Source organism: Exiguobacterium sp. s35 (assembly GCF_018617535.1).
GTDB classification, from domain to species: domain Bacteria; phylum Bacillota; class Bacilli; order Exiguobacteriales; family Exiguobacteriaceae; genus Exiguobacterium; species Exiguobacterium aestuarii.
Map to the genome: position 1 here is coordinate 114,910 of NZ_JACSKI010000003.1, position 57,671 is coordinate 172,580.

Genomic DNA, 57,671 nt, shown 5'->3' on the forward strand with positions numbered 1-57,671 from the left:
GCAATCGAGTGAGGATGTGTGGGTATACGGTGCAGTGGCGCTAATTGGCGTCGGATTCGGATTGTCTCAACCGATGTTTATCGTTGTCCTCCAAACTGTCGTCTCATATAAACAGCGTGGAACAGCGACGGCGACCAACTCATTTTTGAGTACGGTTGGTCAAACGCTCGGCGTTGCCGTGTTTGGGGCAGTCTTTAACTTTGTCGTACTCAATGACTTTAAGAACAGCGACGCGTTATCTCAAGTTTCATTAGAAGATTTCTTCAATCAGAGCGTCACGGAGACGTTGAACGCATCTGTTCGACTGCAAGGAGAACAAATCATCGCGACCGGATTGAACAGCATCTTTATCGGGGCGATGGTCGCGGCCATCATCGCGTTCGTCATCGCGTCTCGCTTACCAGCCCGCCCACCGGAACCTTCACAACGCTCTTGAAACAAGGGTATGATGAAGAAAAAGGGAGGCGAACCGACATGAAACGTCAAATTGGGATTGTGACACTGTTGTTTCTGATGGGATGTACGCCGGAATCGACGAACGAAAGTACGGAGCCACCAACCTCAGAAGAAACGACTCGCAGTGAGTCAGAGACTGATCGTGAGACGAGTACGACGGAAGAGTCGAATCTTGAGATTGGAGAAGTGACCGCTATTGCCGAGAACTTGTCCATTCCGTGGTCACTCGCTCGGACAGAGGAGGGATGGCTCGTATCCGAACGTGGTGGCACCATCACCGTGATTGACGGTTCGGGTCGCGCAACTCGACAAGACGTGAACTTCAAGGAAAGTGTATTTGAGATTGGTGAAGGAGGGCTCCTTGGTCTTGCGTTAAGCGAAGATTTTGAATCGAGCGGAATCCTTTACGCGTATCATACGTATGGATCGTCAGGAAGAAACGTTCAAAATCGTGTGGTCGAGTTGACGTGGGATGGAGAACGCTTTGAGGAGACGGATGTCTTACTTGACGAGATTCCAGGTGCACGATTTCATAACGGAGGTCGCCTATTGCTGGACGGTGAGCATCTTTGGATAACGACGGGAGATGCGCTCGTGCCTGAACTCGCACAAGACGAATCATCATTAGCCGGAAAGATTCTACGAATCCCATTATCGGGTGAAGGTGAACCGACCGACTGGATCTACTCGCTCGGTCACCGCAATCCTCAAGGATTGAGTCAGATTGACGATGTTCTTTATGCGAGCGAACACGGGGCGAGCGGACATGACGAGGTCAACGTGATTGAAGAAGGAAACAATTATGGATGGCCCATCATTGAGGCGAATCAGGAACAAGAGGGCCTTGTCACACCGTGGTTTGAAGTAGGTGAGACGTCTTGGGCACCTTCTGGTATCGCGACAGATGAACAGTACGTCTATATGGCGACGCTTCGGAACGAGCGGCTTGTTGCCATCGACCGGGAAACGAAACAAGTAACGACGATTGTCGAAGATGTAGGTCGGATTCGTGATGTGTGGTTAGAAGATGACACCTTGTATTTTATTTCGAACAATACGGACGGACGAGGCAACCCACAGCCTCAAGACGATCAACTTTATCAAGTAACGATTCGCTAGAAACTGACGACTTTGTCAGTTTCTATTTTTTTCGTTGTTTCTTCTGGAAGGAACGGTATAATTAAACATGTATTTTGGAAAAAGAAGGAGAAAATAGATGAATCATTCAAACTTGGTACATAAACGAGAAAAATTATACTTCTCACTATTAGTTGCAGCAAGCGTACTCATGTTAATCCTCGGAATCGTGCTGACAGTAGCCTCATTCGGTCTATTTTTATGGATCATCGGTACAATCGTATTGCTCTCGCTCTTTACTCACTGGATTCAAATCGGGTACATTCGGACGAACGGTGTCAAAGTGACGGGTCGTCAGTTTACAGAACTTCATGAGATGGTCCAACGTGTCGGAGCAGATATGGGCATCCGCTTGTTGCCAGATGTGTATATTTTACAGGCGGGCGGTGTATTAAACGCTTTTGCCACACGTTTCTTCCAGAAGAACATGGTCATTCTGTATTCGGATGTCGTGGAATTGACACGGACGGGACAGACGAAAGAAGTGGAGTTCGTCATCGCACACGAGCTGGCACACATTCGTCGTAACCATGTCCAAAAGCAGTGGGTCGTCTTGCTCGGTAGTATCATTCCTTTCTTAGGTTCTGCCTATTCACGTGCTTGCGAATATACGTGTGACCGGATGGCTGCTCACTACATTCAAGACTTCGGGGCGGCGAAGCGTGCGTTAACGGTTCTTGCAATCGGGGGGCCGCTCGCGAAAGAAGTGAATGAGTTCGACTATTTGTACGAAGCAAGTCGAGAGAACGGTTTTATCGCGAAGTATAGTGAGTTGTTGTCGACGCATCCAACGTTACCGAAGCGAATCGCATCGATTGCAACAGCTGCAGGTGAAGAAAACATTCCGGTATTCAAGACGGCTGGATATGTGAAAGCTTCCATCATTTCGATGGTATTGTTGACAGTTATCGGGAACGGAGTCATCATCGCATTTCTTGTTATGAGCGATGATTTGACGGAAATCGTATCTGCGGCAATGAGCGAGGACCTTGCAGATGATTGGGCGTTAGAATGGGAAGAGCCAATCCAAGAATTGACATACAATAATGCGAGCTATGAAGAGATTGAAGCAGAATTAATGAACGGGGCTAACGTGAATATTCAAGACGAGTATGGCGAAACGCCACTTCACAACTTGTTCTACAATGATGAGGTTGATGAAGAAACAGTTCAACTCTTGCTAGACAACGGAGCTGACGTCACGCTCCAAAACGATAGCGGGATGACACCGATTGATACGGCACGTGATTGGGGACATAGTTCTGAACTCATTGAATTAATGGAAGCATATGAATAAAAGAAATTTCCTCGTTTCAAAAGAGACGAGGAATTTTTTGTGGTTTTTTGCAAACGTTTGCATTGCGCGTGATATACTGTTTTGGGTAGGAGGGATATCAGTGAATAGCATACGGACAAAGTTAACGGGGATGATTGCGTTGACCATTATTGTACCGGTCATTTTAGCGACGATTGTTTCATTTTGGTACGTGCAAGACCGGGAGCGTGAACGTGGTCTTGAGATGACCGAATGGTCGCTCGAGCGGGGGACACGTCAGATGGAACGCTATATCTCTGATTTGAGTCGATTGCCAACGAGTTTATACGCTGATCGTGACGTGTTAGACATTTTGGAATATGGACCGGGACTTTCGTTAAGAGAAACGGAGATTGAAGTGCGGCGCGCGCTCCTCGCGATGTATCTGTCCCGAGAAGACGTGGCGCAAATTCAGCTGTTAATGCTCGAAGATATTGATTCGTTTGCGGCTTATAAAATGAAAGTGTCACCACGATCGAAAAAAGAGCCGAGCGTCGTCCAACAACAGCTCTTGGATAATCCGAAAAGTCGTGTCTTATTAGAAGCATCCCATCCACTTGTTGCTTATCATGATTTTGGACCGATCATGACACAAGAAGACGTCGTGACGCTTCATTTCAGGCTCGACAAGATTGAAACGGATGAACCACTTGCTATTCTTTCGCTCGATATCCCTGAAAATCTATTCATCGGGCAGCTGGCTTCTTTACAGAATAGTCCGGATGAGAGTTTATGGTTCGTCGGTGAAGACAACCGTGTGTTTGCCCATCTCGGTGAGGGAGAAATTCCGTCTTCATTTCAGCCAAGATCCATCTCGACCGATGGGAAACATCATCAAATCACGAAAACATTCGAATTCGATCATCAGCAGTTTTATGTCGGTAAATCGATTCCAGATGAACTCTTGACCGAACCGGCTTCCCGAACGTCATTCATCATCTTGCTTGTCGGGATGGTCTCGCTCATTTTGGCACTGATCGGAGCGACCTATGCTTCGATGAAATTGACGACACCAATCAAGACGTTGACCTCAAACATTTGGCGAATCGAGCAAGGGGACATGACCGTCTCATTTGATTCCCTCGGAAATGATGAGTTCGGCGTACTCGGAAGACAGTTCAAGCGAATGATTGAACGGATCGATGATTTGATTCAACGAGAGTATAAGCTCGCTTTAGAGAATCGGACGAACGAGCTTCGTACACTTCAGGCGCAAACCAATCCACATTTCTTATTTAACACATTACAGTCGATCGGAACATTGGCATTGAAGGGAGATGGCAAGACGGTCTATCGATTGATCACGCAACTGTCTTCGATGATGCGGTATACGATGCATCCAGAAGAGTCGATGGTGACACTGAAACGAGAGATCGAGCATTTGAACTCATACATTCGTCTTCAAGACGTACGATTTCCAAATCAGTTTCAAGTGACCGTCTCAGTTCCTGAAGACCTCCATGAACTGATTGTTCCAAAAATGATTTTGCAGCCGTTGGCAGAGAACTTTTTCAAGCATGGGTTCGAGCGGGACGGCTCTGCTTTAGCGAATCGGTTTGATGTGACGGCCTGGATGGACGGCACGTCACTTGTGATTCGTTGTGAGAACAGTGGTCGTTCGCTGACGACAGAGGAATGGGAACGAGTCATGTCACGGATTGAACAAAGTGATTCGACATTTTATGACACGGAAGGCACAGGATTACGAAACATTCGCGATCGACTCATGTTAAACTATAATCGGGAGGCAGAATTTATGTTGGCTACACCTGAAACAGGCGGTTTTCGAATTATGATGCGTTTCCCGGCTTCTTCTGAGGGGGTGGCGTCATGACGAAAGTGTTGATTGTAGATGATGAATCTCCGGTAAGGGAAGCGGTGAAATTACTCGGTGAATGGGAACGGTTCGGTGTGACGACGGTTCTTGAAGCAACGGATGGGCGTGAAGCACAGGCGCTCATCGAACAAGAACGTCCAGCGCTCATCTTATCCGATATTCAAATGCCCCATTGTGATGGGATCGAGCTGATGGAGTGGGTACACGACCATGCTTCATTTTCTAAGCTTGTTGTGCTGACAGGATACGATGAATATTCGTATATGCGACGGGCCATCCAGTATGGGAGCTTTGATTATTTGTTAAAACCGATCGACCCGGATGTATTGAATGATACGTTGGCACGCGCGTTAGGGGACGTGGTGGATCGATCGAGTGAAGACCCGATTTCTCAGATTGGAACGTTCATTGAACAGCATTTTTCGGAAGAACTGAGTTTGCAAGGGATGAGCGAACGATTTTACTTAAGTCGAGAGTACATCTCGCGGCGTTTTAAACAACAATATGGCGTGAACTTGTCTGAATACGTATTGACGATTCGGATGAACGAAGCAAAGCGCCTGTTAGAGACGAGTAGACAGCGTATCTATGAAGTCGCCCAAGCAGTCGGCTTTTCGGACGATAAGTATTTCCGGAAGGTCTTTAAAAAACAAGTCGGTGTTACTCCGAACGAATTTCGGGAAAAGGTTCAACGACAAGCTTAAAGGAGGAATTCAAACATGAGTGTACACATTGGAGCTCAAGAAGGACAAATTGCAGAAACGGTATTACTTCCAGGGGATCCGCTTCGCGCCAAGTATATCGCGGAGACGTTTTTAGAAGACGTTGAATTATATAATGAAGTTCGTGGGATGTACGGCTTCACAGGTACGTACAAAGGAAAACGCATCTCGGTCCAAGGAACGGGCATGGGTGTGCCTTCTATGTCGATTTACGTGAATGAACTCATCATGTCGTACGGTGCAAAAAACTTGATCCGTGTCGGAACTGCCGGCGGAATTCAAGAGGACGTCAAAGTGCGTGATGTCGTCATCGCCATGAGCGCATCAAGTGAGATGGGGCAAAACCGTGTCCGCTTCAACGGAATGGACTATGCACCAACAGCGACGTTCGACCTCCTACATCGTGCATATATGAATGCTGAGAAAGCTGGCATCCCGGTGAAAGTGGGACAAATCTTCACAGCAGACCAATTCTATCAAGATGACTTCCACCACTTCAAGAAGTGGGCAGACTTCGGTTGCCTCGCAATCGAGATGGAAGCAGCGGGTCTTTACACGCTTGCGGCGAAACATAAAGTAAACGCGTTGACAATCCTCACGATCTCTGACCACTTGTTGACAGGTGAAGAGACGACTTCAGAAGAGCGTCAGACGACGTTTGATGAAATGATTCGTGTCGCTCTCGATACAGCGGTTGAAGTGACGAACTAAACAGTTTTCCCTACAGTTTTTGGCTGTAGGGATTTTTTGTGTCCAAACCCATTCATCCCTATGAAACGGTTGGAGCTCCAGCTAGACTAAGGATAAGATACCGAGAAAGAGGAAATGTCTAATGAAAACTCCATCACGTTTTATATTATATGCAATTGTATTTTTTGCTTTTTTTGATCTGTTCGCCCAACTCCCAATCATGAGCACGTTTGCGTTGTCCGTTGGGGCATCTTCGTTTATCGCTGGTTTTTCCATCGCAATTTATTCGTTGACGAACACATTTGGAAATGTGCTGTCCGGTATATGGACTGACAAGAAAGGTCCATATCGCGTATTGGTTCTCGGTTTGTTCCTGACGAGCTTAAGTTTACTCGCTTATCAATTCGTCGACTCACCATCCATATTACTGATTGTCCGGTGTGTCCACGGCTTTATGGCTGGACTCATCGTGCCAGCTGCTTTTACGTTGTCTGCGAACATCACCGCAATGAATCGTCAAGGGAAGAAAGTCGCCATCACCGGTAGTTTCGTCGGATTGGCGGCCATCATCGGTCCTGCGTTCAGTGGAATTGTCGCCAGTGTCACATCACCACCGACCGTCTTTTTATTTGTTTCTTTATTCGGCTGGGTGATTCTGTTCGTGACAATCGTAACGATGCGACGGAGTCAAACGGCGGATTCGAAGAAAGATACCCATACAGCACCGATAAAACCAGACCCGAAAGTGATTCGAGCCTACTGGGGGGCATTCTTCCTCATGTTTTCCCAGGGGGCACTTGCGTTTTTATTACCGGTCCATGTGCAGGAACTTGGATATGATTCACGATTGAGCGGGACATTGCTCAGTATGTTCGGCGTGGTCGCCGTTCTATTCTTTTTACTACCGACGAACCGATTGTTCGATCGATTTTCACCGACAAAATTGACCGCACTTGGGGTGGCGATTATTGGGACGTGCCAGATGTTAATTGGACAGGCGGGTATACAAACTAGCCTTTATGGGGTACTTGCCTTATATGGTGTCGGGTTTGCGATTCTTTTCCCGGCCATCAACACACTGTTGATTCAATCTACTTCTCCTCAAAATCGAGGGAAAGCATATGGAGCGTTCTATGCCTTCTTCTCTCTTGGGACGGTAGCGGGATCTTCTTTTTTAAGCGCTCTGCCACTTTCAGTCGTAGAGCAGTTCACGCTGACTGGTTTGATTTTATGGGGGGCGAGCCTTCTCTTTCTTGTCAGTGTGGTAAAGGGAAGACGGATATTTTGACACGATAGAAGTAATGTATTACTCTATGATTAAATGTTTAAACATTTAAACGTTTAGTTAACTTACACCGATGAAAGCGTTATTTTAGATTCGTTTTTCACTCGATGATAAAATGAAATCAATGTGATGAATCATAAGGAGGAAAGTTCATGCTGGCACCGATTGAACAATTGACGATTGACGAGCTTGTCCAAAAACAACGTCGTTTCTTTAAAACACAGGCGACGAAATCAATGGCATTCCGTTTAAGTATGCTGACGTTTTTAAAGGAATCGATCAAGCATTATGAAGCGGACTTGCTAGAAGCGCTTAAAGAGGACTTGAACAAATCGGAGATGGATGCGTATACGACAGAAATCGGATTCATTTATGACGAGATTTCTCGGACGACACGTGAATTAAAACGATGGATGCGTCCGAAGCGTGTGCGTGGAACTGCCATCCATCTTGGAATGAAGAGTGAAATTCAATATGAGCCATACGGTACGGTATTGATCATCGCTCCGTGGAATTATCCGTTCCAACTAGCGGTCGCGCCACTCATTGGTGCCATTGCCGCAGGAAACACAGCGGTCGTCAAACCTTCAGAACTGACACCGAATGTCGCGCGTGTCCTGACACAAGTGCTAGAACGTGCTTTCACCGATCGATATATAGCCAGTGTCGAGGGGGATAAAGACACAGCCCAAGAGCTCTTGAATCAAAAATGGGACTACATTTTCTTTACGGGTTCGACGCAAGTCGGTCGAATCGTAAATAAGGCGGCAGCAGAACATTTAACACCCGTCACACTCGAACTCGGAGGGAAATCACCTGTAATCGTTCACGGAGATGCGAATGTCTCTATCGCAGCAAAACGTGTCGCGTGGGGGAAATGGATGAACGCCGGACAAACGTGTGTCGCGCCAGACTATGTGCTCGTGCATGAATCGCAGCAAGAAGCATTTTTAGAGGCAATCAAACAAGAGGCGTTTGCGATGTTCGGGAACGGTGTCGGTACGAAACGATACACTCGTATCGTCAACGAATCGCATTTCGACCGTTTGTCTCACTATTTGACAGAAGGTGAACTTGCTTTTGGTGGGGAAACGAACCGGGATGAGCTAAAAATCGCGCCAACCGTCATGACGAATCTCGAAGAAGATGCCGATGTGATGAAAGATGAGATTTTTGGCCCGATTTTACCGGTCATTCCGTATCGTCAGCTAGATGAAGTGATTGAGTTCATCTCTGACCGACCGCATCCACTTGCGCTCTATCTCTTTACGGAATCGAAAGATGTGGAAAGAACGATCATGAAACACCTCTCCTTTGGAGGAGGGTGTGTGAACGATGTCATCATGCATTTGACGAACCCGAATTTACCGTTTGGTGGAGTAGGCGAGAGCGGTATGGGGGCCTATCACGGACGTACGAGCTTTGAGACGTTTAGTCACGCGAAGTCTATTTTGAAAAACACGACAAAATTTGATTTACCAGTTCGGTATCCGAACTTCAAACCGGCTGAACAATTGATTCGATTGATTCAACGATAAAGCTATAGAGACTCGGTACAAATGCCGGGTCTCTCTTTTTTTGAAAAAGATTGTTTGAAATGTCACATACTTTTTTGATACTCCCTGTCACACTCCTGTATAATAAAGTCATAATTGGAACGTACGAATGAAACGTGGAGGGAGCACCGACCTATGTCAATGCAATGTGGAACGACCCAACCGAACAGTTTTGTATTCTCAGATGAAACGAAACAATTGCTACTGGAAATGATGACGATTCAACATCATCCGAAAGCGAGTATCGTATGTTGGGAAGGTGAGAAGTGTGATAAGTTCTTTTACTTGAAGAGTGGTTCTGTCAAATTCACAAAAATCACAAAAAAGGGAAATCCACTCGTCATGTTCATGTATGGTTCGGATGATTTCTTTGGTGAGTTTGACATTGTCGAAACTTTCCCCAGCTCGTATAGCATTGAGACGACTGAGGAAAGTACGATCGGGACCATTTCAAAACGCGAGTTGGAATCGCTCATGCAACGTGACATCCGCTTTGCCGGAGAAATTTTACGATGGACATCGATGATGCGCAAACATTCAGAGATGAAAGTACGCGACTTATTGCTATACGGAAAACCAGGCGCTTTGGCTTCGACACTACTCCGTATGGCAGCCATGCATGGGGTGGAGGAAGAGGGGACAATCGTCATTCCTCGTCATCCGTCAGATGGAGAACTCGGGCAGTTGATTGGAGCACCACGCGAGACGGTGAATCGATTGATCAGTCAATGGCGAAAAGAAGGAGTCATCAGCACGACAGCCAAATCGATTGTCATTCATGATGTTGATTTTTTGAAAGAACTTTGTCACTGCGAGGGTTGTCCTGCAGGAATATGTCGTTTATGAACCGCCTTATGTGAAGGCGGTTTTTTGTGGCCTACTTTTATCAAAATGTGAATTTTGTGTGTTGAAACTACGCAAATTTGATGTGATTGTCACTTTTGGAGTGATAAATATCACATATTATCCCCTAGACGATTGCATACAATGAAAGTGGAAAAACAACCGAAAGGGGTCTTACACGTGGAACATAAAGATGGGCAAGAACCAAACCTAAAAGGAACGTTTACATCAGTCATGATCGTTGCAGGTGTCATCATCGCCATGTGGTCATCAGTCTTTTACTTATTCGTCACTCGATAAACATGTAGGGAGGAGGGTCTCATCGTGCATATTCATAAACTAGAAAAATATTGGCTTACATTTGGTATTATCCTACTCGCGGTCTTCTTGACTGTTCTCGGGGTATCGGCATTTGCGGCAGGGAATCAGCCAGCATCGGATGCGGATTTGATTGACCCGGCCAAAGTAAATCAGACGGCTCCATTCGACAAACCAGGACTTCATCAAATTGGTGAGAATGAATACGAACTCGTCATGATTGCACAAGCTTTTACGTTCACACCAGGGAATGTTGAAATTCCAAAAGGCGCAAAAGTAACATTCCTTGTGACGTCACCTGACGTTGTCCACGGATTCCAGTTGACAGGTACACCGGTCAACATGATGGTCGTCCCTGGACATATCAACTCATTGACGTACACGTTCGAGGAAGCTGGCGAGTTTTTGATCCTTTGTAACGAATATTGTGGGACAGGGCATCACATGATGTCGACTAAAATCAAGGTGGTGGAGTAAATGAACGACGTATCATCTAAACTGAAACAATGGGAGATGGAACGAGGGGTTCCTGTTCCGAGTATTGGAGCGAAAGAGGCGCGTCTTGCGTACGGTCACGTTCTCGTATCAATTCTCGCCGTCTTGATTGGTGCGTTGGCCGGTTTGACACAGACGCTAATTCGGACCGGAGTCATCCCTGAAATCTTTGGATATTATCAATTACTAACGGCTCATGGTATCATGCTCGGGATCGTCTTCACGACGATGTTCATCATCGGTCTCTTATATGCGTTGCTTGCGAAGTCGTTCGGTCGTTTTGAATCATTCCCGACACGTGTCGCTTGGCTCGGTTTTTGGACGATGATTATCGGTGCCGTCATGGTAACGGTCATGATCTTGGCCAACAAAGGGACAGTATTGTATACGTTCTATGCACCGCTCATGGCAGATCCGCTCTTCTATGTCGGACTCGTCCTATTCGTAGTCGGGACGTGGTTGTCGTCATTCGCGATGTTCCGTATGTATTCGGACTACAAACGCGACAACCCAGGCGTTCATCCGCCGCTCCCGGCTTACATGAGTATTATGACGATGCTTCTATGGGACATTGCGACACTCGGAGTCGCAGCAACGATTCTTTTCCAACTCCTTCCTCTCTCGTTAGGATGGACAGATACAGTCGGAATCGAATTATCTCGTACATTGTTCTGGTACTTCGGTCACCCGCTCGTTTATTTCTGGCTCATGCCGGCATATATTGTATGGTATACAGTCGTGCCGAAAGTCATCGGTGGGAAGATCTTCTCGGATGCGTTGGCACGTATGGCGTTCTTGTTGTTCTTACTCTTCTCATTCCCGGTCGGCTTCCACCACCAGTTGACAGAACCAGGAATTGAACCGTTTTGGAAGTTCGTTCAAGTCATCTTGACGTTCTTGGTCGTCATCCCATCGTTCATGACAGCATTCTCGCTCTTTGCGACGTTCGAACTTCGTGGACGTGCGCTCGGCGCGAAAGGGTTGTTCGGTTGGGTGAAGAAAATGCCGTATGGCGATGTTCGTTTCCTCGCACCATTCGTTGGGATGCTATTCTTCATTCCTGCCGGTGCGGGTGGAATCATCAACGCATCTCACCAATTGAATGCGATGGTTCACAATACGCTTTGGGTCACGGGTCACTTCCATATCACCGTCGGGACGGCTGTAGCCTTGACATTCTTCGGAACGGCATACTGGCTCGTACCGGTACTTCGTGGTCGCACGTTGACGAAAGCAATGAACAAACTTGGATTGATTCAAGCAGGAACGTGGGCGGTCGGTATGGCCATCATGTCGTATGCGATGCACATTTCAGGATTGAATGGTAACCCACGTCGTACGGGTCCGGCAACTTACTTCTCGGATGCGTTGACGCGTGAATGGATCCCGTACCACGTCATGATGGCGATCGGGGGAACAATTTTGTTCATCTCCGTTCTGATCTTCGTCTACTCGATGTTCAACTTGTCATTCCTCGCTCCAAAAGGAGAAGAGGAATTCCCGCTCGCTGAGACGGAAGAGGCGGCAATGGATACACCACGCTATTTCGAAAACTGGAAATTGTGGATTACTGTAACGTTCGTCTTGATCGCATTTGCATACACGGTTCCAATTTGGCACTTGATTGAGAGTGCGCCTCCAGGAGCGCGTGGTTGGGTACTCTGGTAAACTAAAGTCAGCTCATGCGTGAGCTGACTTTTTTGTGTGGGGAGGAACGATATGAACGTATTAGCCGTCATCCATGCAGCGCGTTCGATGCATTCAGCCAATCGACCGTTTGTCGTAGCGATTGATGGATTGAGCGGAGCGGGCAAGACGACGCTCGTCTCGCATTTGAGCGAAGAGCCGACTATACTTGTTCTTCACATTGATGACTATATTGTGGAACGTGACAAACGCTATGAGACCGGACAGCCTGAACCGACCGAATATTACGCACTCCAATGGGACGTGTTGCGTCTTGAGAACGAACTGTTCCGCCCCTTAACAGAAGGGGTTACGGAGTTAGTATTACCGCGATATGATCATGAACGAGATGTCATCGTTGAAGAAGTGGTCGATGTGTCATCTGCTCATACCATTGTCGTCGAAGGAATTTTTCTACAACGACCGGAATGGAGATCTTATTACGATTATGTGATTTATCTCGATTGTCCCCGCGAGGTTCGGTACGAGCGGGCATTGAGTCGTGATACATACATTGGTGATCTGATAGCACGGCTTGAGAAATACAAGAGGCGTTATTGGCCAGGGGAAGATCTTTATCTCCAACTCGTCGACCCAAAAAGAGGAGCAGATATTGTGCTCTGACTGAACGTTTCAATACCTGACGCATGCGTCAGGTGTTTTTTTATTTGGCGAAAATTTGAAAAAATGATTGACGTCTAACTGTATTACGCTAATAATACAGTTAGAAAGTGTATTAACCATGTCATACACTTAGAAAGGTGATGAACATGCAATTCAATACGAGGGCACCGGTTTACCTACAAGTCGTCGACTACTTCAAGAAAAAGATGGCGCTCGGTGAACTGAAAGCCGGGGATGAGATGCCATCCCGGCGTGAGCTTGCGAACGATTTAAAAATTAATCCGAACACGGTTCAAAAAGCGTTCAAGGAAATGGAGGACCAACAATTGATTACGACCGAACGAAATCGACCGAGTCGCGTGACGACAGACGGGACGGTATTGGCACAGATCCGCTCTGAAATCGTAGATGACGCGGTCGCCGTATTTGTAGAATCGATTCAAGAACTTGATGTCTCGGTAGACGAGCTGGTCGAGAAGATTAAACGACAGTACAAGGAGGGGATGTACGATGATCGAAGTGTTGGGAGTTAAAAAACGCTATCGCCGGAAACAAGTCATTGAAGACGTCTCGTTCACAGCGAATAAAGGAGAAATCACGTGTCTTATCGGACTGAACGGGACAGGTAAATCAACGTTATTGAAAGGTATCATGGGATTGACACCTTTCGATAAAGGTTCGGTATTGATCGATGGGAAACCGATTGATTTGAATCGTGTCGCTTTCGTCGCCGATCATGCGATGTTCCCGATTCATTTCACGATTGAACAGTGTGAGGCGTTTATGAAAGATTTCTATCCGACATTTGATCCGGCATTATTTGCCCGTCTCGTCGAAGACTTTAAATTGTTTCCGGAAGATAAATTGAGCGAGTTATCGAAAGGGACGCTCGCGAAAGCGAACCTCGCACTCGGGATTGCCCAAGATCCGGATTATTTATTGCTTGATGAACCGTTCTCAGGAATCGATGTCTTCTCAAAAGAACAGATTGTCGAACTGTTTTCGAGTGAAATCATGGAGAATCGTGGCGTGCTCATTACGACACACGAGATTGAAGATATCGAGTACTTGATTGACAAGGCCGTCATGTTGAATAACGGACGCATCGTCCGAGAGTTTGATGTCGAAGATGTCCGTTTCATTCATGGGAAATCCATCGTTGATGTGATGAGAGAGGAGTACGGGGCATGAATCTATTGAAACTATTGAGTTGGGAAGTCGAGCGTGTCACGAAACCGTTTTTGATATTAGTCACTGGTCTTATCGTCGTTCAGTTTGGGTATCTCGGTTACTTTTTATGGGATGAGACGAATCTATTTGAACGGTTACGACGTGAAGGGAACGCGGACTATCAATATACGTTCTTGGATTATCTCGGCAGTACACCGTATCTCTTGTCACTCGGAATTGCGGTCGCAGCGATGTTACTATGCAGTGCCTGGATTTGGTATCGCGATTTCCAAGGACGAGGGACGTTCATGTTGCGACTACTCACAATGCCACAAAAACGGATGACCTTGTTTTTCGCCAAACTCGCTACAATCTTAATGATGACGTTGGGACTGTTTGCCATCGAATGGATTGCTCTCAAGTTACAGTACATAGCGTTCACGAGTTGGTTCGATGAAAAGATGATTCCGATGAGAGGTTCATTCGAGCAAGCGATTTCCTATCATGGGATGTTAACGGCCATGTATCCTTCTTCACTTGTAAATTTTGTCATCCATCAATTGTTGATCATCATCGTTGTGCTGTTTATTTTTACATTTGTATTGATTGAACGCAGTTTCTGGCAACGTACGATGTGGTCGCCTGTACTTAGTTTATCGATTCTAGTTGTCATCTTAACCATTCCGATTTTAGGATACGCGTTCCTGTCGAATCGACTGATTTATGATGAGACGATTGTTTACGTCGGTGTGGTATTGGTCGTTTGGACAAGTGTGACGATTTGGCTAGGTCGAAGATTTTTACAGACGAAATTGAATGTGTGAGGTGAGAAGATGAAACGAATGTGGAATGTGGCCGCGCTCGGTGCGGTGATTGTGATTGGGCTTGGGACGTTTGCTGTTGATGCGACAGAACCGAAAGCAGAATGGTCGTTAGACATCAGTTCGAATCCAGCTGTTTGGGAAAATCAAATTGTTGAGATGACTTATAGTTCTGATGATGCTGTTGATCAACGGTTTGAAGTGACGGCTGACGAGAGTCGCCTCACTTCAAATTTGAATTATATATCTGAAGGGTTTCGTTATCAGGAACGCTTGAATGGAGATGTACGTTCAATCCATAGGCTCATGAATGGATGGACGTATGCGCAGTCGATTAAAACGAAAGATGGATATATCGGGGTCGGGCAGGATGGGATGAAAGAACTCATCGTGTTTCAGCAATTAGAAGGAAAAGAAATATCGAGATTCGCGTTCGATGCCAGTGATTCAAAAATATACGACATCGTGAACGGGGTGTGGGCAGGCGTATTCCTGAATGATGGTCAGTTAAACTTAATCTATCGAGATGGATATGACGAAGACGTAAAAACAATGATTGCTACGTTTAATGAAGAGATGAATGAAGTAAGCGTCAAAGAATTGAACATGGACAAAGGATTTATCACCCATGTCATCAATACGAATCGTTTTTACGCTACCGATGTATCCTCTCAGATGACAGAAACACGTTATATCCCTGTCGGTGTTAGCTTCTACGATGTTATCGAAGAAGGAGAAGATAAGTTCAATGTTGAAGACAGATTGCCAGGTCAATTCGCTTATGACACGAAAACGGAGAAAGTCGTTCAATTGGCAGAAGACCAAGGCTTTTGGGATTATACAACGTCGGGCCAAAACCTGTTAGCGATAAATGAAAACGGCGAAGAAATCATCATGGACTTGAACACTGGGAAGAAAATGACCCGAAGCGTTCTCGACTCAGTTGATCACGCCTTCTATTCAAACGGTCGTCTGTACCAAACGCGCCAAGCGAAAGATGGTGTCGTCATCGATGTATACGAGGACGGGAAACAGATTTCAAGTGCGGCAATCACGCCTGAAAATGAGGAAGCGCGTGACATGCTCAAACAGATTGACGTGTACGTCAGACAAAAATAAGCAAAGGGCCGCGGCCCTTTGCTTATTTTGATGGTTTCGGTATGATGACGCCTTCTTCTAAATCAAGCAATAAGTCAATCAGTTCCGCGCAGAACTCCGGGAACTGTTCCAAAAAGGCACCGGGTCCGACTTCATCCGTAAAGTCGATATAAAGATCAGACACGTTTCCAGACATCTTCGCAGGTAAGGCGAGAAACGCCGAACCGAAGCGCCAGCTGCCTCGGATGTCGAGTAACTTTCCGAGGACGAGGTCGCCGGTCTCACGTTCTTCGGGTAACTGAACAGCGTATGTCTCTTTTGACTCCCAGTCTTTTAACTGACCGTTTTCCGTCACTTCAAAGATGCTGCAACGCGGGACGGCTAGTCCACGGAGTGCGTGATAGAGAGCGGGTGACATGTCGCCCTTATGGTCAACCAAATAGCGACCGTGGGGCGTCATGCCGTCTTCGTCCGTTTCGAAGAAGACGGCCCAATCAATGAAGAGGTCGCGGAAGAGTTCGGCATCTTTTAAGTGCCATGTTCCTTCCGATGCGATCTCTTGAATATAATTCGTCCATTGTGTGCTTCGCGCAAGAGCGGCTTGCTCATATAACTTTTTCAGTTCGGCAAGCAATTCGGACTCTTCGACGAGCAAAGGGAAGGGAATTACTTTCCGGTCTTTTTTCATCGGCGCGGTCCTCGCTTGTTTGCAGGGCGTTTGACGACAGGGGGCTTCTCCTCAATCCGTTTCTCAATCACATCACCACGATAAATTTCGAGTTCTTTCAATTCGACACCGAGTTGACGCGCGAATGATTTTAAGTGTGGTAAATCGTCCGTCGTCACGAGAGAAAGGACGGTCCCGCCTGCGTTACCGCGAGCCGTGCGGCCTGAGCGGTGGATGAAGTCATCGATGGATTCCGGTAAGTCGAAATGGACGACGTGCGTCACATCTTCGATATCGAGCCCGCGTGCCGCGAGACCTGTCGTGATGAGGAGCGGGTATTCGCCTTTACGGAATTCACGGAGTGTCTCGACGCGTTCGCGCTTTCCTTTCAAGCTGTCGAGCATGCGGTAGTCCACTTTCAACTTTTCAAGCTCCCCACGAAGTGGTGGCAAGAACGAGCGGTTATTGATGAACGCAAGTGCTTTCACGCCATCGACGTGTGAAAGACGGCGTAACAGTTCTGGTTTGTAGCGACGCGTCGTCAACAAGTAACCGTATGTCACTTGATCGCTGACAGCACGTTCGATTTTGATATGTGCCGGCTCGTTCATGAACGGTGCCGACCACTCTTTGAGTGAATCGGTGAGTGTTGCTGAGACGAGTGCAAGTTGACGCTCATGCGCAGTATGCTTGATGATGCGTTCTGCCGCTTCTGTCAAACCGCTATCGATGATTTGGTCGGCTTCGTCTAAAATGACGGTATGTGTCTCATGGAGCTTCAGCTTTTTCTTGTCAATCAATTCGACGAGACGTCCCGGTGTCCCGACGATTAAATGCGGCTTTTTCTTGATTCGATCGATTTGACGTTTCAATTCGACACCGCCAATGAACGAGCCGATGCGAACATCGCCTTTTTCGGTGAAACGTTGTGCGACCTGTTGGATCTGCATAACAAGTTCACGAGTTGGAGCGACAACGACAACTTGGATTCGGTCGTTCGATGGATCGATTTTTTCAATCGCTGGGAGCAGGTAAGCGAGTGTTTTACCCGTTCCGGTCGGTGCCTCGATTGTCACATCTTTTCCATCTAATAGTAGGGGAAACGCTTCTTTTTGGACCGGCATCGGCTCGTTAAAGCCCATCCGTTCCCACGTCTCGTTAATAAAAGGTTTTGTAAAATTCATAATAGGTCTCCTTATCTTTAGGCAAAAACAAAGGAAGCGAAAGCGCTCCCTCGTCAAATATAGCGAACATGCTCCTGGCCATCTTCCATTGAAGAACGTAACGTCTGTGTATACGTTTGACCGTCTTCGATGAGTTGGATGTGGGCATCCGCGCCTTCTGCTGTCAATTCAACTTTCTCAATCGTGAATCCTTGATAAACGCGATACTGTAACTCGGACGTCATTTTCTCGAACGGTTTCAGTTCCGGATGTGTCGTGATGACATGGATTGGACGCGACAAAAGTCCGGCGAGTAATTGGTCGCGATAATCGATAAAATCTTCGTTCTCGATGTCATCGTCAAAGCGAATCCAAAACCCTCCATCTTCAAATTCTGTGATAAATCCATCACGCTTTTCACCGGCTTCGTCGACCTTTAGTGAGATGCGATCGCCGACTTGAAAGGCGTGGCTTGGTGTTAATGGTTCGTACGTCATGAGTAGAACCCCTTCCTCTTATACAATGTTCTGCCTTCATTGTGTCTGATACGACACAAAAATTCAAGTTCTAACCGAGTGATGTGAGATTTATCACCCCAAAAACTGTATAGTTCGTCACAGAACAATCAAATTAGTACAGATCATAGTTCGACCCTAATGAAATGGGATTCAGCTGTTTCAAACTATATAATTAATCGAATATAACAGTTTGTAAAACGCTTTCAAAAACGGCTATGTCATCACGTTCATAAGATTGTTACAAGTTTCACAAGACTGTAAAACATATTGTTCACGTTTTCACGTACACTCACAGTATAGATAACACGCAGTTACTTTCGAGAATGAGGAGTGAATCAACATGGCAACCGAAATCAAATCTGCATGGTCAGGTTTTGTCCCTGGTCAGTGGACGAATGAAGTCAATGTCAGTGAGTTTATCCGTTTGAACCGTCATGAATACACAGGGAACGATACGTTTTTAGCAGGTCCGACAGAAGCGACAAACGTTCTTTGGAACCGTGTGATGGAACTGACAAAAGAAGAGCGTGAACGCGGAGGCGTTTGGGACGTCGATCAACACACACCATCGACAATCGTGTCGCATGGACCAGGTTACTTAAACAAAGAATTAGAGAAAGTCGTTGGCGTTCAGACGGATGAGCCGTTCAAACGTTCGATTCACCCGAATGGCGGGATTCGCATGGTGGATGCCGCACTAGAATCATATGGTTTCGAGCCAGATGAAGAAATCACAAAAATTTACTCAGAGATTCGTAAAACACATAACCAAGGTGTCTTCGATGCCTACACGCCTGAAATGCGGGCCGCTCGTAAATCAGGGATCATCACAGGTCTTCCGGATGCGTACGGTCGTGGACGCATTATCGGTGACTATCGCCGCGTCGCGCTCTACGGAATTGATTTCTTGATGGCAGAACGCAAAAAAGACTTGGCGAAACGGGGTGGATTCTTATCTGAATCAGACATCCGTGACCGGGAAGAACTATCGGAACAACTGCGTGCGCTTCAAGAACTTAAACAACTTGGGGCAGCTTATGGATTTGACCTCGGTCGCCCTGCTGAAAACACGCAAGAAGCGTATCAATGGGTGTACTTGGCATACCTTGCTGCAATCAAAGAGCAAAACGGTGCCGCGATGTCACTCGGACGCGTCTCGACATTCCTTGATGTGTACGCTGAACGTGACCTTGAAGCTGGTCGTTTAACAGAATCGGACGTTCAGGAAATCGTAGATCACTTCATCATGAAGCTTCGGATCGTCAAATTCTTACGGACACCAGACTATAACGAACTGTTCTCAGGTGACCCGACTTGGGTAACGGAGTCAATCGGTGGGATGAGTGAAGATGGTCGCTCGAACGTCACGAAGAGCTCGTTCCGATTCTTACATTCACTCACGAACCTCGGTCCTGCTCCAGAGCCGAACTTGACCGTTCTCTGGTCGACGAAGCTACCAGAAGGCTTCAAACAATACTGTGCGAAAATGTCGATTGAAACATCGGCGATTCAATATGAGAACGATGACTTGATGATGCCACAATTCGGTGACGACTATGGTATCGCATGTTGTGTGTCACCGATGAAGATCGGAAAACAGATGCAATTCTTCGGTGCGCGTGCAAACATGGCAAAAGCCCTTCTTTATAGCATGAATGGCGGACGTGACGAGAAGAGCGGTGCTCAAATCGCTCCTGCTTGGGAGATGAATGCAGAAGATGTGCTCACGTACGAAAAAGTATATGCCGACTTTGACCGTACACTCGACTGGTTGGCAGAACTATACGTGAATACGCTCAACGTCATTCACTTCATGCATGACAAATATGCGTACGAACGTATCGAAATGGCACTTCACGATCCAGAAATCTTACGGACGATGGCTTGTGGGATTGCCGGTCTCTCTGTAACGGCAGATAGTCTTTCAGCAATCAAATACGCAAGCGTCAAACCGGTCCGTAATGAAGAAGGAATCATCGTTGATTTCGAAACAGAAGGCGATTTCCCGAAATTCGGTAACAATGACGACCGTGTCGACGCAATCGCCGTCGAACTCGTCGAATCGTTCATGGAAAAAGTACGGAAACATAAAACATACCGTGACGCGCTTCATACGCAATCGGTCCTTACCATCACATCAAACGTCGTGTACGGGAAGAAAACAGGGAATACGCCAGACGGTCGCCGTGCTGGTGAACCATTCGCTCCAGGTGCCAACCCGATGCATGGACGGGATACGAAAGGTGCGGCTGCATCGCTCTCATCTGTTGCGAAACTTCCATTTGAACACGCACAAGACGGGATCTCATATACGTTCTCAATCGTACCGAAAGCACTTGGAAAAGAAGAAATCGCACGCGAACTCAATTTGGCGGCACTTCTCGATGGGTATATGAGTGGAGAGCACAAAGGACATCACTTGAACGTCAACGTCTTCAACCGCGAGACGCTTCTCGACGCAATGGAACATCCGGAAGAGTATCCACAACTCACAATCCGCGTATCTGGATATGCGGTCAACTTCATCAAGTTGACACGTGAGCAACAGATTGATGTCATCAACCGTACGTTCCACGGTTCGTTGTAAGTAAAGGCTAAGCGGCCTTCCACGGAGGGCCGCTCATTCGTTAGGAGGTCATTTCGATGACAATGGGATATGTACATTCGGTCGAATCATTCGGAACAGTTGACGGCCCTGGTATTCGCTTCATCGTCTTTTTACAAGGTTGTGCGTTACGTTGCCTCTATTGCCATAACGCGGACACGTGGGATTTCAAAAAGAATAATCACCGCTCGGCTGAAGACGTCATTCAAGAGGCGCTCAGTTACAGACCGTTCATGGAGGCATCGAACGGCGGCATCACCATCTCAGGTGGTGACCCACTCGCGCAACCTGAATTTTTAGAGGCATTACTGCGTGAAGCGAAAAAGTATGGGCTCCATACGACACTCGATACGTCCGGTGCTCTCCGTCCTCCTAACTTGGATGCGATTTTAGATCATACCGACCTTGTCTTGCTCGATATCAAGCATATCGACGACGACATGTGTAAAAAATTGACGGGACGTAGCAATGCCAACACGCTCGCGCTTGCCGAACACCTTTCCGAGCGCGGAACGAAAATGTGGATTCGCCACGTCCTCGTCCCTGGATGGACGCTTGAAGAAGGGGCGCTTCGTCGCACCGCCGCGTTCATTCAAAAATTAGACCATGTCGAGAAAGTCGAGATCCTGCCTTATCATGAGATGGGCGTCTACAAATGGGAGGCGCTCGGACTCGATTATCCACTCAAAGGTACGAAACCCCCGACGTCTGATGAAGTCGAATGGGCGGAAGGAATCTTGCAGGGAACTGTATAAAAGATAAGCGCAGGCCGCTCGGCCTGCGCTTGTTTTTTATATTTAGAGATTAGATAAAGGTTTGGACAATCAAAAATAAATTTAATGAGATGACAATCGCTGTGATGCCCCATCCAATCCATGTCGTAAAGCGATGATTCACAAGCCCGCCCATTAACTCTTTATTACTCGTAAAGAGAAGCAGAGGGATGAGGGCGAATGATATACCGAAAGAGAGAACGACTTGACTCCAAACGAGAGCGTTTGACAAGTTGACACCGGAAAGAATGAGTAAGAGTGGAGGGGCCATCGTAATCACACGACGTATATAAATCGGAATATGCTTTTGAATGTACCCTTGCATGACGACATCCCCGGCCAATGTTCCGACAGATGCACTTGATAATCCGGCAACCATTAAGCCGATGCCAAATAACATGGCAATTGGTGATCCTAAAAAAGAGTCAAACTGCTGGTGAGCGATTTCTAAATCGTTTACGAACATCCCATTCTTATAAAAGACGGCAGCTGCGATAATCAACATACTGGCATTGATTGCGCCAGCGAGGACCATTGCGATTGTCACATCAATTCGTTCAAATTTCATGATGCGTTTTCGTGCTACCGCATCTTTTCCCTTGATTCGCCGTTGTGTCAAAGCAGAGTGCAAATAAATAGCGTGCGGCATGACAGTTGCACCTAATATTCCGGCAGCTAATAAAATACTCTCTGTCCCGTCAAAACGAGGTATGAGGAGACCTGACAAAAGGGGTTTCACTTCGGGCTGAGAGCTAAACGTTTGAATGGCAAACGCAAGAGCAACGACGAGTAGCATCCCAGTCACAAGCGTTTCAAGTGGTCGATAGCCACGTCTTTGTACTTCTAAGATGGCAAAAGAACCGGCCGCGGCAAGTAGTGCTGCTTGAATGAGCGTTATATCAAACACGAGGTAGATCCCGAGTGCGGCACCAACAAATTCTGCCAAATCAGTGGCCATAATCATTAATTCGGCTTGAATCCATAAAAAGACTGCGGTCTTCTTAGAGAAGCGGTCACGACAAATTTCAGGTAAGTTTTTCCCAGTCGCGATTCCGATTTTAGCAGACAGCGTTTGGATTAATCCGGCCATCAAGTTTGCGATTAAAATGACCCATAAGAGTAAATAACCAAATTGAGAGCCTGCTGCAATATTAGTTGCATAGTTTCCAGGGTCGATGTATGCGACCGAAGCGACAAAAGCTGGACCTAAAAAAGGGAGAAGTGTTTTTAGTTTTTGAGTCATCGAGCGATGTATTCGAATTAATTCGACTTCATTCAACATGACAGATCCTTCTTTCTTGCCTAATGGTTAATTTGTTTACTTAGGTAAACTTTTTAAGTATATGGCAAGTTTACGCCTGCCTAGAGAACCTGTCAAATTACAATAAAAAGGACTGCGAGCAGCTTCGCTCACAGTCCAAAGAACTTATATCCGCCGTTTTTTCTTTTCTAATACCCGTGCTTGCTCTGCCTGTTTCTTCTCCATGTAGAGAAGCTCACGCCCAAGTTTGACGTAACTCGCATAGCGTTTTGCATCTAACGTACCGTTCGTTAGCGCCTCTTGGACGGCGCAGCCCGGTTCTTTCTGATGTGAGCAGTCGCGGAAGCGGCATGTCTCAGCAAGCGCTTCGATATCACGGAACGTCTCATCGAGATGCTCGCTTCCTTCCCATAGTCCGAACTCGCGCATCCCTGGTGTGTCGATGACGTATAAGTCATCGATTCGGAACAGTTCGCGGTGTGTCGTCGTATGTTTCCCGCGCTCGTCCTGCGCCCGGACGGCTTGCGTGACGGCAAGTGTCTCGTGGGCTAAGGCGTTCGTCAGTGTAGATTTTCCGACTCCGGACGAACCGACGAAGGCAATCGTACTTTCACTCGGTAACGCCTGACGAAGTTCAGTAACCCCTTCTCCCGTCACTGCACTGACAGGAAATACTTGAATTCCAGGTGCGTTTAGCTCAATGTCTTCGAGCAGTGTGTCGACCGATTCGACTTGGTCCGTTTTCGTCAAGACGATGATGGGGATGGCCCCGGTGTCCCACGCAGCTAGCGTATAGCGCTCAAGGCGGCGGATGTTGAAGTCGTGTCCGCATGCCATCGTGATCAAGACGTAGTCGACGTTCGCGCAGATCAGTTGTTCACGCGTCTCGTTGCCGGCGGCCGCTCGTGAGAGAACGGTCCGACGCTCAAGGAGATGGTGAATCGTACCTTGACCATGCTCGCGAACTTGAATCGTGACATAATCGCCGATGACCGGGTATTCCCGTTCGCTCGTCGCCTCATGTCGGAACTTACCGGAAACCCCGCACATATATGCGTTCTCTCCGACGGATACCGTATAAAGATGTTGGAACTGTGCCGTGACACGTCCCGTTTCAGTTTGTTGATTCAAAAAGAATCCTCCTTTTAATGATGGAGGACGACAGCCCTCCGATTCGCTGACATTTGGTGACGTGCATGCATCATGTTGCTCATAAAACATCATCCTTTCATTGTTCGATAGCATCAGTGTACCACAGTTTTTGGAAACGGTAACATCTCAGTCTAAAGACCGAGGCGAAACAAGCCTTCCGCTCGTCGACCTATACAAAATAACGTATTATGATAAGAGTGTACTTAACAAGGAGGGATAACAGATGAATCACCAAGTGAAGAAGGTGCTGTTCATCGTAGCCGCGATCGCTCTAGTGCTCGTGTTGATCGGTGCTTTACCGAATATGATTTTATTCGGATTAGGAGCGCTCTTGACGCTTTGGGCTGGAGTCCGTTTTCAGGCTGTGACACACATCGGTGCTAAAGTTGGTTTCGGGATCCTTGCCGTCATCGGGATTGGGACGATGCTCTCAAACATATGGGCACTCGTCGGAATCATTGTCGCGTGGTTGTTGTTTAAAGGGTATATGATGTATAAAGGTGAGAAACGTGACCCGGAAGTCGAGATTTTAAATGCCGACGGAACGCGTGCTAGCCGTAGCAGCTTCCAACAGTTCGATCAAGTGTGGCAAAAATTTGTTAATCGTCGTTAAGATTCCATAAGGAGGATTCACCATGAAGACACCGTTTGATCAGTTTCGTGAACTAGCGAATGAATTGACGAAAGAGATTTCGAAAGAAGTGAAGAAGTATCAAGATAAAGAGATGCCACGTTCGAGTGGAGAAGCGGAATTGAACCGTCATATCCGTGGAGCGGAGAAGGAAGCGTTATCGGTTGAGCGTCTCGTCGAACGTCAACGGACACTGCTTGCAGAGCTTGCTGAAAAACGTGATGATGCCAAAAAGATGGCAGATAAACGATATGAACAGACAGAACTGGCGAAACAGGCTGGTGAAGAGAAGTTGGCAGAACGTGCAGCTCTTGAGTCAAAACACTACGGAGAACAGTATCGTTACTTCGAAGGGTTGATCGATGAAGGAGAGCGTGAATTGGATGCGCTAGAGCGTCGTGCACTCGAGATGAAACTCAAGCTCGATGAGATGCAAAACAAACGATATGAGTTTGCGATGCGTGAAAACTTAGATCTTCTAAAAGGGGCACTCGACCAAATCTTCGGTCAAAACACGTCGCAGTCTCATCCGTTTACTGAGGAAGAGAAGAAAGAACAACCTGCTGAAGAGAAGAAAGATACGCAAGAAGATGAAGACGATTTTGAAGCAAAACTAAAAGAACTGGAACGTCGCTTTAAACAAGAGTGAGGTGACGGTTCGGCGGTGACCTGAACAAGGTCATCGCTTTCTTTGCTTCATACATATGAACAGAAAGGGGGAATGGACATGGAACGTTGGAACACACGTCAAATCATTGGATTCATGATTATTTTATTTTCAGTTGGACTCTTTATCGACATCGTGACGGGTGGGAATAGCGTCTTATTCAGCATGATCCTCCCATTGCTTCTTCTTTATATTGGAAGACGCTTCAGTCGTCGGGGCAAACAGTCGGCCAGCTATATCTTTTACGCCATCGGAGGCATTCTCTTGATTGGCTTGATCTTCTCGTCAGCCGCGTTTGGGTTTGTGCTCTCGGGTCTGTTATTGCTTTTTGGGTACCGACTCTATAAGAATCGACCGGTCGAATCAAAAATTCGGACGCCGCTTCGTCAGGAACAAGCCTTCTCGTTCGGTATGAAAGAATCGGGACACTATGTGTTACGCGATACGAATGAGTTCTTTTTGCTACGTGATGTTGAGATGGATCTATCACAAGCCATCATTCCTGAAGGGGAGACGTTTTTACTCCTAAATGGACTTGCGGGAGACATCCGTATCCTCATTCCAGCGGGTTATGATTATTCGATTGATGCGTCGATTGGATTTGGGAAAGTCCAAGTTGATGATTCGAACTATTCACCGGTTTTTAACCGTCGCTTCTATACGGCGTCTGATGATTATGTCCAGGCTACGCGGAAAGTTCGGATTCATATCGTGCTCATGAGCGGAAGTGTTGAGGTGATGACGGTATGAAAAAGGATTCTTATCCACGAACGGTCGTCTGGCATCAATTGTTCAGTAGCCTCTTGACGGCTTTCTTGATTACACTAGCGTTTCTCATAGGTGACTCGACTTCACTTAGCGACTTATTTTCGCGTGAAGAAGGGTTGCCTTTCGGTGTGTCCATTTTGGTGATTGCCGTTTTGATTGGCAGTATCTTTGGAGTCGCATCATACTTTTACTTACGTCGAGACTTTCGAGAGGTCGCGAACGCCCTTTGGAAACTAGAGAACCAAAAAGAGATCACGTTCCGACCGTTGTCGCCTTACCGAGACACGCTCGAACGAATCGTTCGCGTCTCAAAACAACGTCAAGAGATGATTGAAATGGCGAAACGAGTTGGCGAACGACCGGTCAGTGTCGAAGAGGCGCGTAGTGAAGCGGTCGTCGAAGAAAGACGTCGCGTCGCTCGCGAACTGCACGACTCCGTGAGTCAACAGCTTTACGCCATTTCGATGATGACGACTGCGGTCAAACAGACGATGCAAACGAAACCGGAATTAGCGAGTAAACAAATGGAGCAAGTGGAGCTCATGGCCCAAACGGCACAGGCAGAGATGCGCTCGTTACTACTACAACTGCGACCGGTGGAATTAGAGGGCATGACGTTAAAAACCGGGATCGAACGCCTATTAGAAGAACTGTCGCGTAAACAGTCGACTGAACTCGTATGGCGTCTAGAAGAAGTGAAGCTATCACGGCACACCGAAAACGAACTGTTCCGCATCGTCCAAGAGGCGATCAGTAACACGTTGCGGCATGCGAAGGCGACTCGCCTAGAAATTGAGATGCGAACCGTGCAACAGACGGTTATTTTAAAGATCAACGATGACGGAATCGGATTTAACGTGGACGATACACAAGTCGCCTCATATGGATTACAATCGATAAGAGAGCGCACGGCGGAAGTCGGTGGAACGTTGCGATTGGTCAGTGTGCCGAATGTCGGAACACAAATCGAAGTACGTGTGAAACAACAAGTGGAGGGGTAATGATGATTCGAGTTGTATTAATTGATGATCATGAAATGGTCCGAGCGGGCGTGTCTGCCTTTTTATCGACACAACCGGACATTGAAGTCGTCGGTGAGGCATCGGACGGTGCGACGGGAGCGGAGCTTGCGATTGCGGAAAAACCGGACGTCGTCCTCATGGACTTAGTCATGGAACCTGTGGATGGGGTTGAATCGACGAAACGAATCAAAGCAAGCTGGAAAGAGGCTAAGATTCTAGTCGTGACGAGTTTCTTGGATGACGAGAAAGTATACCCGGTCATTGAAGCCGGCGCGATGAGCTATGTGCTCAAGACGGCAAACGCCAATGAAATTGCGGACGCGATTCGTCAGACGGCTGCCGGCAACCCCGTCATGGCTGCCCAAGTGACAGGAAAGATGCTCGAACGTCTACGCCACCCGGAGATGACCCTCCATGAGAGCTTGACTGCACGGGAACGAGAAATTTTGCAACTCATGGCAGAAGGGAAGTCGAATCAAGTCATTGCGGACGAATTGTTTATTTCACTGAAGACGGTAAAGACGCACGTCTCGAACATCTTGACGAAACTTGACGTCTATGACCGAACACAAGCGGTCGTGTATGCGTTTCAACATAATCTGGTGAGTAAAGGATGAATCGGCTCCCGGTGATTGATACGGAACGTCTTCGACTGCGCCCCCTTCAAATGGAGGATATTCCACACGTATTCGCCATTTTTTCAAATGAACGCGTGCTCCAGCATTATGGGATGGAGCCGCATCAAACGCTTGAAGAGACGGAGCAGATGCTTACCCATATGCTCACCCAAATTGAGACGGGGGCAATCATCCGTTTTGCGATTGAACATCTAGAATCAAAAGCGTTAATTGGAACAATCGGTTTTCACAATCGGGCGCCGTCACACCGTCGCGCCGAAATCGGTTATGAACTCAGACCAGAATATTGGCGTTCGGGTTATGCGACCGAAGCCCTCCATGCGGCCCTACAGTTTGCCGAGACATGTGAGATTGAACGTGTCGGTGCCATTGTCTATATCGACAATCTCGCGTCGCAACGCATGCTTGAGAAGAATGGGTTCGTTCAAGAAGGTCGACTACATAATTACATGCGTCAGCGGGGACAAGCCCATGACGTCTATGTCTATAGCTATATGACACATCAGTCAATCTAAGCACATCGCCTAACGGGCGGTGTGCTTTTTCGTTTGTGATGCGACTAAAATGGGAACCGAATAAAGGTGAATCATTCAAAGGAGGACGATAGGATGAAAGCAGCATATATCGAACAGTATGGTGGGTCAGACGAATTCAAAGTAGGGGAGCTTGACCAACCGACAATCGGTGCAGATGACGTATTGATTGAGGTTCATGCCGCAAGTGTCAACCCGGTGGATTGGAAGTTGCGTGAAGGATACTTAAAAGAAATGCTTCATTTCGAAATGCCGCTCGTCATCGGGTGGGATGTAGCGGGCATCATCAAAGAAGTCGGGGCGAATGTGAACGAGCTTGAGGTCGGCGATGAAGTATTCAGCCGTCCGGATATTGCGCGGCAAGGCACATATGCCGAGTACGTGGCGGTCGATGCTCATCTTGTCGTCAAGAAACCAGCATCATTGAGCTTCGAAGAGGCCGCATCACTTCCGCTCGTCGCCCATACGGCATGGCAAGTCATGTTCGAAGTGATGGATGCGAAACCGGGTGACCGAATCTTCATCGGTGCTGGTTCAGGTGGTGTCGGGACGGTTGCCATCCAGCTTGCGAAAGCACACGGATTGTATGTCGTCACGTCAACCAGTACGCCGAATGTGGACTGGGTCAGCGAACTCGGGGCCGACGAAGTCATCGACTATAAACAACAAGATCCATCAGAAACCGTCCGCGATCTTGACTTCGTATTCGATACGATGGGAGGAGACGGACAGAGCAAACTGTATCAAATGCTTAAAGAAAATGGGATGCTCGTCTCAATCTCAACACCACCGAATGAAGAGGAAGCCAAACAAGCGAATGTCCGTGCCGAATACGTCTTCATGCAACCGACGGGGGAGCGCTTGAAAAAAATTGCGGAAGCTGTTGAAAAAGGCGAACTGAAACCTGTGATTGACCGGGTCTTTGATTTAGAAGACACGAAACTCGCTCATGACTATGGAGAAGAAGGGCATGCTAAAGGGAAAATCGTCATTAAAGTGAAATGATAAAAAAGAGGTGGATTTCCGAAACGCGAACCGGAAATCTACCTCTTTTTCATTAGATTTGAAAAGCTACCTCATGTGGAAATCAGCCTTTTTTCTGCGCTTGTATTTGTTCATCGATTTCAGACAAGTACGTCCACCGTTCCATCTTCGCATCGAGTGTTTCTTTCAGTTCTGCGATTGTTGCGTACAATTCATTTACTTTTCCGAGGTCGCTGCCCGCTGTCGCAAGTGTCGCTTCTTGTGCTTCAATCTGTTCTTCGATCGCGGCGATGTCTTCTTCGATCGTGTCCCATTCCTTCTGTTCTTTGAAGGTGAATTTCACGACTTCCGACTTCACCCGTTCCTTTTTCTCTTTTGGTTCTTTCTCTTTCTTCACTTGACGAACCTCTTCTTGGCGCATCGTCAAGTAATCGCTATATTCTGCGTGATACACCTGGATGGTCCCGTCTTCAAATGCGATCAACTGTCCGGCGACACGGTCTAAGAAATAACGATCGTGGCTGACGGCGATGACCGTGCCAGGGAACGATTCTAAATAGTCTTCTAAAACAGATAACGTTTCCGTATCCAAATCGTTCGTCGGTTCATCAAGGAACAAGACGTTCGGTTCGTCCATGAGAATCCGCAGGAGGACGAGGCGCCGTTTTTCTCCGCCGGATAGCTTCTCAATCGGTTTGTACTGCGCGTCCGGTGAGAAGAGGAAACGTTCGAGCATTTGACTAGCCGTGATTGTCTCGCCGTCCGGCGTATAAATCACTTTCGCAATCCGCTCGATTTCGTCGATCACGCGTCGTGACTCGTCTTCAAACTCGACTTGTTGACCGTAATAGCCGAGGTGGACCGTTTCCCCATGCACGATGGTACCGCTGGTCGGTTCCAAACGCTTGGCGAGTAAGTTCATAAGCGTTGATTTTCCGCTCCCGTTCGGTCCAACAATGCCGTAGCGTTCACGGCGTCCGAATATCCAATTGAACTGCTGAATGAGAAGAGAATTGTCGTACCCAAAAGACAAGTCCTCGACTTCAATGACCTTTTTACCGAGTCGGCGAGATCCGACGGAGACGTCGAGCGACTCTTCTTCGGCCAAGCTTTCTTGGTGTTTCAAGTCTTCGACACGTTGAATGCGTGCCTTTTGTTTCGTTGTTCGTGCTTTTGCACCTCGACGTAACCAAGCGAGTTCACGACGTAAAATATTTTGCCGTTTCTGTTCCATCGACTGTGCCCGTGCTTTTCGTTCGGCCCGCTTTTCAAGGAACAGCTCATAGTTCCCGTTATAGAAGTAACTCGTCCCGTCCGCAATCTCTAAGATATGGTTTGTGACACGATTTAAGAAATAACGATCGTGGGTGATGAGAAGGATGGCTCCCCGATAATCGGCAAGCATCGTCTCGAGCCATGCGATCGTATCTGCATCAAGTTCGTTCGTCGGCTCATCTAGGAGCAATAAGTCCGCTTCGTCGAGTAACGCTGCGGCGAGAGCGACACGCTTTTGTTGTCCTCCTGATAAGGCGTTCACATCGACGGACACGTCAGGAAGACCGAGACGGTTCAAAATCGACTTCAGTTTTGCTTCCGTTTCCCAAGCGTCTGCGGCATCGACAGCCTGCTGCGCTTTCATGAAACGTTCGAGTAACTGCTCACTCGTCGGATCCGCTTCGAGCGCTTGGCGGGCACGTTCGAATTGCTTCAGTGCTTGAACGGACGGTGTATCGCTTGTGAACAAGGCGTCAAGAATCGTTTGACCTTCATCGAATTGGACCGTCTGAGTCAGATAGCGGATGCGGTAATCGTTCGGATGTTGCATCGTTCCCTTGTCCGCCGTCTCGGCACCAGCGATGATTTTCATGAATGTCGACTTTCCAGAACCGTTCACCCCGATGATTCCGATGCGGTCTCCTGGATGAATCGTCATCGTCACATCATCAAATAGGACTTTGTCGGCAAACTCTTTATGAATGCCCTCAATCATTAATAAACTCATGCGTTCTCTCCTTCAATCTGTTGACGAATGGCTGCTTCGATTGTTGCAGCGATTTCCTTATTCGGTAAGTCAGCCGGATCGATCGCGGGTAAGAAGGTGACGTCGACCGTTGCCGGAGTGATTCGATTTTTGGCTTCTAACAATTTGTAGCTCCCTTGAATGGCAACTGGAACAATCTTCGCACCGCTTGACGTCGCGAGTGTCAAACTCCCGGCTTTAAATTCTTTCATAGGACCGCCTTTTGAGCGTGTTCCTTCTGGGAAGACGATCATTGACTGACCGGATTGGATTGTCTCGACACCCGAGCGAATCGCTTTGATTGATTGACGACGATCGCTTCGATCGATAAAGATGCAGCCCATCAATTCCATCCAACGCGGGATGATTGGGAATTTCTGTACCTCAATTTTCGAAATGAATGCTTTTGGTCGTTTCGTGGCCGTCAACATGATGGGAACGTCAAAGTTTCCTTGGTGGTTCGATACGTAGACGACCGGTTCATCCGGAATGTGATCCTGTCCATGAACCCGAATGTCGGCACCGGCAATTTTCAACAAGAATTGTGCCCATTTATAAGCGATGTCTTGTACGTAGCGATAACGCTTTGGTGGATCAATTTTTTTCGCCTTTTGTAAAAATGGGACGGTGATCGGTAACACCGCAAAAAATGAGAAAAACCATACAGCTGTTCGAATCATTTTATTTTCTCCTCTCATAATGACAACAAGAAAGAGTCTTCTTCTCTTGACGAGAATCCGACCCTTCGGCATGAATCCTTATTCCCAAAAGCGAGAATCGCTCTCTTCTTCCTCTTCCTCAAGCTCGAATGTAATGCGTTTATTCACAGGATCGACGACGAAATAAGCGCCGTCTTGTTCAATACTTTTAATTTGCATGGCTTGGTCGTTCCCGATCTCAAGGGTAAGGCGGATGCGATTGTCGTCATCGACAAGTAAGATTCCATCTTCCTTTAACCAAAGCTCCATGACGGGTGAATAACGAAGTAGCCATTCATTCGATAACGGAATTTCATTCATACGATTGTGTGCCTCCTGCGATTATAAATCCAATGTACGTTGTCTGTTCCTTCATAGAATACCAAATGTGGAGAGGGAAGACGAGCGTTATGTAGAGCGTTTCCGTGTCGTCGAATGCATTCTGGCCACGACGCGTTTGATTCGTTTCTGGTTCCGTCTTTCCACAAAGAACTCGCTCGCTTGCATAAAGAGTTGTTTGAAAGAAGACAATCCCATCGCAATCAAGACAGCAAATAGAAAAGTCCCAATCGGATCTTTATATAGTTCGGACTGGAACAAAAAAGCGAGGCCTGCAGTCGATAAGATAGTCGTAAGAAAATAGAAAATCATAGCGGAGTCTCCTTTTCTTATGTGGTAGTAAAGAAAAAGGCAAGGTCTTTTAATCGTATTCGACCTTTTGTAGGAAATTCCTGTTTGCGTTTGGCAAAGAAAAAACGCCTCCAGTAGCACGGAAGACGTTTACTCTTGAGTCATATAAGTCGATGATGACGATACGTTTGTATCCACACCGTTTGAAAAAATGAAGCTGAGTGATGCGAGTAATGCGAAAAAGGCGACGAGTAGCCCTTTTGTAAAACGTTTTGCAAACGAACGAGACTGTATATCAAACATTTATTATCCCCCGATCAATCCTAAATGAAACCTTATCTATACCGGACACTTCCTATATAATAACGTTTTCAAAAATAGGATACTAGAAGAAAAAAAGACGTTCACAAAATTGTCACAAAATTTTAATAAATCATCTTCCTTCCATTTCTTGTGACGGGTTTCCCTTTTCACTTCCCGTTCACAAATTCGTCACATTTATTCAAAATGTTGAAAGTGAACATGATATGATTAGGAACGTGTGTAGATAGGTATACTGACAGTAATAGATTAGAAAAGGATGTGGGTGTAATGGCATTGCGCGCAGGAGAAGTAGTAGACTTGGTCGCGGAACGTTCTGCTGATTTTGGAGTATTCATTAGTAACGGTCGCGAAGAGGTGCTCCTTCATCGAAAAGAACAGACTGAAGAAGTGACAGTCGGTCAAACGGTTCGTGTCTTTTTATATCATGACTCAGAAGGACGTCTCGCATCAACGATGACGATTCCGACGGTCTCTTTCGATGAGTATGAATGGTGTGAAGTGACTGGCGTTCGATATAACACAGGTGTCTTCGTCAATATCGGGATTCAAAAGGATGTTCTCGTCTCGATGGACGACTTACCAGAGAACCGGTCGTATTGGCCACAAACGGGAGATCAATTGTGTATTCGTTTGAAGTATGACCAAAAAGGACGTTTACTCGGGGACACGGCCCCTTACGCGTACTTGAACTTGTTGGCACGTCCATCGAAACAAGAATGGAACAACCAAGATGTTCAAGCGACCGTCGTCAATAAACGCGAAGTTGGCGTCAACGTATGGGTCGAAGGGGAATCACTTGGTTTCTTACATGAAGCAGAAATGACACGTTGGCCACGACTCGGGGAACAATTGACAGTTCGGGTGACACAAGTAAAACAAGACGGAACCGTTCTCGTTTCAATGAAACCACGTGCCTATGAGGCGATTGACGGCGATGCGGCGAGCGTCCTCTCTTATATCGAGGAACGTGGTGGTCAAATGCCTTACGGCGACAAGACAGCCCCTGACGTCATTGACCGTGAGTTCGGGATGAGCAAAGCCGCGTTTAAACGGGCGCTCGGAAAACTACTAAAAGAAAAGCAAGTTGAAAAGCTCGACAACGGCTACAAATTGAAATAAGATAACTCATGTTCGGATGACATGAAAAAGTTTGAAAATGTATTTCTTTCATTTTAGGAATAAATACGTTATAGTTAATAAAGTTGACTATGAGGAAACATTGAGAAAACGTCTGTAGATCTGTCAAACTGAACTCAGACGTTTTTTGTATGAACAAAGGAGAATATAATTTGACAAAATTCCAAGATTTACAATTAAGTGAAGCGTTAGTAAAAGGTGTACACAAAATGGGCTTCGAGGAAGCTACACCGATCCAAGCTGAGACAATTCCTGTCGCACTCACAGGAGTGGACGTATTAGGACAAGCACAAACAGGTACAGGGAAAACAGCAGCTTTCGGTATTCCGACAATTGAGCGAATCGATTCAAAGGCACGTCAAGTCCAAGCACTCGTTCTTGCACCGACACGTGAACTTGCGATTCAAGTTGCAGAAGAATTAAACAAAATCGGAGAAACAAAGCGCGTATACGCACTTCCTGTTTACGGTGGTCAGCAAATCGACCGTCAAATCCGTGGTTTGAAAAAGAACCCACAAATCGTCGTTGCAACACCAGGACGTCTCATGGACCACATGAAACGTAAAACAATCAAACTTGATGACATTCAAACGGTCATCTTGGATGAAGCAGACGAAATGCTCAACATGGGCTTCGTTGAAGATATCGAAACGATTTTGGCAGGTCTTCCTGAAGAGCGCCAAACGCTTCTTTTCTCAGCGACGATGCCACCACAAATCAAAAAGATTGCAGAGCGTTTCATGAAGTCGCCGACAATCATCAAAGTCAAAGCGAAAGAAATGACAGTTGAGAACATCAACCAACAGTTCATCGAATTGCGCGAAGGTCAAAAATTCGATACGCTTTGCCGTTTGATCGACATCGACTCACCAGAACTCAGCATCATCTTCGCTCGTACGAAGAAACGTGTTGATGAAGTGACAGAAGCACTTATCAAGCGCGGATATACAGCAGATGGTCTTCACGGAGACTTGACGCAATCAAAACGTGACCAAGTGATTCGTCGTTTCAAAAACGGAACGATTGATATCTTAGTAGCGACTGACGTTGCTGCACGTGGACTTGATATTTCAGGTGTCACGCACGTTTACAACTTCGATGTACCACAAGACCCAGAGAGCTACGTACACCGTATCGGTCGTACAGGTCGCGCTGGTAAAACAGGTACTGCCCTCACATTCATCACACCACGTGAGTTTGGACAAGTAAAAGCAATCGAACGTGTAACGAACAAACGCATGAACCGTCGTCACGTACCGACAATCGCGGAAGTACTTGAAGGAAACCAAAAGCAAGCAGCTGAAGAGTTGATCGAACGCGTTCAAGCGGGCGACTTCAAAGCGTACACGCAACTTGCGACTGAACTTCTTGAGGAGTATGAAGCAGTTGAAATTCTCGCTGCAGCCCTTCGTGGATTGACGAAAGAGCCAGATTCAACACCTGTTGAAATCTCGTACGCTGAACCAGTTCGTGTCAAACGTCAAGGTGGCCGTGGTGGCGATCGCGGTGGATACCGTGGTCGTAACGACCGTCGTGGCGGTGGCCGTGGTGGCGATCGTCGTGGTGGACGCGGTGGCGAACGTCGTGATGGACGCAGTGGAGACCGTAAAGGATCATACCGTGGTGACGATCGTCGTCGCTCGGATGACCGTGGCCCACGCCGTCCGCGTGACTAATCATCGTGAAATGCCGCATTTCCTTAAGTGGATTTGCGGCTTTTTTTATTGTGTCGTGCTACACTAGTTGAGTAGAGATAGAAGGATGAGGTGTCAACGGATGGTGGAATTAAGTTTCGGTCTCCTTGTGCTATTTGGTTGTGTGCTCGCACTCAAACCAATCGTGTCAAAGACAGACCGTCCTAACTTTCGTTATATCCCCGTGGCGACATTGTTGTTTGGAGCGATGATTTTTTTAGTGTTAGCCATTGGAGTAGGCGGAAAGATGGGCATTGCATATGGCGTAATGAGTATCGCCTATTTTATTGCTTGTTTCGGTGCCTATATGTATGTACACACGCGAACGAGCTGATTGTAGCTCGTTTTCGCATTTAACGAAGAGGTGATGAGTTATGGATGCTGTAGAAGTGATGGTCCATCCTGAAGAAGTGATGGTGACGTATGAACCAATCCTTGGAGCGGCGACGTTTCAAGTGGAAGGCTATATGGTACATGGGCGATTCCGAGGCGAATCGTTGACACCATTTTTTTATGATGATGACGTTCCGCTCGAGTATCAGTTAGACATCGCCCAACGGATGGAGCAATTGGCAGCAGCACAACTTCGAGACGCCAAGCCATTCGTCACGTTCAGATGTCGGTCGGAATGGATTCTTGAAGAAGGAGGAGAAGCTTTTTTAGCTCCGCTTCGCGAATTGAATTTCCCGTTACATCGTATTTATGTGACGCTTCAGGGGACGGATTTGGTTGATGTTCCTCGCCTATCGCGTGTCATTCAATACTACCGTTCATATGGACTAAAAATTGCCCTAGACTTCGCAGAGTCGACGAGTATCGAGGACATTATGACACTCGCGCCAGAATTGTTGCTTGTCGATCTCGGTACGATGGTAGAGAAAAAGACGTTGTCTGTCACCTATCCGAATATGCTTCAAACGATGGAATATATCGCTTCGAAGCTCGGTGCACCGCTACTGTACAAATCCATCAACCATATCGGACAGCTTCGTTATGCTTGGCAACACGGCGGTCGCTATTATATGGGTGGTTTGCTTGGTCTAGAAGACGAGCTTCCACAACGAGAAATCAAAGGAATGGGTGTCTTGGCGCAAGAAGTGCCTTCTTTCTTTTTACATGACCAGAAGCGATTGAATCGTTTATACGAACTTGAGTTTGAGTTACATCGTCGAATCGGAGAACTCGTTCAATCCGGGAAATGGTCGAGAGATAAGAAAGACGAGTGGATTCAATACATTGCACCGAAGCTCGAGGAAGTGTTTGTCCGTTACTATTTGACGGATAAGACAGGTTTTCAGACGAGTGCAAACGTCTACTGTGTGAACGGAGAATGGCGTGTCGATAATACGTATCGGGGTTACAACTGGAGTTTCCGTCCATATTTCATTCAAACGATGGCGGCCATGGACGTTCGAGGACGTGGTTATTTATCAGGAGACTATCGTGATTTTAGTTCAAACGAAGTGACGCGTACGTTCAGTTATCCGTTACCCGACGGCATGTTCTTATTCGCCGACATATCCGAAGAATATTTGTACCAGAATCGATTATTAGACTGAAAGGAAGAGTTATGATGTTAGATTATGATTACGATGCGTTACGCGAGATCGGTCGAATCGTCGCACTTGCACGAGATGAGATGGCGAAAGCCGTCAAACCGGGCATGACGACAAAAGAATTGGATGCGATTGGGCAACGTATTTTAGAAGAAGAGGGTGCGGCTTCTGCACCGATTACGATGTATGAGTTCCCAGGGTACACGTGTATCTCACTCAATGACGTCGCCGCCCACGGGATTCCTGGAGAGGAAGTCATTCAAGAAGGCGATATCGTCAACGTTGACGTCTCGGCTGTAAAGGATGGCTATTATGCGGATACAGGTCGTACGGTCATTGCGGGCGCAGCAAAATCACCTCAACATGAACGATTGGTCGAAGTGTCGTTGACGTCGCTCGAAGCGGGTCTTAGCAAAGTCAAAGCGGGCGTGAAAGTCAATCAGATCGGGAAAGCGATTTATGCCGACGCGAGAAAGAATGGATTCACGGTCATCCGTAACTTGGCCGGACACGGACTCGGTCGGACGTTACACGGAGAGCCGGAGACGATTTCGAACTACTACAGCCGCGAAGAGAATCAGCTCTTAAAAGCTGGGCAAGTGATTGCGGTCGAAACATTCATCTCGACGAAAGACGAAATCGTCTATCAGTCGGAAGAAGACGGATGGACACTCTTCACACCGAACAAGAGCCTCGTCTCACAGTTCGAGCATACGGTCATCGTCACCGAAGATGGATATGAAGTGTTAACGGGGTCATTCCGTTAAAAAAAGGTGTGGTTCTCGTGAACCGCACCTTCTTTATGTTTGCAAGAAAATCACTTCTTCGCGTAGCTGTTCAATCACATCCCAGTCGGGTTGTACCGAATCCGGAAGCGTCAACTTCCCATTCTCGACCTCGAGCGGTGTATCGAGCAAATCTTGTTCGAAGTAAGCGCTCGTCCCCGACATATCCGCCGGAAAGCTCGCGCCGCTGAGCGAAGCGAATAAAAGCGTGTGATACCTTCCAATTCCGGATTCATACATCCCACCGACCCAGTACGGTGTTCCGTGTTTCCGAATGTGCAACGCCTCACTGAAACCACCGACACGTGCAGGCTTAATATTGACGATTTTACCCGCGCCGAGTTTCGTCATCGTCTCCACATCGTCGTAAGACGTAATCGACTCATCGAGGCAGATTGGTGTCTTGAGTTTTTGTTGAAGAGTCGCCGATTTAACGAACTGTCGACTCGGATACGGTTGTTCAATCATCAATAACCGATGGGCGTCGATTTGTTCGAACCATTCGAGTGATTGATCGGAAGCACTTCCGTTTAAGTCAATCATGAGTGGGGCATCTGGGAAGACGGTTCGGATTTCGCGTAGTGCCGGGAGTAATTCATTAGGGGAGGCTTTTAATTTGATTCGCTCGAAACCATCAGCTAGCGCTGCTTCAATCGAGTTCATCGTCTGATGGAGTAGCCCAATCCCAATCGTTCTACCGCAGGAGACGGTATCTCCGGCCTTCATATACGACTTAAGTGACATGTTCGCGCGTGCTGCTTCAATCTCCCATAATGCACTTTCCCACATCGCTTTCGCCATTCGTTGACCGATAACCGATGAGACGAGGGTCGGAAACACGTCCGTCGTGACTGTCATGCCCTTTAATAGATGAAGAATCAATTTTGATGTATCAATCATGGACTGGGTCGTTTCTTCCGTGTACCAAGGTGTCTCAAAGGCGACACCTTCGCCATATCCGACGACACCATCTACGGTTTCAAGTCGAAGGATGAGTGTTCGTCTCACCGACAAAACGGCGTGCGCCGTTACGATGGGGTGTTTAAATGTCAAAGGGACGATTGAAAGGTCAGCACGTTTGATCATGGCAATAGCTCCTTTAAGCGATGACGCATTAATTTTCCGTTCGAGTTTCGGGGTAGGTCCTCTACGTAATGAATCGCAAGCGGATGTTTATACTTGGCTAACTGGGAATCGAGGATTTCCTGCATCTCCGTCGGGTCATATGATCCGACGACGAAGGCGAGCGGGACTTCTCCCCAGGTCGGGTGTGCTTGTTTCGTAACCCCAACGTCTCGGACACCGGCACATCGTAACATCGCAGCCTCGATTTCAGCAGGATACACGTTTTCGCCACCAGAAATAATGAGGTCGCTTCGGCGATCGTGTACATATAAGTACCCGTCTTTCATCGTTCCGAGATCACCTGTTTTCCAGTAACCGTCTTGTGTCCAAGCATCTGATTCAGGTTGCTCGAAGTACCCACTTGTCACGGTCGGTCCTTTTACCTCAATCTCCCCGTCCTGACTGATCCGGATCACGGTCGGTGCGATGGCTCGACCACTCGAACCGATATGTGAGAGCGCTTCGCTTGGAAGTAGCGTGGCGACTTGAGAACACGTTTCGGTCATACCGTATGTTTGAGCGACCGGTAACTGTCGTCGCTCTGCTTCTTCTAGTAACGGGCGAGGCACCGGTCCACCTCCGACGAGCAACGTGCGAAGACAGTGTTTTTCTAGCCCGGCATCAAGCAGTCGCTGTAGCATGATGGAGACGAGTGACAACTGGGTAATACCTTCAGTTTCAATTAAATGAAGAGTTCGGTCGACATCAAAGCGTGGCTCGACATAAAGTGTCGAACCGATGATTGCACTCCGATACACTTGAGAAAGTCCGCTCATGTGAAAGAGTGGCGTCACCGTAAGCATGCGGTCGGATGGGTGATAGTCTAGATGCGCTTCGGCAGCACGTGCGCTTGCGAGATGATTCCCATACGTCTGTTGTACAGCCTTGGCCCGCCCCGTCGTACCGGACGTAAACATGAGAGACATGGTGTCATTTTCTTTCCACTCATGTGTCGCAGTGAAACATGAAAGCGCCCGATGTGTCACTAAAAGTTGTGTGACCGGCAAATCGCCCTCGTCATCGACGAGAAGCAAATCGACTCTTGCTGTGTTTAACTGAGTGCGCACTTCCTCTTCGGTCAATCGTGTGTTGATTGGAACGAGTACTTTGCCGAGCAGGTGCACCGCATGGATGGCGATGATATAGTCTTTGCTGTTTTTAGCGAATATGCCAATCTTTTCGGCAGTTGCTGCCTGTTCATGGATGTATTGGGCAAGTTGCAGGCTCTCGGTACGTAACGCTTCCCACGTCAGTCTTTCGTCACGTGTCACGAGTGCAATCTGTGATGCCGGATGTTGATCAATCCATTCATACATGTCTGTAACCTCCAAAAAAAGAGTAGCGGAATCGCTACTCTCTCAACAAAATTAAGGGAAACGTGGGAATTGACCGAAGTCAGGGTCACGTTTTTCTTTGAACGCATCTCGTCCTTCTTTCGCTTCATCAGTTGTGTAGTAGAGAAGCGTTGCATCTCCAGCGAGTTGCTGAAGTCCAGCAAGACCGTCTGTGTCCGCGTTCATTGCTGCTTTCAAGAAGCGAAGTGCAGTTGGTGAGTGTTGTAAGATTTCTTGGCACCACTTGACTGTTTCTGCTTCGAGTTGATCGAGAGGGACGACTGTGTTGACGAGTCCCATTTCGAGTGCTTCTTGTGCATCGTACTGGCGGCAAAGGTACCAGATTTCACGAGCTTTCTTATGACCGATGATGCGTGCTAAGTAACCAGAACCATATCCTGCATCGAACGAACCAACTTTAGGACCTGTTTGTCCGAAGCGAGCGTTGTCCGCTGCAATCGTTAAGTCACATACCACGTGAAGGACATGTCCTCCACCGATTGCGAAACCTGCGACCATGGCAATGACTGGTTTTGGAATGACGCGAATGAGGCGTTGAAGGTCGAGGACGTTCAAGCGCGGGATTTCATCTTCCCCGACGTATCCGCCATGCCCACGAACTTTTTGGTCTCCACCTGAACAGAATGCCTTTTCGCCTTCACCCGTCAAGATGATGACGCCGACTTCTTTATCGTCGCGTGCGCGTGCGAATGCATCAATCAATTCATTGACCGTCAATGGACGGAACGCGTTGCGTACCTCTGGACGGTTGATGGTGATTTTAGCAATCCCATTCCATGTTTCATATTTAATGTCTTCATACGTACGGACCGATGTCCAGTTCGCTACTGATTCCATATTAAATACCCCCTAAAATCAATTTCTTTATTATTGTACCAAACTCTGGTGCATTCTCGATATGAGGAGCATGCCCTGCATCTGAAATTTCGTAGATTTTAATATCAGACCGTTCTTTCTGCATGTTTCGTGCAATCGCTTTGAACTTAGAATCTTCTGCCCCGACAATCAAGTCGATGTGGGGAAGGTGGTGCAATGCGCCCCAGAGCGACGGCATGTGACCTGTACCGATGGCCCGCAAACTGTTCGCAAGAGCGATGGGATGTTGTGCGAGTCGGTCCTTCCTGAGTGATTGTTTCATCTCTTCAGTTTGTCGCCAAAGCGGAAGGTTCTCCCATCGCTTGACGAAAGCGGCGAGTCCTTCGGTTTCGATGAATCGGGCAAGCTCTTCGTCTTGACGTCGACGAGCTGTCCGCTCTCTAGAAGAGCGGAGCCCGGGTGTTGTGCTGATTCCGATGACATGTTCGACGCGCTGATCGCACGCGGCGAGTGTCAGCCCGATTCGACCACCTAGTGAATAACCGACGACTGTCCAAGGACGGTCGTCTAGATCGAGTAGGCGTGATAGGTCCTTCACTTGTTGACTCATCGTCGAACGATTGACGGGAGGGTGTTCCGTTGTGCCGTGTTGCAACAATGAAGGCGACACGAGTCGAACGGGTAAGGTGGGGAACGAATCAACCCAATGAGCATTTCCCGTGAACCCGTGTAAGAACAATACCGGTTTTCCTTCCCCTCGAATGCTTACTTCGTAGTGGGTACCTCTCAAGTTGATGGTCATGCCTCGTTCTCCGTGATGAGACGAGCGCAGACAGATTGTCTCCATCCTCGGTGAGTTGTTACATTCTGCTCTCGATTTGATGGGAACTCAATCAAATGGATGCCGTCTTCAATCGCTTCTTGAATCTCCTGTGGCTGCTCAATCAGACGATAGGATAATCCGTAAGTCTCGGCAAATCCACGAATATTCAAATCAAGCGGTGTCCCAAACAAATCTTCAAAAAGCTGGGCATCGACAGACGCTTGCGGTAAAAAGGAGAAGATTCCTCCACCATTATTATTCGAAATCACCACTGAAAACTTCCCGGGATGTCGCTTCAACAGTTGTAAAGCGTTACTGTCATGATAGAATGCCAAATCACCGATTAACAAAGCAGCATGAGACGTGTCATAACAGTTACCGAGTGCGCTCGAAAGAACACCGTCAATCCCGTTGGCGCCTCGGTTTGCAAGAACTTGCACGCTCTTTCCAGCGGATAATGTCGTATCGACATCACGGATCGGCATACTGTTACTGACGAAAAGACGTTCGATTGACGTATCGAGTAACCGTTTCGTCAATTCGGCTTCTCCCTGGAGTGAAGGCTTCGCCGTTTCCGTGACATCCTCGAAGAAACGTAGTCGCTCGATGTAACGTGGGTCATTCGTTGATTCAATGAGTAGTAAAAAGTCGCGTGCGTCTCCGTAACAGATGGTCGCGCGGCTACTTGGGTCACGATAAGAGCCCGGCTCTTCAATCACAACTAGTTCCGTCGCAGTCATCCACTGATTGAGCCGTTTTGAAACGGGCGCGGCACCGAATCGAATGAACACATCCGGTAACCAGTCGGCTTTATGTTCACTTGCGAGCCACGTATCGTAGTTCGACAAGACACCGTCGAAACGACGCATGCCGCTGAGTGGATCGGCAAAAATCGGGATGTTATGCTCGATCGCCGATTTGTAAATGGCTTTTTGCCATGACATCGGTGTGTAAGGGCCGACAACGAATGCGAGTTGCTTTTGACTCGTACGTTCCAAAAAGATTTCCCGGTCGGTATTTGTCGGGCGAACGCTCTGTCTTTCCGGTATAGCAGGTTCACCTCTCAGCATCAGCTTCAACTGTTCAAGGTCTGGTAGCAACGGTTCCCGGAATGGGACATTCAAGTGAACGGGTCCCATGGGTGACTGCATGGCGAGGTTCGTGAACCGGGTGACTGTCTGCTGCATGAACGACAGCGTTGCTTCTTCAGGTACGGGTAAGTCGAGACTCGTCTTTACTTGTTCACCGTATAATCGAACTTGATTGATTGCTTGTGGTGCCCCGACGTTCCGTAGTTCATGTGGTCGATCGGTAGTCAAGACGATGAGCGGCAATTGCGAAATAAACGCCTCTGTCACTGCCGAGTAGTAATTTGTCGCAGCCGTCCCGCTCGTACAGATGAGTGCGACAGGACGAATGGTGTCCGTCGAGCGAGTCAGTCCGAGGGCATAAAATGCGGCGGAGCGTTCGTCGACGATGATGTGATGGCGGATTTGCGGATGCAAATAAGCCGCCATCGCGAGTGGGGTCGAACGAGAACCTGGACTAATGACCACGTCGGTCACGCCGGATTCAACAAGTCGATTCACCATGGATGCTACCCAGTCGGTCAACATCTTATTCATGTAGGGTGCCTCCTTAATCGTGCGAATCAAACTGTAAAGCTTGTTTGATTGGACTCATTTTCATTTCGGTTTCTTCAAGCTCTTGCTCGAGAACCGAGTCTTTGACAATCCCGCCTCCTGCGTAAAGTGCGACGAACTGTTGCTGGACGAGTGCTGAGCGGATGGCAACGACAAACTCACCATCCCCTTCGTTGTCGACCCAGCCAAATGGTGAACCATACCATCCGCGGTCGAACCGCTCGATTTCACGAAGCAATCGGACCGATGTCCGCTTCGGTGAGCCTCCGAGGGCTGGGGTTGGATGGAGTGCTTCCGCTAACGACAACAAGGAAGCGTTTGTTTCGAGTGTCGCTTGGATCGGAGTGTGCAGGTGGAACACCGATCGATTCGCAAGAATTTGCGGTATCTCACTCGTGTGAATCGGTGCGGTGTAAGGTGCCAAAGCTTGCTTAATATCTTTCACGACGATTTGATGTTCTTCACGATTTTTCGCATCGTGTAACAATTGTTCCTTCGCGAGGTCGCTTTCAATTTCAGTCTGAGGGCGCTTGATTGTTCCGGCGATAGCAGCTGTATTCAGTCGCATCCCTTCTTTTTGAATCAAGCGTTCAGGTGTCGCTCCGAAGAAGCCGATGTCACGTTTAGGTTGGTATAAGTAGATGTAACTCGACTCTTGATGGTCCGCCAAATGCTTCAAACTCTTAGCGAAAGGGAAAGCGTCATCGGAACGTTGATAAATTTCTTCTCGCGCGATGACGATTTTTTCGACTCGCTCTTCCTCGATCAACTGCTTGGCTTGCTGAAAACTTGATTTGTAATGTTCCACACCGTCTTTTACTTTCGAATAGGACGGTGTTGATTCTTCGGCCGGGCGTAGTGAGCTGAATTGCGCCAATTGATCGGCTAATTGAATTAAATACTGTTCGACCGATTGTTTCGAAGAGACAAGGGTCGCGACTGTCAATGTGTGTCGGTCTTTATAACGGCGGTATAAAAATTTTGGAACGACGAGCGATGCCTCCCCGAAGGCATCCCACATACTCTTTTGTGGACGCATGAACGTATCGAACGAAAAGCCAGCAAACGCATGAACGGTCGCATCGACATCTCGCCGATGAAGACTCCAATCGTACTGGAGTCGCTGAAATCGTTCGGGTCCAGAGGCACTCAAGACGAGCGCGTCTCCGCAACCGAGCATTTCAAGTGTGCGGTCCGGTGTCATGAAGTAATAGTGGGACGTATCCGTGTTCTGGATGATTTGAAACGCATCGAACGCCGAAATTTCCCATGTGTAGGATGCGAGCACAGGTCGTTGCCAAGCTCGTGCCCGTTTGTGGGCTTGCTCGATTCGTTGTTTTATATGTGTTTGAGTATCTGGCATGAAAGAAAAGCCTCCTCAATCCGATAGAATTCTCACTCTTTAGTGTATCATGAGTTCGCAATCCACTTGCCTATGAAATGCTTGAGAAATTGTAAGGAACGTGAGAGAGATGGCTAGCGTTGACAGATTTTTTCATCGAGACGTAAACTAACGAAGGGAGGGAACGAAATGAAACAGAAATCAAAAGGGGCATATTGGCGAATGATTCGCCCACATACCCTGACAGCAAGCTTTATTCCGGTCTTGCTCGGGACGTTCATCGTCCTCGATCAAACTGAACTGAAGTGGGGACTCTTTCTTGCGATGTTAGTCGCGTCAGTCCTCATTCAAATCGCAACGAACTTATTTAACGAGTATTATGACTATAAGCGAGGGTTAGACCATGAAGGATCGATCGGGATTGGTGGGTCCATCGTGCGCGACGGGTTTACGCCAAATCAAATCCTATCAATCGCCCTTGGCATGTATGCTGTCTCGGCGATACTCGGACTTTATATCGCAGCGTCAACGAGTTGGCACCTGCTTTGGGTCGGTGCGTTATCCATGCTCGTTGGATACTTGTACACGGGAGGCCCGTTACCAATTGCGTACACGCCGTTTGGTGAGATTGTTGCCGGTCTCTTCATGGGATATGTCATCATTGGAATCGCTGGCTACATTCAAATCAATACGGTGACGACGGAGTTGTTGCTCGTGTCGTTCCCGATGGCCTTGTTGATTGGGGCGATCTTACTTGCGAACAATATTCGCGACTTAGATAACGATAAAGAGAACGGGCGAAAAACTATCGCGTGTCTAGTTGGTCATCGACGTGCTGTATATGTGCTCGCGGCATTCTTTATCGCCGCATTAGTCGGCATCATCGTTGCTGTCGTGTATTATGGAGTCACGCCATGGGTCTTGCTATCACTATTCACCGTGCCGGTCATGGTTCGAGCGATTCAACGCTTTTGGCAAAAGGCTGAACCGGCCGCATTGATGCCTGCAATGGCGATGACGGCGAAAGTGAATACGTTGTTCGGGGCATGGATGGTCGTCGGACTCATTGTTTCAAGATTTGTGATGTGAGAAAAGGGGAGGCGTTAACGTGTCAGTCGTAAAAGAAATGCTTGAATTTAACAAACGTTTCGTAGAGGAAAAACAGTACGAGCCGTTCGTATCTGATAAATTTCCGGATAAAAAAATTGTGATTTTGACGTGTATGGATACACGTTTGACGGAACTGTTACCTCAAGCGCTAGGACTTAAGAACGGAGACGCTAAAATCATCAAAAATGCGGGAGCTGTCTTGTCGCATCCATTTGGTTCAGCCATGCGTTCGATTTTAGTCGCGCTTTATGCGCTAGGCGCGGAGGAAGTTGTCGTGGTCGGTCATTACGATTGTGGGATGGCGGCAATCGAGCCGTCTGTTGTGATTGAAGAGATGGAACGACGAGGAATCGATCCTCAGACGTTGAAGACGTTGAAATCGTCAGGGATGGATTTGGAACAATGGCTACATGGATTTGATTCGGTCGAGGAGAATGTCGTTCATTCAATCAACCTGATCAACAATCATCCACTGTTGCCACCAGGCACGAACGTCCATGGATTCGTGATTGATCCGGCGACGGGACGCCTTGATCCGGTAGAGGCATAAGAAAGGAGCGCGTTCAGCTTGAACGTGCTCCTTTTTGTATTAGCCATACGTATTCGTTGGGATGTCTTCGTAGTCATCCTCTTCTTGTTTTTGTTTCGCTTTCTTTTTGTTCTTCTTGAAGTCACGTTCATATTCTTGTTCACTTGGCGTTTTAAAGAAACGCATCCACGTCGCGTTAATTTCAGACCCGATGAGGATGATCATTCCCGTCAATTGTAACCAAAGCAACGTGACGATGATTCCACCGAGCGATCCATAGGTGGAGTCGTAACTTCCGAAGTTTGAGACGTACAAACTGAATCCGAAAGATACAAGCTGCCAACCGATGACACCGAAGATGGCTCCTGGAATCGTACTTTTCCAGAATACGTGTTGTTGCGGTGAAACTTTATAAAAAATCGAAAGCGTCAAAATCAAGACAACCGTCGTCAAGACGTAGCGGAACACGTTGATCATCATCTCTTCTGCCCCGGTAATGTTGACGGGTAAATATTCGGTGACGAACGAAATGATTTGCGCCCCGAACACGTTCGAGAGAATGAGGAGTAACATCCCAATCCCGAGTAAAATCGTCAAACCAAGCGCTAATCCTTTTTTGACAAAGAAATTCCGTTCATTGTCCTCGCCATACGCGTGTAGGGAAGTCGTGATGAGGCGATCGACCCCTTTTGCGGCAGACCATATGGCCAAAATCGCACCGAGCGATAAGAGACCGCCCCGCGGCTCCCCGATTGCGTCAAAAATACCCGTCAAGAATCCGGAAGCAGCGGAACCCGGCGCCAAATCGTTCAATTGATTTTGGAATGAATCTTGTGAGACATCAAAAAATGATAAGAGTGCCAAAATGAAGATGATTCCGGGGAAAATCGATAAAAACCAAAAGAATGCGAGCGTGGCCCCGTAATCTTGTACATCATGCTCTTTAAAACGACGGAATAACTCTTTGCCAAACCCGAACCAATTCTTTTTTTCCTTTACTTCTGTCATTGCCATCATAAAACCCTCCTGACTCGGTCATTAAAAAAATGTTTCCCGAATTCAGTCGAGGATACACATGATTAATCCTCAGATAACGTCAAATCGTAAAAACGTGACTCATGCGAGGCGAGCTTTTCAGCGAGTGATGGAGGACGGACCGGAAGATGGGGTAGCGCCGATCGTTTGATCCACATCGGGGTATAGGAGCCGTTTGTCTGCTCTTCCTGGAACTCTTCACCCGTTCCGGTACCGAATTCGCCACCTGTCATCTTCGCCCAATAGTAAGGGTTTAACTCGTTATTAAAGGCGACATAGGCAGCAACACCTTCTAATTCGACATGAACGCCGAGTTCTTCGAACGCTTCACGAACGGCTGTTTCTTCAGTCGTATGCCCGTATTCCACTCCGCCTCCAGGGAATACGTAATACAAGACGTTCTCTTTTTCGCGGCGAATCAAAGCCACTTCATCTTGGTCATTCATGAGAATGATCGCACTTCTTAATTTCGTTCGAACCACTGAGATCGTTCCTTTCATTCCTGTAATTTTGCACAAAACGCATCGACGATTCGTCGATGCGTTCAACTCATTTTTGCGTAGGTTGTTCTAATGAATCATACATATCTTGCGTCAATCCGTTCTCGTGTGACGCGATGACTTTTCCTGCGACACGCATCCCGAGACGAAGCGCATCTTCAATTGGATGCTGTTTCATCAGTTCTGAGATGACAGCGGAGAAGAATGAGTCACCGGCCCCAGTAGAGTCGGCCACTTTCACTTTCGTTGTTGGGACGTGACCTTGTTCATTCGTACGAAGGTCGACATAAACCGCACCGAGCTCGCTCATCGTAACGATTGTGAGGGGTGCACCTTTCATGGCGAGTACTTCGGCGACGCGTAGTGCGTCGTCCACCGTGACGATTGACATATCGGACAAGATTTCCGCTTCTTCGCGGCTACAGATGAATCCAGTGAAGCCTTGGAGTAAATGGCGGTTCCGTTCGATGACAGAAAGGTGGCCACACACACCGTATAGTGGCAAGTCCATCTCACGGCAAAGTTCAATCGTTTCGTTTAAGACGTTGACGGACAAGTCTAAGTCGATTGCGACCGCGTCGCTCTCTTTAAAGACCGTATCGATTCGGCGTAAAATCGCTTCTTCCATCCGAGCTTCGTCAGGTTGTTTCGAAATCGATGTTTGGAGGTCGCCATTGTTATCCATGACGGCGAGCCACATTCCCATTCCGTTATCGTCGAGCATATCGACACCATCGACATTGACCTGTAAACCACGTAACTCCTCGAGGACGCCGACCCCGATTTGGTCGTTCGTGACAGTTGAGACGAAGCGAACGTCATTACCGAGTACACCTAAGTTTTGAGCAACGTTCCGACCTGTTCCGCCATTAGAGAAAGTGATGTCGCCGACATTTTTCGCATCTTTATGAAGCGGTGCGAAAGATGTTCCTTTAATATCGACAAACACTTTGCCGATGACTGCAATCGTATTCATATCATGTACCACCTTTAGCCAATCTTTCGATCTGTTTCAGTCTATTTAGACACATTGTTTCAATTATAACGAAATCGACATATCGTTTCAATCGTCGATTCGATTTTGTCGAATCGGTTACTCCCATGAAGAGGTGAGAAGACGAAGTCCATTCAAGATGACCAGAATAGTAGAACCCTCGTGTCCGACGACCGCGAATGGCATGATGAGCAGTTCGAAAATGTTTGTGGCAATAAGAACGAGAATGACACCGAGCGCAAAGACGACGTTTTGTAGGACGATTCGGTTCAGCTTGCATGATTGGCGAATGGCGTCGCTCAAACGCATGAGGTCGTTTTTCATCAAGACGACATCGGCTGTTTCAAGAGCAGCATCGGTTCCTTCACCCATCGCGATTCCGACATCAGCGGTCGCAAGAGCAGGTGCGTCATTGATGCCGTCGCCTATCATTCCAATTGAACCGTACTCTTCACGTAACGTTTTGATTTGTGAAACTTTTTCTTCTGGTAAACATTCGGCAATATAACGTGTCAATCCAGCTTCATTTGCGATGGCACGAGCAGTCGCTTCATTATCTCCCGTAATCATGATCGTCGCGATCCCGAGATCATTCAGACGCTTGATTGCTACTTTAGCCTCGGACCGCAATGTGTCTCGGAGGGCATAGGCGCCGATTGTGCGAGAGTCATCACTAATAAACACGAGTGTGTGACCGGCTTCTTTCAGCCGTTCCACATCTTTTTTGAAGAAGTCACCACTTCGGTCAGCGAACTTCTGTTTACCGACGCGATACGTCGTCCCGTCAATTGTCGCCTCGATTCCAGAACCGGTGATGTCTTTAAAGTGCGTCATCTCCCCGGTATGTTTTCCGGTATAAGAGACAAGTGCCTCTGCGAGCGGATGCATCGAATGCTCTTCAATCAAACTGACGATTCGGTTGACCTCGATTTCCTGTAAATCAGGTGAGATAAGCGCTTCTTGGACGATTGGTTTCCCGATCGTGAGCGTTCCGGTTTTATCAAATGCGATTGCTTTCAACCGTCCCATGTTCTCGATATGAGCACCACCTTTGAACAGGATCCCGTGTTTCGCGGATGAGGCGATGGCTGCTAGGGCAGCAGGCGTGATGGCGGCAACAAGGGCACAAGGAGAAGCGACGACAAGTAAAATCATTCCGCGATAAATGCTCGTTTCGAGAGACCATGACGTGAAGAAGGGGCCGAGCAGGATGATGGCTGCGACGGATAGGAGGACAACTTGTACATATCGCCCTTCGTAGCGGTCGATGAACTGCGCAGAAGGCGACTTTTCTTCCTGCGCTTGCTGTACCATTTGAATGATTTTTTGGAACAACGTCTCGGTCGCAAGCTTAGTCACTTCAATCGTCAAGACACCGTTTAAGTTGACGCTTGAGCCGAACACGTCATCTCCGATTTGTCGGTCAACCGGGACAGACTCTCCTGTGATAGCGGCTTCTTCGACAGATGCGCTTCCTTTCATGATTCGTCCGTCGACAGGGATGCGTTCGCCTGGGCGGACGTAAATCCGATCACCGACTTTCAAGTCGTCAATGTGCACAACTTCAAGTTCATCAGAAGAGGTTAAACGAGTTGCTTGTTCAGGTTGTAGTTCCATCAACGATTCAAGCGCACGTTCATTTTTATTCATCGTGTACGTTTCGAGGGCACCTGATAGAGCAAAAATAAAGATTAAAATCGCACCTTCCATCCAATAGCCGATGGATGCGGCACCGATGGCGGCGATAATCATGAGTAGCTCTACGTTCAGGGATTTTGTCTCGATCGTATCTGTGATCCCTTCTTTCGCTTTTGCGTATCCTCCAATGAAAAAGGCAGATAAGTAAAGCGTGACATGAATCCAAGGAGCTCCTTCTTGTGTTTCGGCGATATAAGCGAGTACAATCAATACACCGCTAATGAGCGCCATAATCAATTCGATATGTTCGTACCAGTTAGCCCGTTTGAAAACGTGGCTTTTTTCGTGTGTAACCGATTGGACGTTCATAGAATCCCTTCTTTCTAATTGAGAATAAATCTCGATTAAATGATAATGATTGATGATGATTATCATCTTCAATCGGCTTAATATAAGGTTTTAGTCTTCAGATGACTCAATCCCTTTATTTATAATAATTATTATCTAGGTTTATTTTAACACGCTCATCAGTGACTCACAAATAAAAAGATTAAGGAGTTTTTGTGTCATGCAGAATATATTTCAACGCCCATGGTCAGTGGCGTTTTTGGCGATTTTTAATACGTTGTTATGGGGCAGTGCCTTCCCGTTCATCAAACTGAGTTATGAGAAGTTGGATATTCAGTCGAATGAATATGGTCAACAGTTGTTGTTCGCAGGCGAGCGCTTCTTACTTGCTGGGATCCTTCTGCTCATCATCAGTCAGACGGTATTGAAACGTTCGATTCGATTGACGCCTAAGAAGTTTAGAGCGTATGCGCATCTCGGTTCTTTTTTAACGTTTCTTCAATATTTGTTCTTTTATATCGGACTCTCCATTTCGACTGGCGTACAAGGGTCAATCATTGCCGGGTCGACATCGTTCTTCCAAATGGCACTCGCTCATATCCGTTATGACGATGACAAATTGAATCGTTTGAAAGGACTTGCCTTGACGTTTGGCTTTTCTGGAATCGTGATCGCGAACTGGCCAGCGACTGGTACGGAAGTCGGTTTTGGATTGGGTGAGATCTTACTGATTTTAGCGATGGTAAGTGGTGCGTTCGGGAATTTGATTGCGAAGGACTATTCGAAAGAATATGATGTTGCCCCGATGACGGCTTGGGCGATGGTGACAGGTTCAATCGGATTGCTCGTCATCGGCTACTTGTTAGACCCAAGTGGGATCTCGATGCCATACACAGGACAGACGATTGCGTTCCTGTTCTATTTAGCGATGTTGTCAGCGATTGGATTTACACTCTGGAATACGTTGATGAAACATAATCCAGTCAGTCGGATTTCACTTTATATCTTCCTAGTTCCCTTATTTGGTGTCATGTTGTCAGGTATTTTACTCGGGGAGACCATTCCGTGGAACGCGATTGTCGGACTCATTTTCGTTATCGTAGGGATTTATTTGTCTACTTATTTTCAAGGGAAGCGCGTGAAAAAACGAAGCGTAAGTCGTTGAAAAAAGAGACGGAGTTGACGGAATGAATATCCCATGACAAAATAAATTAAAAATTCTGAATTTTAAGCTCGGAAATCGGTCTTCGTTTGTAAAGACTTGCGTACGCAATCATTCAAAGGAAGGAGGAAAAACAATGACTAGAAATCGAATCGTCCGTAATATCCTCATCTCGCGTCAACCGAAAGATGAGTACGTCAAGTACGTGATGAAGTGCGTGAGTCAAAGTTTAAAAGAGCGTCACGGTCCCGTGGCGACCCGCGCGACGAGACAAGGGGATGACATTCAGACGAGATGGCAGTTCGAAGACCGTGTCGTAGAGGTGACGTTGAAATCGGAAGTCCTCGCCTCACTAGATACGGAGCCGTTCGCACTAGATGAAGTGTTCATCCAGGCGTTGCAATTGAACGACGAGGAAAAAGATCGAGTTGTAGAATGAAAGAGGCAGATGGTTCATGGGAACCATCTGCCTCTTTATATATTGATCGGTTTTGACTTAGAGGTGAAGAGTCGCAATGCGAGAATGCCTAAAATCAGCGTATACATGAAGAAGTAAACCTCTTTCGGAAGCGATAACCAATAGGCGCCAATCATCGGTCCTGAAATCGAGCCGATACTGAATGAGATGCTATACAGCATGTTGCCAGTCGGGAGGAGGGAGCGAGGGAGCACCTCTGTCATGTGTGCTAGACCAAGTGAATACGTCGACCCTAACCCTGCGCCGGCAAGAGCGAACAGCACGAGTAGACCGACATAGTGATCGACAACAAGATTCGCTAAAGCGAAGACGAGTGTACCGAACGCCAGAACGATTTGCAAAATTCGTTTCTTCCCATACAAGTCAGCGAGTCGACCGAGAGGGAGTTGGACGACGATCGACATGACGATGAACGTCGTAATCAGTGTACTCGTCTCTGTCAGGCTCATCCCGTTACGCGACGTAAAGATTGGGAAGTTGGCATTCAAGCTCGCTTCCAAGAATCCGTATGTAAACGCAGGGAGAAGCGTGTATCCCGCACCGACTAGAATCAACCGGATGCGTCCCTTCGAATCCGTCTTCACTTTCTCGATTTCAGGGAACTCATTCTCGACTTGAAAGACGAGCATCAATGAGGCAAGACAGAAAAAGACGATAATCAAAAACGGTAACCAAAACCATAGATCGACAAGTGGTGCAAGTAAAGGTCCGACGGCGAAACCTAGACTGAACGACATCCCATAATATGCCATCGCGCGACCGAGACTTCGCTTATCCGTAGAAGATGTCACCCACACTTGTGAACCGTAGTGGAGGGCAGAGTCACCAAACCCGATAAAGAAACGCATCATCGCCCACACGAGTAAAGACGGCCAGATGGGCAAAGCGAAAGTCGCGAATGCGGTTAACACAATGCCTAAGACGATTGTTGGACGAAATCCGTACTTTCGGACAAAGCGCTCAAGGAGCGGCGCAGAGACGATTACCCCGATATAGAGCATCATCGCATTCAATCCGTTCACCCAAGCAGGTGCTCCGTCACGTTCAATCAACGTGGAGAGGAGGGGAATGAGTGCACCTTGAATCAAGCCGGATATAAAGACAATCAATAGTAAAATCATAAAACGAAAGCGGAGCATGGATTCACCTCATGAAGTCAAAGTAAAAAGCCGAGAAGGTTCTCAGCTTTTCGTGTCGTCAATCGGTTGTGGAGAGTGATTCAAGTGAAGCAATTCATCATCCCAACTGCCTTGACTAAACATTTCATCATGCTCTACTTTGTCTGAAACGAATGCGGCTGTCAATAAGATGCTAAGCACACCACCAAAAATAATAATGGCCATTACAGTGATCATGAATACATAAATCGCTGTCATCTATATACACCTCGATTCAGTTAATATACAGAACATTTCCCGAATCGAAATAATTAAAACGAAGTAGCTTTACGAGATTGGAAATCGACCTTCGGATAATAAGCTTGCTTGACGAGTGCGTTTGGTCCAAGGCATTTCACAGCGGGACAATGACAAGAAAGCGTAGCATTTAACTGACTGTTCGTCCATGTATCGTAAGCTTCCTGGAATGAGGTGTCGTATACGGTGCCGAGTGTACCGAGCTCGTCACCAAAATCCGTCACAATAATCTGACCATCAAAGATGTTCGTGTTAAGGCGTGAACGGCCGTCCGGATCGTTTCGGACCGTCACGTTTTTCGATTCATGAAGTCGTTTCAATAAAGCGCGATCTTCCGGCAAATCAGAACATGCATAGAATGGTAACGTTCCGAACAACATCCAGACGTTCTCGTCTCGGACATCGAGCAAGTCGTGAATCGCTTGTCGCGTATCCGCGAGTGACGCCGACTCGAGTGCGCTAGCGAAATCTGCAGGGTACATCTGATGTAAGGGATCTTGCGACTCTGAAAAGGCACTTTTAGCAAATCCAGAATCATACATAGGGTGGATTTCGTGCCTTGTACAGCCCATTTCCTCTACAACTTGCTTATGGATTTTGGCAAGGTGGGGAATGGTTCTCTTGTTCAGCATAGTCTCAGCAGATACCATTACTCCCATTTCAGATAATGCTTTAGAGTTGCTAATCATTCTATGGAACAATGCCTCTCGCTGTTCTCTTGATGGCTTTCTGTCCATTACAGCAAAACCAACATCAACAAACTCATCAACAGTTGTCCAGTTGTGTGAAATATGTAGTACATCAAGATATGGAGCAATCATCTTGTATCTTTCAATGTCTAATGTAAGGTTACTGTTGATCTGAGTGTAGATGCCTCTTTCATGTGCATACTTCAATAGAGGGAGTACATAGTTTCTAACCAGTTTCATGTTCAGCATTGGTTCTCCACCTGTGATGCTGATTGTTCTCAGAGTCTCAACCTCATCTAACTTCTTCAACATGAACTCTAAAGGGATAGGGTCAGGGTCTTTAAGGGCAAGATTGTACCCTACAGCACAGTGAGCGCATCTCATGTTACAGAGGTTAGTAGTAGTGAACTCGATACTGGATAAGACAGGCTTTCCATACTTTACAACATCAATGTAGGACTCCCAAGCATCTGTCTTTGGTGTTTGTTTTTGTTTAACTGATGACATTTTTATTACTCCTTTATTTTAGATACTCAACAATTATGGGTATTTGCATATTCTAATGTCAACAAAGGATAGTAAAGATAATTTTAGTAATAATAAAATGCTAGAATATTGTTGATTGATCTGCTCTCCTTTACTCAGTTGAATATAATATGAATAGTTAACTTTTTAGGGAGGTTTAACTTATGACAGTGTACAAATATTATGCATTGATTGAAAAAGAGAAACTTGACCAATCAGGAGATTTCATTGTGGATTTTCCTGACTTGGAAAATGTATTTACTGATTCAGAAAGCTTGTTAGGAGCGGTACAAAATGCTCATGATGTTTTAATTGGCATGTTGAGAGTCATGGAAGAGGATGGGGATGTAATCCCACCTGCAAGCCCTGTGAACAAAATTAAAGTTCCTGAGGGAGCTAGTTTAGTGTTGGTAGAGGTTGATACTTAATCTCTTAATAAGACTGTACTAAGTGTTCAGTTGTTTATCAAAAATATTTTCAAATCTCTACTCATTATGAATAAGATGTAGATAAGGAGTGGGTCTGCATCATGTAGGCTCACTGATTTTTAATTATTTGCTTTTTACTAGTGGTAATAGAAAATCAGTTATTCTATTTTTTAAGGGGAATCTGAGTGATACCTAAATATAAAAGAGCAGAGGATTTCTCCTCTACCCTAAAGTTATTTGTCTTGTTCTAACAAGTCGATGAAGTTTTTAACTTTCTCAAATAGTTCATCAAAGGTCATCAGAACAACACTTCCTAATTCTTTTCTATAAAACTCAAATGAATGCTTTTGAGGGACTGTTGTAAGTGAGTCTAATCTTCCTGCTATAACAACACAGCAAGGACTGATTGAATCGAACTTTACATCCTTCCCTTGTTCTCGCATATCATCTCTAATATCTCTATAAGTTCTTTGTAACTTATGTTTGTATTGCAAGACCTGTGAAACTGCACCTGCTATGTGTGGATTGATTGGGTAAATATTATTTCTGTACTCTTTACTAGATAAAAGTTTTTCTTGAGGAGTTTTGATCTCTATTAGAACAGAATCATCAGAGAAAGGGTTTGCTAGTAAGAAATCCACTACTTTCCCACCCTTGTTATCAAATCCTTTTCCACCTACATATACCTCAGAGTCAATCATCACTGTAGGAGTAGAGAATATCTGAGTGAGTATCCAAGAGTGTTCCTTCAAGACATCCTGCCAAAACTTCTCTAACTGATCTTCATCTTTGTTTTCTTCCCAAATGGTGTATACTTTTTTCAATTTCGCCAGTCCTACTACACTATTGATTCTGTCCAGATCAGTAACATTGAGACTATCTAATTTTCCTACCACTTGTTCAATGTCATCTTTTCCAGAAATCCATTTCAATACCTTTTCAATCAGCCCACTCTTCTCGATTTCAAGTAAGTCATCTATCAAACTTTCATTATTAGAAAGCATGGTAAGTAATTGTTCAACCTTTTCTCTTTCTTCAAAGAAACTGTATCTCGAACTCTCTATCCCAAATTCATCTAAAACTATGTTGCATTTTTGTATCCCATCAATAAGCTTTTTAGTCTCAGAGGTACTCAATTTCATCTGAGTCCACTCGCCAGCTCTCAGACTATTACTATTCAATTCAGTGTATCTTTCCCAATCTTCATTAGGCTTTTTTCTGAGGCAGACAATTCTTCCATTGACTCCATAGTCACCTGTAACTTTGTCATCAATTAACTTTGGAAGAAAGACCAATTTAAATTTGCTGTTTTCTCGCAGGACTATCTCGCTTCCATCAGCAATAGATAAGGATTTCTGAGTAAATTCAATAGTGTCCATTAAATACCTCCATAAGGTTGTTTGACTGAGTGACTGAATTATTTGGTTATTGACTGAG

General features: G+C 46.9%; 59 protein-coding genes and 1 pseudogene (1 of these 60 running past the window's edge). 36 read left to right on the plus strand and 24 right to left on the minus strand.

What is annotated here, in order from left to right; translation table 11 throughout:
* The 17 genes from KNO75_RS12620 to KNO75_RS12700 all read left to right on the plus strand — a co-directional run.
* Positions 1-436: the final stretch of an MDR family MFS transporter gene (locus KNO75_RS12620; protein ID WP_214822143.1), read on the plus strand. It extends 1,025 nt beyond the left edge of the window; only the last 436 of its 1,461 coding nucleotides appear in the window; its start codon lies beyond the left edge, outside the window; the stop codon is at positions 434-436.
* Positions 437-474: 38 nt separating this feature from the next.
* A complete protein-coding gene (locus KNO75_RS12625; protein WP_214822146.1) occupies positions 475-1,575 on the plus strand; it encodes a PQQ-dependent sugar dehydrogenase in 1,101 nt (366 codons plus the stop codon).
* Positions 1,576-1,672: 97 nt separating this feature from the next.
* Positions 1,673-2,890 carry a M48 family metallopeptidase gene (locus KNO75_RS12630; protein WP_214822153.1) on the plus strand — a complete coding sequence of 406 codons (1,218 nt, stop codon included), beginning with the start codon at positions 1,673-1,675 and terminating at the stop codon, positions 2,888-2,890.
* A 100-nt stretch (positions 2,891-2,990) separates the two neighbouring features.
* Positions 2,991-4,742 carry a sensor histidine kinase gene (locus tag KNO75_RS12635; RefSeq protein ID WP_214822154.1) on the plus strand — a complete coding sequence of 584 codons (1,752 nt, stop codon included), beginning with the start codon at positions 2,991-2,993 and terminating at the stop codon, positions 4,740-4,742.
* Entirely contained in the window at positions 4,739-5,449 is a 711-nt protein-coding gene (locus tag KNO75_RS12640; protein ID WP_214696432.1) for a response regulator, read from the plus strand. The genes KNO75_RS12635 and KNO75_RS12640 overlap by 4 nt, the downstream gene beginning before the upstream one ends.
* Positions 5,450-5,464: 15 nt before the next feature.
* Positions 5,465-6,178, plus strand: coding sequence for a purine-nucleoside phosphorylase (gene deoD / locus KNO75_RS12645; RefSeq protein ID WP_074033044.1), 714 nt, complete (start codon positions 5,465-5,467; stop codon positions 6,176-6,178).
* A gap of 121 nt (positions 6,179-6,299) precedes the next feature.
* Positions 6,300-7,445, plus strand: coding sequence for an MFS transporter (locus tag KNO75_RS12650; RefSeq protein WP_214822155.1), 1,146 nt, complete (start codon positions 6,300-6,302; stop codon positions 7,443-7,445).
* Between the two features lie 149 nt (positions 7,446-7,594).
* Positions 7,595-8,980: an aldehyde dehydrogenase gene (locus tag KNO75_RS12655; RefSeq protein WP_214785708.1), complete on the plus strand. Its 1,386-nt coding sequence runs from the start codon at positions 7,595-7,597 to the stop codon at positions 8,978-8,980.
* 153 nt (positions 8,981-9,133) lie between these two features.
* On the plus strand, positions 9,134-9,844 hold the full coding sequence (locus tag KNO75_RS12660; RefSeq protein WP_214790605.1) for a Crp/Fnr family transcriptional regulator: 711 nt from the start codon (positions 9,134-9,136) through the stop codon (positions 9,842-9,844).
* Between the two features lie 177 nt (positions 9,845-10,021).
* Positions 10,022-10,141, plus strand: a complete 120-nt coding sequence (locus tag KNO75_RS12665) for a cytochrome c oxidase subunit 2A (RefSeq protein WP_224863290.1) — start codon at positions 10,022-10,024, stop codon at positions 10,139-10,141.
* Positions 10,142-10,165: 24 nt separating this feature from the next.
* Positions 10,166-10,636 carry a cytochrome c oxidase subunit II gene (locus KNO75_RS12670; RefSeq protein ID WP_074033048.1) on the plus strand — a complete coding sequence of 157 codons (471 nt, stop codon included), beginning with the start codon at positions 10,166-10,168 and terminating at the stop codon, positions 10,634-10,636.
* On the plus strand, positions 10,637-12,322 hold the full coding sequence (locus KNO75_RS12675) for a b(o/a)3-type cytochrome-c oxidase subunit 1 (protein WP_214822161.1): 1,686 nt from the start codon (positions 10,637-10,639) through the stop codon (positions 12,320-12,322).
* 51 nt (positions 12,323-12,373) lie between these two features.
* Positions 12,374-12,964: a kinase gene (locus tag KNO75_RS12680; protein WP_214822163.1), complete on the plus strand. Its 591-nt coding sequence runs from the start codon at positions 12,374-12,376 to the stop codon at positions 12,962-12,964.
* A gap of 140 nt (positions 12,965-13,104) precedes the next feature.
* Positions 13,105-13,497 carry a GntR family transcriptional regulator gene (locus KNO75_RS12685; protein WP_214822164.1) on the plus strand — a complete coding sequence of 131 codons (393 nt, stop codon included), beginning with the start codon at positions 13,105-13,107 and terminating at the stop codon, positions 13,495-13,497.
* Positions 13,475-14,155, plus strand: a complete 681-nt coding sequence (locus KNO75_RS12690; protein WP_211781660.1) for an ABC transporter ATP-binding protein — start codon at positions 13,475-13,477, stop codon at positions 14,153-14,155. Before KNO75_RS12685 ends, KNO75_RS12690 begins: the two co-directional genes overlap by 23 nt.
* Positions 14,152-14,958, plus strand: coding sequence for a hypothetical protein (locus KNO75_RS12695; protein WP_214822165.1), 807 nt, complete (start codon positions 14,152-14,154; stop codon positions 14,956-14,958). The genes KNO75_RS12690 and KNO75_RS12695 overlap by 4 nt, the downstream gene beginning before the upstream one ends.
* 9 nt (positions 14,959-14,967) lie before the next feature.
* Positions 14,968-16,074, plus strand: a complete 1,107-nt coding sequence (locus KNO75_RS12700; protein ID WP_214822167.1) for a hypothetical protein — start codon at positions 14,968-14,970, stop codon at positions 16,072-16,074.
* Positions 16,075-16,096: 22 nt separating this feature from the next.
* Here KNO75_RS12700 and KNO75_RS12705 read toward each other — a convergent pair whose 3' ends face one another.
* From KNO75_RS12705 to KNO75_RS12715, 3 genes are read right to left on the minus strand one after another with little or no spacing between them, the layout of a single operon-like run.
* Positions 16,097-16,741: a hypothetical protein gene (locus KNO75_RS12705; RefSeq protein WP_214822169.1), complete on the minus strand. Its 645-nt coding sequence runs from the start codon at positions 16,739-16,741 to the stop codon at positions 16,097-16,099.
* Entirely contained in the window at positions 16,738-17,904 is a 1,167-nt protein-coding gene (locus tag KNO75_RS12710) for a DEAD/DEAH box helicase (protein WP_214696412.1), read from the minus strand. Before KNO75_RS12710 ends, KNO75_RS12705 begins: the two co-directional genes overlap by 4 nt.
* 53 nt (positions 17,905-17,957) lie before the next feature.
* On the minus strand, positions 17,958-18,380 hold the full coding sequence (locus KNO75_RS12715) for a hypothetical protein (RefSeq protein ID WP_214696410.1): 423 nt from the start codon (positions 18,378-18,380) through the stop codon (positions 17,958-17,960).
* A gap of 361 nt (positions 18,381-18,741) precedes the next feature.
* Here KNO75_RS12715 and pflB point away from each other — a divergent pair, with 361 nt between their 5' ends.
* Together pflB and pflA are read left to right on the plus strand one after the other, a co-directional pair.
* On the plus strand, positions 18,742-20,988 hold the full coding sequence (gene pflB / locus KNO75_RS12720; RefSeq protein ID WP_214822170.1) for a formate C-acetyltransferase: 2,247 nt from the start codon (positions 18,742-18,744) through the stop codon (positions 20,986-20,988).
* A 56-nt stretch (positions 20,989-21,044) separates the two neighbouring features.
* Positions 21,045-21,761: a pyruvate formate-lyase-activating protein gene (gene pflA / locus KNO75_RS12725; RefSeq protein WP_214761178.1), complete on the plus strand. Its 717-nt coding sequence runs from the start codon at positions 21,045-21,047 to the stop codon at positions 21,759-21,761.
* Positions 21,762-21,828: 67 nt separating this feature from the next.
* Here the strand turns inward: pflA and KNO75_RS12730 are convergent.
* Together KNO75_RS12730 and rsgA are read right to left on the minus strand one after the other, a co-directional pair.
* A pseudogene (locus tag KNO75_RS12730) lies at positions 21,829-23,061 on the minus strand (Nramp family divalent metal transporter); the annotation flags it as partial.
* Positions 23,062-23,205: 144 nt separating this feature from the next.
* The gene (gene rsgA, locus KNO75_RS12735; protein WP_214822172.1) at positions 23,206-24,171 is read right to left on the minus strand and encodes a ribosome small subunit-dependent GTPase A; all 966 of its coding nucleotides are present in this window, start codon (positions 24,169-24,171) and stop codon (positions 23,206-23,208) included.
* Between the two features lie 244 nt (positions 24,172-24,415).
* Here rsgA and KNO75_RS12740 point away from each other — a divergent pair, with 244 nt between their 5' ends.
* From KNO75_RS12740 to KNO75_RS12770, 7 genes are all read left to right on the plus strand, one after another.
* The gene (locus tag KNO75_RS12740) at positions 24,416-24,805 is read left to right on the plus strand and encodes a lmo0954 family membrane protein (RefSeq protein ID WP_214747230.1); all 390 of its coding nucleotides are present in this window, start codon (positions 24,416-24,418) and stop codon (positions 24,803-24,805) included.
* 22 nt (positions 24,806-24,827) lie between these two features.
* Positions 24,828-25,472, plus strand: coding sequence for a PspA/IM30 family protein (locus KNO75_RS12745; RefSeq protein ID WP_214747228.1), 645 nt, complete (start codon positions 24,828-24,830; stop codon positions 25,470-25,472).
* A 78-nt stretch (positions 25,473-25,550) separates the two neighbouring features.
* Positions 25,551-26,240 (plus strand): cell wall-active antibiotics response protein LiaF, encoded by a 690-nt coding sequence (gene liaF / locus KNO75_RS12750; protein WP_015880836.1) that lies wholly within the window; start codon positions 25,551-25,553, stop codon positions 26,238-26,240.
* Positions 26,237-27,259 carry a sensor histidine kinase gene (locus tag KNO75_RS12755; protein WP_214822173.1) on the plus strand — a complete coding sequence of 341 codons (1,023 nt, stop codon included), beginning with the start codon at positions 26,237-26,239 and terminating at the stop codon, positions 27,257-27,259. Before liaF ends, KNO75_RS12755 begins: the two co-directional genes overlap by 4 nt.
* A gap of 2 nt (positions 27,260-27,261) precedes the next feature.
* Positions 27,262-27,897: a response regulator gene (locus tag KNO75_RS12760; RefSeq protein ID WP_015880838.1), complete on the plus strand. Its 636-nt coding sequence runs from the start codon at positions 27,262-27,264 to the stop codon at positions 27,895-27,897.
* Positions 27,894-28,433 (plus strand): GNAT family N-acetyltransferase, encoded by a 540-nt coding sequence (locus KNO75_RS12765; RefSeq protein ID WP_214822174.1) that lies wholly within the window; start codon positions 27,894-27,896, stop codon positions 28,431-28,433. Before KNO75_RS12760 ends, KNO75_RS12765 begins: the two co-directional genes overlap by 4 nt.
* A gap of 93 nt (positions 28,434-28,526) precedes the next feature.
* On the plus strand, positions 28,527-29,456 hold the full coding sequence (locus tag KNO75_RS12770) for an NADP-dependent oxidoreductase (protein ID WP_214822175.1): 930 nt from the start codon (positions 28,527-28,529) through the stop codon (positions 29,454-29,456).
* 82 nt (positions 29,457-29,538) lie between these two features.
* Here KNO75_RS12770 and KNO75_RS12775 read toward each other — a convergent pair whose 3' ends face one another.
* The 5 genes from KNO75_RS12775 to KNO75_RS12795 all read right to left on the minus strand — a co-directional run bounded on the left by KNO75_RS12775 (position 29,539) and on the right by KNO75_RS12795 (position 33,086).
* Positions 29,539-31,437, minus strand: a complete 1,899-nt coding sequence (locus KNO75_RS12775) for an ABC-F family ATP-binding cassette domain-containing protein (RefSeq protein ID WP_214822177.1) — start codon at positions 31,435-31,437, stop codon at positions 29,539-29,541.
* Entirely contained in the window at positions 31,434-32,135 is a 702-nt protein-coding gene (locus KNO75_RS12780) for a lysophospholipid acyltransferase family protein (RefSeq protein WP_214747215.1), read from the minus strand. Before KNO75_RS12780 ends, KNO75_RS12775 begins: the two co-directional genes overlap by 4 nt.
* Positions 32,136-32,213: 78 nt before the next feature.
* Entirely contained in the window at positions 32,214-32,474 is a 261-nt protein-coding gene (locus KNO75_RS12785) for a hypothetical protein (protein WP_026826759.1), read from the minus strand.
* 87 nt (positions 32,475-32,561) lie between these two features.
* Positions 32,562-32,804: a hypothetical protein gene (locus tag KNO75_RS12790; RefSeq protein WP_074033069.1), complete on the minus strand. Its 243-nt coding sequence runs from the start codon at positions 32,802-32,804 to the stop codon at positions 32,562-32,564.
* Positions 32,805-32,933: 129 nt separating this feature from the next.
* Positions 32,934-33,086, minus strand: a complete 153-nt coding sequence (locus tag KNO75_RS12795) for a hypothetical protein (protein ID WP_015880844.1) — start codon at positions 33,084-33,086, stop codon at positions 32,934-32,936.
* Between the two features lie 288 nt (positions 33,087-33,374).
* On the opposite strand from KNO75_RS12795, the gene KNO75_RS12800 reads away from it, so the two are divergent.
* The 5 genes from KNO75_RS12800 to map all read left to right on the plus strand — a co-directional run bounded on the left by KNO75_RS12800 (position 33,375) and on the right by map (position 38,261).
* On the plus strand, positions 33,375-34,226 hold the full coding sequence (locus KNO75_RS12800; RefSeq protein WP_214822179.1) for a CvfB family protein: 852 nt from the start codon (positions 33,375-33,377) through the stop codon (positions 34,224-34,226).
* 170 nt (positions 34,227-34,396) lie between these two features.
* Positions 34,397-35,920 (plus strand): degradosome RNA helicase CshA, encoded by a 1,524-nt coding sequence (gene cshA / locus KNO75_RS12805; protein ID WP_214696383.1) that lies wholly within the window; start codon positions 34,397-34,399, stop codon positions 35,918-35,920.
* Positions 35,921-36,020: 100 nt separating this feature from the next.
* Positions 36,021-36,272, plus strand: coding sequence for a hypothetical protein (locus KNO75_RS12810; protein ID WP_214696381.1), 252 nt, complete (start codon positions 36,021-36,023; stop codon positions 36,270-36,272).
* A gap of 40 nt (positions 36,273-36,312) precedes the next feature.
* On the plus strand, positions 36,313-37,497 hold the full coding sequence (locus KNO75_RS12815; protein WP_214747210.1) for an EAL-associated domain-containing protein: 1,185 nt from the start codon (positions 36,313-36,315) through the stop codon (positions 37,495-37,497).
* 14 nt (positions 37,498-37,511) lie between these two features.
* Entirely contained in the window at positions 37,512-38,261 is a 750-nt protein-coding gene (gene map / locus KNO75_RS12820) for a type I methionyl aminopeptidase (RefSeq protein WP_214747207.1), read from the plus strand.
* Between the two features lie 33 nt (positions 38,262-38,294).
* Here the strand turns inward: map and menC are convergent, their stop codons facing one another.
* From menC to KNO75_RS12850, 6 genes are read right to left on the minus strand one after another with little or no spacing between them, the layout of a single operon-like run.
* Positions 38,295-39,365, minus strand: a complete 1,071-nt coding sequence (gene menC / locus KNO75_RS12825) for an o-succinylbenzoate synthase (protein ID WP_214822181.1) — start codon at positions 39,363-39,365, stop codon at positions 38,295-38,297.
* On the minus strand, positions 39,362-40,720 hold the full coding sequence (gene menE / locus KNO75_RS12830) for an o-succinylbenzoate--CoA ligase (protein WP_214822183.1): 1,359 nt from the start codon (positions 40,718-40,720) through the stop codon (positions 39,362-39,364). The genes menC and menE overlap by 4 nt, the downstream gene beginning before the upstream one ends.
* A 51-nt stretch (positions 40,721-40,771) precedes the next feature.
* Positions 40,772-41,596, minus strand: coding sequence for a 1,4-dihydroxy-2-naphthoyl-CoA synthase (menB, locus tag KNO75_RS12835; RefSeq protein WP_214696369.1), 825 nt, complete (start codon positions 41,594-41,596; stop codon positions 40,772-40,774).
* A gap of 1 nt (position 41,597) precedes the next feature.
* A complete protein-coding gene (locus tag KNO75_RS12840) occupies positions 41,598-42,377 on the minus strand; it encodes an alpha/beta fold hydrolase (protein ID WP_214822186.1) in 780 nt (259 codons plus the stop codon).
* Entirely contained in the window at positions 42,374-44,023 is a 1,650-nt protein-coding gene (gene menD / locus KNO75_RS12845; RefSeq protein ID WP_214822187.1) for a 2-succinyl-5-enolpyruvyl-6-hydroxy-3-cyclohexene-1-carboxylic-acid synthase, read from the minus strand. Before menD ends, KNO75_RS12840 begins: the two co-directional genes overlap by 4 nt.
* A gap of 13 nt (positions 44,024-44,036) precedes the next feature.
* Positions 44,037-45,404, minus strand: a complete 1,368-nt coding sequence (locus KNO75_RS12850) for an isochorismate synthase (protein WP_214822188.1) — start codon at positions 45,402-45,404, stop codon at positions 44,037-44,039.
* Between the two features lie 168 nt (positions 45,405-45,572).
* Here KNO75_RS12850 and KNO75_RS12855 point away from each other — a divergent pair, with 168 nt between their 5' ends.
* Positions 45,573-46,472 (plus strand): 1,4-dihydroxy-2-naphthoate polyprenyltransferase, encoded by a 900-nt coding sequence (locus tag KNO75_RS12855; RefSeq protein ID WP_214822189.1) that lies wholly within the window; start codon positions 45,573-45,575, stop codon positions 46,470-46,472.
* Between the two features lie 37 nt (positions 46,473-46,509).
* Complete coding sequence (locus KNO75_RS12860; RefSeq protein ID WP_074033130.1) at positions 46,510-47,043, plus strand: beta-class carbonic anhydrase; 534 nt, start codon at positions 46,510-46,512, stop codon at positions 47,041-47,043.
* Between the two features lie 39 nt (positions 47,044-47,082).
* Here KNO75_RS12860 and KNO75_RS12865 read toward each other — a convergent pair whose 3' ends face one another.
* The 4 genes from KNO75_RS12865 to KNO75_RS12880 form a co-directional block, all read right to left on the minus strand.
* Positions 47,083-48,036 carry a YihY/virulence factor BrkB family protein gene (locus KNO75_RS12865; RefSeq protein ID WP_214822190.1) on the minus strand — a complete coding sequence of 318 codons (954 nt, stop codon included), beginning with the start codon at positions 48,034-48,036 and terminating at the stop codon, positions 47,083-47,085.
* 65 nt (positions 48,037-48,101) lie between these two features.
* Positions 48,102-48,539, minus strand: a complete 438-nt coding sequence (locus tag KNO75_RS12870; RefSeq protein ID WP_214822195.1) for an NUDIX domain-containing protein — start codon at positions 48,537-48,539, stop codon at positions 48,102-48,104.
* Positions 48,540-48,606: 67 nt separating this feature from the next.
* On the minus strand, positions 48,607-49,533 hold the full coding sequence (locus KNO75_RS12875; RefSeq protein ID WP_074033083.1) for a carbohydrate kinase family protein: 927 nt from the start codon (positions 49,531-49,533) through the stop codon (positions 48,607-48,609).
* A 117-nt stretch (positions 49,534-49,650) separates the two neighbouring features.
* Entirely contained in the window at positions 49,651-51,558 is a 1,908-nt protein-coding gene (locus KNO75_RS12880; protein WP_214822197.1) for a heavy metal translocating P-type ATPase, read from the minus strand.
* A 199-nt stretch (positions 51,559-51,757) separates the two neighbouring features.
* Between KNO75_RS12880 and KNO75_RS12885 the strand changes: the two genes are divergently transcribed.
* Entirely contained in the window at positions 51,758-52,702 is a 945-nt protein-coding gene (locus tag KNO75_RS12885; protein ID WP_214822199.1) for a DMT family transporter, read from the plus strand.
* A gap of 133 nt (positions 52,703-52,835) precedes the next feature.
* Positions 52,836-53,138: a hypothetical protein gene (locus tag KNO75_RS12890; protein ID WP_214822201.1), complete on the plus strand. Its 303-nt coding sequence runs from the start codon at positions 52,836-52,838 to the stop codon at positions 53,136-53,138.
* Between the two features lie 35 nt (positions 53,139-53,173).
* On the opposite strand, the gene KNO75_RS12895 is transcribed toward KNO75_RS12890, so the two are convergent.
* The 3 genes from KNO75_RS12895 to yfkAB are packed head-to-tail and all read right to left on the minus strand — an operon-like array spanning position 53,174 to position 55,794.
* Positions 53,174-54,316, minus strand: a complete 1,143-nt coding sequence (locus tag KNO75_RS12895; protein ID WP_214822203.1) for an MFS transporter — start codon at positions 54,314-54,316, stop codon at positions 53,174-53,176.
* 42 nt (positions 54,317-54,358) lie between these two features.
* The gene (locus KNO75_RS12900; protein ID WP_214785678.1) at positions 54,359-54,553 is read right to left on the minus strand and encodes a hypothetical protein; all 195 of its coding nucleotides are present in this window, start codon (positions 54,551-54,553) and stop codon (positions 54,359-54,361) included.
* Between the two features lie 53 nt (positions 54,554-54,606).
* Complete coding sequence (gene yfkAB, locus KNO75_RS12905; protein WP_214822262.1) at positions 54,607-55,794, minus strand: radical SAM/CxCxxxxC motif protein YfkAB; 1,188 nt, start codon at positions 55,792-55,794, stop codon at positions 54,607-54,609.
* Between the two features lie 176 nt (positions 55,795-55,970).
* Here yfkAB and KNO75_RS12910 point away from each other — a divergent pair, with 176 nt between their 5' ends.
* The gene (locus KNO75_RS12910; protein ID WP_214818213.1) at positions 55,971-56,234 is read left to right on the plus strand and encodes a type II toxin-antitoxin system HicB family antitoxin; all 264 of its coding nucleotides are present in this window, start codon (positions 55,971-55,973) and stop codon (positions 56,232-56,234) included.
* A 233-nt stretch (positions 56,235-56,467) separates the two neighbouring features.
* Here the strand turns inward: KNO75_RS12910 and KNO75_RS12915 are convergent, their stop codons facing one another.
* On the minus strand, positions 56,468-57,613 hold the full coding sequence (locus KNO75_RS12915) for a Shedu immune nuclease family protein (RefSeq protein WP_214822204.1): 1,146 nt from the start codon (positions 57,611-57,613) through the stop codon (positions 56,468-56,470).
* Positions 57,614-57,671: the final 58 nt, after the last annotated feature.

Coding starts and splice junctions, on each gene's coding strand:
- KNO75_RS12655 (WP_214785708.1), top strand. CDS start 7,595: ATGCTGGCACCGATTGAACAATTGACGATTGACGAGCTTGTCCAAAAA.
- KNO75_RS12680 (WP_214822163.1), top strand. CDS start 12,374: ATGAACGTATTAGCCGTCATCCATGCAGCGCGTTCGATGCATTCAGCC.
- KNO75_RS12775 (WP_214822177.1), bottom strand. CDS start 31,437: ATGAGTTTATTAATGATTGAGGGCATTCATAAAGAGTTTGCCGACAAA.
- KNO75_RS12865 (WP_214822190.1), bottom strand. CDS start 48,036: ATGGCAATGACAGAAGTAAAGGAAAAAAAGAATTGGTTCGGGTTTGGC.
- KNO75_RS12660 (WP_214790605.1), top strand. CDS start 9,134: ATGTCAATGCAATGTGGAACGACCCAACCGAACAGTTTTGTATTCTCA.
- menD (WP_214822187.1), bottom strand. CDS start 44,023: ATGAATAAGATGTTGACCGACTGGGTAGCATCCATGGTGAATCGACTT.
- KNO75_RS12710 (WP_214696412.1), bottom strand. CDS start 17,904: ATGAATTTTACAAAACCTTTTATTAACGAGACGTGGGAACGGATGGGC.
- KNO75_RS12760 (WP_015880838.1), top strand. CDS start 27,262: ATGATTCGAGTTGTATTAATTGATGATCATGAAATGGTCCGAGCGGGC.
- KNO75_RS12840 (WP_214822186.1), bottom strand. CDS start 42,377: ATGACCATCAACTTGAGAGGTACCCACTACGAAGTAAGCATTCGAGGG.
- KNO75_RS12880 (WP_214822197.1), bottom strand. CDS start 51,558: ATGAACGTCCAATCGGTTACACACGAAAAAAGCCACGTTTTCAAACGG.
- map (WP_214747207.1), top strand. CDS start 37,512: ATGTTAGATTATGATTACGATGCGTTACGCGAGATCGGTCGAATCGTC.
- KNO75_RS12790 (WP_074033069.1), bottom strand. CDS start 32,804: ATGATTTTCTATTTTCTTACGACTATCTTATCGACTGCAGGCCTCGCT.
- KNO75_RS12640 (WP_214696432.1), top strand. CDS start 4,739: ATGACGAAAGTGTTGATTGTAGATGATGAATCTCCGGTAAGGGAAGCG.
- menB (WP_214696369.1), bottom strand. CDS start 41,596: ATGGAATCAGTAGCGAACTGGACATCGGTCCGTACGTATGAAGACATT.
- KNO75_RS12740 (WP_214747230.1), top strand. CDS start 24,416: ATGAATCACCAAGTGAAGAAGGTGCTGTTCATCGTAGCCGCGATCGCT.
- KNO75_RS12675 (WP_214822161.1), top strand. CDS start 10,637: ATGAACGACGTATCATCTAAACTGAAACAATGGGAGATGGAACGAGGG.
- KNO75_RS12895 (WP_214822203.1), bottom strand. CDS start 54,316: ATGCTCCGCTTTCGTTTTATGATTTTACTATTGATTGTCTTTATATCC.
- KNO75_RS12850 (WP_214822188.1), bottom strand. CDS start 45,404: ATGCCAGATACTCAAACACATATAAAACAACGAATCGAGCAAGCCCAC.
- KNO75_RS12770 (WP_214822175.1), top strand. CDS start 28,527: ATGAAAGCAGCATATATCGAACAGTATGGTGGGTCAGACGAATTCAAA.
- KNO75_RS12715 (WP_214696410.1), bottom strand. CDS start 18,380: ATGACGTACGAACCATTAACACCAAGCCACGCCTTTCAAGTCGGCGAT.
- KNO75_RS12695 (WP_214822165.1), top strand. CDS start 14,152: ATGAATCTATTGAAACTATTGAGTTGGGAAGTCGAGCGTGTCACGAAA.
- pflB (WP_214822170.1), top strand. CDS start 18,742: ATGGCAACCGAAATCAAATCTGCATGGTCAGGTTTTGTCCCTGGTCAG.
- KNO75_RS12810 (WP_214696381.1), top strand. CDS start 36,021: ATGGTGGAATTAAGTTTCGGTCTCCTTGTGCTATTTGGTTGTGTGCTC.
- KNO75_RS12700 (WP_214822167.1), top strand. CDS start 14,968: ATGAAACGAATGTGGAATGTGGCCGCGCTCGGTGCGGTGATTGTGATT.
- KNO75_RS12690 (WP_211781660.1), top strand. CDS start 13,475: ATGATCGAAGTGTTGGGAGTTAAAAAACGCTATCGCCGGAAACAAGTC.
- KNO75_RS12685 (WP_214822164.1), top strand. CDS start 13,105: ATGAACATGCAATTCAATACGAGGGCACCGGTTTACCTACAAGTCGTC.
- KNO75_RS12910 (WP_214818213.1), top strand. CDS start 55,971: ATGACAGTGTACAAATATTATGCATTGATTGAAAAAGAGAAACTTGAC.
- liaF (WP_015880836.1), top strand. CDS start 25,551: ATGGAACGTTGGAACACACGTCAAATCATTGGATTCATGATTATTTTA.
- KNO75_RS12915 (WP_214822204.1), bottom strand. CDS start 57,613: ATGGACACTATTGAATTTACTCAGAAATCCTTATCTATTGCTGATGGA.
- KNO75_RS12795 (WP_015880844.1), bottom strand. CDS start 33,086: ATGTTTGATATACAGTCTCGTTCGTTTGCAAAACGTTTTACAAAAGGG.
- KNO75_RS12625 (WP_214822146.1), top strand. CDS start 475: ATGAAACGTCAAATTGGGATTGTGACACTGTTGTTTCTGATGGGATGT.
- deoD (WP_074033044.1), top strand. CDS start 5,465: ATGAGTGTACACATTGGAGCTCAAGAAGGACAAATTGCAGAAACGGTA.
- KNO75_RS12860 (WP_074033130.1), top strand. CDS start 46,510: ATGCTTGAATTTAACAAACGTTTCGTAGAGGAAAAACAGTACGAGCCG.
- KNO75_RS12900 (WP_214785678.1), bottom strand. CDS start 54,553: ATGACAGCGATTTATGTATTCATGATCACTGTAATGGCCATTATTATT.
- KNO75_RS12780 (WP_214747215.1), bottom strand. CDS start 32,135: ATGATTCGAACAGCTGTATGGTTTTTCTCATTTTTTGCGGTGTTACCG.
- KNO75_RS12875 (WP_074033083.1), bottom strand. CDS start 49,533: ATGAATACGATTGCAGTCATCGGCAAAGTGTTTGTCGATATTAAAGGA.
- pflA (WP_214761178.1), top strand. CDS start 21,045: ATGACAATGGGATATGTACATTCGGTCGAATCATTCGGAACAGTTGAC.
- KNO75_RS12705 (WP_214822169.1), bottom strand. CDS start 16,741: ATGAAAAAAGACCGGAAAGTAATTCCCTTCCCTTTGCTCGTCGAAGAG.
- KNO75_RS12800 (WP_214822179.1), top strand. CDS start 33,375: ATGGCATTGCGCGCAGGAGAAGTAGTAGACTTGGTCGCGGAACGTTCT.
- KNO75_RS12815 (WP_214747210.1), top strand. CDS start 36,313: ATGGATGCTGTAGAAGTGATGGTCCATCCTGAAGAAGTGATGGTGACG.
- KNO75_RS12890 (WP_214822201.1), top strand. CDS start 52,836: ATGACTAGAAATCGAATCGTCCGTAATATCCTCATCTCGCGTCAACCG.
- menE (WP_214822183.1), bottom strand. CDS start 40,720: ATGTATGAATGGATTGATCAACATCCGGCATCACAGATTGCACTCGTG.
- KNO75_RS12755 (WP_214822173.1), top strand. CDS start 26,237: ATGAAAAAGGATTCTTATCCACGAACGGTCGTCTGGCATCAATTGTTC.
- KNO75_RS12885 (WP_214822199.1), top strand. CDS start 51,758: ATGCAGAATATATTTCAACGCCCATGGTCAGTGGCGTTTTTGGCGATT.
- menC (WP_214822181.1), bottom strand. CDS start 39,365: ATGATCAAACGTGCTGACCTTTCAATCGTCCCTTTGACATTTAAACAC.
- KNO75_RS12855 (WP_214822189.1), top strand. CDS start 45,573: ATGAAACAGAAATCAAAAGGGGCATATTGGCGAATGATTCGCCCACAT.
- KNO75_RS12785 (WP_026826759.1), bottom strand. CDS start 32,474: ATGAATGAAATTCCGTTATCGAATGAATGGCTACTTCGTTATTCACCC.
- KNO75_RS12650 (WP_214822155.1), top strand. CDS start 6,300: ATGAAAACTCCATCACGTTTTATATTATATGCAATTGTATTTTTTGCT.
- KNO75_RS12765 (WP_214822174.1), top strand. CDS start 27,894: ATGAATCGGCTCCCGGTGATTGATACGGAACGTCTTCGACTGCGCCCC.
- KNO75_RS12745 (WP_214747228.1), top strand. CDS start 24,828: ATGAAGACACCGTTTGATCAGTTTCGTGAACTAGCGAATGAATTGACG.
- KNO75_RS12630 (WP_214822153.1), top strand. CDS start 1,673: ATGAATCATTCAAACTTGGTACATAAACGAGAAAAATTATACTTCTCA.